Annotated in this window: 38 protein-coding genes (2 of these 38 running past the window's edge); 33 read left to right on the top strand and 5 right to left on the bottom strand. The window is 38.6% G+C overall.

All coding sequences use genetic code 11. The features are described 5' to 3' along the window. From BM084_RS05550 to BM084_RS05535, 4 genes are all read left to right on the top strand, one after another. Positions 1-59: the end of an NADP-dependent oxidoreductase gene (locus BM084_RS05550; RefSeq protein WP_093303485.1), read on the top strand. It extends 925 nt beyond the left edge of the window; the window shows 59 of its 984 coding nt (coding positions 926-984); the start codon falls outside the window, past its left edge; it ends in the stop codon at positions 57-59. A gap of 46 nt (positions 60-105) precedes the next feature. After that, positions 106-738: an SDR family oxidoreductase gene (locus tag BM084_RS05545; RefSeq protein WP_093303530.1), complete on the top strand. Its 633-nt coding sequence runs from the start codon at positions 106-108 to the stop codon at positions 736-738. 42 nt (positions 739-780) lie between these two features. After that, positions 781-1,458 carry a type 1 glutamine amidotransferase domain-containing protein gene (locus BM084_RS05540; RefSeq protein ID WP_093303532.1) on the top strand — a complete coding sequence of 226 codons (678 nt, stop codon included), beginning with the start codon at positions 781-783 and terminating at the stop codon, positions 1,456-1,458. A gap of 286 nt (positions 1,459-1,744) precedes the next feature. After that, entirely contained in the window at positions 1,745-1,921 is a 177-nt protein-coding gene (locus BM084_RS05535; protein WP_075325781.1) for a histone H1, read from the top strand. A gap of 143 nt (positions 1,922-2,064) precedes the next feature. Here the strand turns inward: BM084_RS05535 and xylA are convergent, their stop codons facing one another. Genes xylA through BM084_RS05520 form a run of 3 tightly spaced genes read right to left on the bottom strand, consistent with a single transcriptional unit; the run spans position 2,065 to position 6,499 of the window. Beyond that, entirely contained in the window at positions 2,065-3,381 is a 1,317-nt protein-coding gene (gene xylA / locus BM084_RS05530) for a xylose isomerase (RefSeq protein ID WP_093303482.1), read from the bottom strand. A 5-nt stretch (positions 3,382-3,386) separates the two neighbouring features. Further along, positions 3,387-4,880: a xylulokinase gene (locus BM084_RS05525; RefSeq protein WP_093303478.1), complete on the bottom strand. Its 1,494-nt coding sequence runs from the start codon at positions 4,878-4,880 to the stop codon at positions 3,387-3,389. Positions 4,881-4,900: 20 nt separating this feature from the next. Continuing rightward, positions 4,901-6,499, bottom strand: a complete 1,599-nt coding sequence (locus tag BM084_RS05520; RefSeq protein ID WP_093303475.1) for a sugar porter family MFS transporter — start codon at positions 6,497-6,499, stop codon at positions 4,901-4,903. Between the two features lie 146 nt (positions 6,500-6,645). Here BM084_RS05520 and BM084_RS05515 point away from each other — a divergent pair, with 146 nt between their 5' ends. The 26 genes from BM084_RS05515 to BM084_RS05390 all read left to right on the top strand — a co-directional run bounded on the left by BM084_RS05515 (position 6,646) and on the right by BM084_RS05390 (position 48,192). Further along, a complete protein-coding gene (locus tag BM084_RS05515) occupies positions 6,646-7,365 on the top strand; it encodes an NUDIX hydrolase (RefSeq protein WP_093303472.1) in 720 nt (239 codons plus the stop codon). A 32-nt stretch (positions 7,366-7,397) separates the two neighbouring features. Continuing rightward, positions 7,398-9,344 carry a sialate O-acetylesterase gene (locus tag BM084_RS05510; protein WP_093303468.1) on the top strand — a complete coding sequence of 649 codons (1,947 nt, stop codon included), beginning with the start codon at positions 7,398-7,400 and terminating at the stop codon, positions 9,342-9,344. 18 nt (positions 9,345-9,362) lie between these two features. Further along, on the top strand, positions 9,363-10,019 hold the full coding sequence (fsa, locus tag BM084_RS05505; RefSeq protein WP_075325786.1) for a fructose-6-phosphate aldolase: 657 nt from the start codon (positions 9,363-9,365) through the stop codon (positions 10,017-10,019). 3 nt (positions 10,020-10,022) lie between these two features. After that, positions 10,023-10,868 carry a transketolase gene (locus BM084_RS05500; RefSeq protein WP_394333647.1) on the top strand — a complete coding sequence of 282 codons (846 nt, stop codon included), beginning with the start codon at positions 10,023-10,025 and terminating at the stop codon, positions 10,866-10,868. A gap of 104 nt (positions 10,869-10,972) precedes the next feature. After that, the gene (locus tag BM084_RS05495; protein ID WP_093303463.1) at positions 10,973-11,926 is read left to right on the top strand and encodes a transketolase family protein; all 954 of its coding nucleotides are present in this window, start codon (positions 10,973-10,975) and stop codon (positions 11,924-11,926) included. 1,062 nt (positions 11,927-12,988) lie between these two features. Then, positions 12,989-16,165, top strand: a complete 3,177-nt coding sequence (locus BM084_RS05490) for a SusC/RagA family TonB-linked outer membrane protein (RefSeq protein WP_093303460.1) — start codon at positions 12,989-12,991, stop codon at positions 16,163-16,165. A gap of 11 nt (positions 16,166-16,176) precedes the next feature. Next, positions 16,177-18,066 (top strand): RagB/SusD family nutrient uptake outer membrane protein, encoded by a 1,890-nt coding sequence (locus BM084_RS05485; RefSeq protein ID WP_093303458.1) that lies wholly within the window; start codon positions 16,177-16,179, stop codon positions 18,064-18,066. Between the two features lie 31 nt (positions 18,067-18,097). Continuing rightward, complete coding sequence (locus tag BM084_RS05480) at positions 18,098-21,115, top strand: SusC/RagA family TonB-linked outer membrane protein (protein WP_093303456.1); 3,018 nt, start codon at positions 18,098-18,100, stop codon at positions 21,113-21,115. 20 nt (positions 21,116-21,135) lie between these two features. After that, positions 21,136-22,869 carry a RagB/SusD family nutrient uptake outer membrane protein gene (locus BM084_RS05475; RefSeq protein WP_093303454.1) on the top strand — a complete coding sequence of 578 codons (1,734 nt, stop codon included), beginning with the start codon at positions 21,136-21,138 and terminating at the stop codon, positions 22,867-22,869. Between the two features lie 25 nt (positions 22,870-22,894). Next, entirely contained in the window at positions 22,895-23,926 is a 1,032-nt protein-coding gene (locus BM084_RS05470; protein ID WP_093303451.1) for a DUF5627 domain-containing protein, read from the top strand. A gap of 20 nt (positions 23,927-23,946) precedes the next feature. Continuing rightward, complete coding sequence (locus BM084_RS05465) at positions 23,947-26,079, top strand: endo-1,4-beta-xylanase (RefSeq protein WP_093303449.1); 2,133 nt, start codon at positions 23,947-23,949, stop codon at positions 26,077-26,079. Positions 26,080-26,089: 10 nt separating this feature from the next. Continuing rightward, positions 26,090-27,382, top strand: coding sequence for a cellulase family glycosylhydrolase (locus tag BM084_RS05460; protein WP_093303446.1), 1,293 nt, complete (start codon positions 26,090-26,092; stop codon positions 27,380-27,382). A gap of 217 nt (positions 27,383-27,599) precedes the next feature. Then, entirely contained in the window at positions 27,600-28,754 is a 1,155-nt protein-coding gene (locus tag BM084_RS05455; protein ID WP_093303444.1) for an endo-1,4-beta-xylanase, read from the top strand. Between the two features lie 23 nt (positions 28,755-28,777). Then, entirely contained in the window at positions 28,778-30,712 is a 1,935-nt protein-coding gene (locus BM084_RS05450) for a glycoside hydrolase family 97 protein (RefSeq protein ID WP_093303442.1), read from the top strand. Positions 30,713-30,743: 31 nt separating this feature from the next. Next, complete coding sequence (locus tag BM084_RS05445) at positions 30,744-32,069, top strand: glucuronyl esterase domain-containing protein (RefSeq protein ID WP_093303440.1); 1,326 nt, start codon at positions 30,744-30,746, stop codon at positions 32,067-32,069. 5 nt (positions 32,070-32,074) lie between these two features. Beyond that, complete coding sequence (locus BM084_RS05440; RefSeq protein WP_093303437.1) at positions 32,075-33,637, top strand: glycoside hydrolase family 43 protein; 1,563 nt, start codon at positions 32,075-32,077, stop codon at positions 33,635-33,637. A gap of 91 nt (positions 33,638-33,728) precedes the next feature. Beyond that, positions 33,729-34,997, top strand: a complete 1,269-nt coding sequence (locus tag BM084_RS05435; RefSeq protein ID WP_245764339.1) for a family 43 glycosylhydrolase — start codon at positions 33,729-33,731, stop codon at positions 34,995-34,997. Between the two features lie 5 nt (positions 34,998-35,002). Next, on the top strand, positions 35,003-37,501 hold the full coding sequence (locus tag BM084_RS05430) for a glycoside hydrolase family 95 protein (protein WP_093303435.1): 2,499 nt from the start codon (positions 35,003-35,005) through the stop codon (positions 37,499-37,501). Between the two features lie 24 nt (positions 37,502-37,525). After that, on the top strand, positions 37,526-38,494 hold the full coding sequence (locus BM084_RS05425; RefSeq protein ID WP_093303433.1) for a glycoside hydrolase family 43 protein: 969 nt from the start codon (positions 37,526-37,528) through the stop codon (positions 38,492-38,494). A gap of 72 nt (positions 38,495-38,566) precedes the next feature. After that, on the top strand, positions 38,567-39,727 hold the full coding sequence (locus BM084_RS05420) for an alpha/beta hydrolase-fold protein (RefSeq protein WP_093303430.1): 1,161 nt from the start codon (positions 38,567-38,569) through the stop codon (positions 39,725-39,727). Between the two features lie 56 nt (positions 39,728-39,783). Then, positions 39,784-41,145 carry a glycoside hydrolase family 43 protein gene (locus BM084_RS05415; protein WP_245764338.1) on the top strand — a complete coding sequence of 454 codons (1,362 nt, stop codon included), beginning with the start codon at positions 39,784-39,786 and terminating at the stop codon, positions 41,143-41,145. Between the two features lie 42 nt (positions 41,146-41,187). Next, positions 41,188-42,897, top strand: a complete 1,710-nt coding sequence (locus tag BM084_RS05410; protein WP_093303427.1) for a glycoside hydrolase family 43 protein — start codon at positions 41,188-41,190, stop codon at positions 42,895-42,897. Between the two features lie 36 nt (positions 42,898-42,933). Beyond that, a complete protein-coding gene (locus BM084_RS05405) occupies positions 42,934-44,241 on the top strand; it encodes a family 8 glycosyl hydrolase (RefSeq protein ID WP_093303425.1) in 1,308 nt (435 codons plus the stop codon). A 20-nt stretch (positions 44,242-44,261) separates the two neighbouring features. Continuing rightward, the gene (locus BM084_RS05400; RefSeq protein WP_093303422.1) at positions 44,262-45,083 is read left to right on the top strand and encodes a sialate O-acetylesterase; all 822 of its coding nucleotides are present in this window, start codon (positions 44,262-44,264) and stop codon (positions 45,081-45,083) included. A 27-nt stretch (positions 45,084-45,110) separates the two neighbouring features. Next, entirely contained in the window at positions 45,111-47,024 is a 1,914-nt protein-coding gene (locus BM084_RS05395) for an alpha/beta hydrolase-fold protein (RefSeq protein ID WP_093303419.1), read from the top strand. A gap of 52 nt (positions 47,025-47,076) precedes the next feature. Next, positions 47,077-48,192, top strand: coding sequence for an alpha/beta hydrolase-fold protein (locus tag BM084_RS05390; protein WP_093303416.1), 1,116 nt, complete (start codon positions 47,077-47,079; stop codon positions 48,190-48,192). Positions 48,193-48,217: 25 nt separating this feature from the next. On the opposite strand, the gene BM084_RS05385 is transcribed toward BM084_RS05390, so the two are convergent. Continuing rightward, the gene (locus BM084_RS05385) at positions 48,218-52,279 is read right to left on the bottom strand and encodes a hybrid sensor histidine kinase/response regulator transcription factor (protein WP_093303414.1); all 4,062 of its coding nucleotides are present in this window, start codon (positions 52,277-52,279) and stop codon (positions 48,218-48,220) included. A gap of 314 nt (positions 52,280-52,593) precedes the next feature. Then, on the bottom strand, positions 52,594-53,283 hold the full coding sequence (locus BM084_RS05380) for an NUDIX hydrolase (protein ID WP_075325809.1): 690 nt from the start codon (positions 53,281-53,283) through the stop codon (positions 52,594-52,596). Between the two features lie 186 nt (positions 53,284-53,469). Between BM084_RS05380 and BM084_RS05375 the strand changes: the two genes are divergently transcribed. The 3 genes in view from BM084_RS05375 to BM084_RS05365 are tightly spaced (at most 25 nt apart) and all read left to right on the top strand, a layout consistent with a single transcriptional unit that may run on beyond the window. Continuing rightward, positions 53,470-55,008: an alpha-N-arabinofuranosidase gene (locus BM084_RS05375; protein ID WP_075325810.1), complete on the top strand. Its 1,539-nt coding sequence runs from the start codon at positions 53,470-53,472 to the stop codon at positions 55,006-55,008. 6 nt (positions 55,009-55,014) lie between these two features. After that, positions 55,015-57,408: a glycoside hydrolase family 127 protein gene (locus tag BM084_RS05370; RefSeq protein ID WP_218152235.1), complete on the top strand. Its 2,394-nt coding sequence runs from the start codon at positions 55,015-55,017 to the stop codon at positions 57,406-57,408. A 25-nt stretch (positions 57,409-57,433) separates the two neighbouring features. Beyond that, a protein-coding gene (locus BM084_RS05365; protein ID WP_093303411.1) for a ribulokinase crosses the window boundary here: on the top strand, positions 57,434-57,671 show its 5' end (the start). It continues 1,454 nt past the right edge of the window; 238 of the gene's 1,692 nt are visible here — the first part of the coding sequence; its start codon is at positions 57,434-57,436; its stop codon lies off the right edge, out of view.

Raw genomic sequence — 57,671 nt, 5'->3', positions numbered from 1 at the left:
CCTATGAATACCTGGCGACGGGAAGAGCAGAAGGAAAAGTAATTATTAGCTTATCCTAAGCTTCTTAAAATTAATCAAGATTATAATTAAAAAAAGAAAATGATTATGAGAAAAAAGAAAAATGTATTAGTTGCCGGTGCAAACGGCAGCACGGGAAGAATCATTATCGACTTATTAAAGAAATCAGGTGAATACCAGCCTATTGCGATGGTGAGAAAGCAAGAGCAAAAAGAGCATTTTGAAAAAGAAAATGTAGCTGCTGTGCTGGCCGATTTAGAAGAAGATTTGAGTAATGTTTTTAAAAATGTGGATAAAGCAATTTTTGCAGCCGGCTCTAAAGGAAAAAATGTAGAAGGAGTTGATCAGGAAGGAGCAAAAAAATTTACAGATGCGGCTAAAAATGCAGGAGTTGAAAAATTTGTAATGCTTAGCTCTATGGGAGCAGACAATCCCAGTATTAGTGAAGATTTGGAAGACTACCTAGAAGCAAAAGGAAATGCTGACGAGTACTTGCGTAAAAGTGGTTTGGATTATACCATTGTAAGACCGGGTGCTCTCACTAACGAAGAAGGTTCAGGTAAAATTCTGTTAAAAGAAAAATTAGAAGAACAGGAGAGTATTTCCCGGGCTAATGTTGCTCGCACTCTTGTTGAAGTTCTGGACAACGACGTTAAGCATAACCAGGTTTTTGAAATTCTGGATGGAAAAACTCCAATTGAAAAGGCTGTACGTAGTTAAGAAGTTTCAAATATTTAAATGAATAAAGAAAAAATAAAAGATATGAAAGTACTATTTGTATTAACCTCTCACGACAAATTGGGAGACACAGGAGAAAAAACAGGATTTTGGATTGAAGAATTCGCAGCACCATATTACAACTTAATAGATAAAGGAGTTGATGTTACGGTAGCTACACCAAAAGGAGGGAAAGCGCCAATAGATCCGAATAGTGAAAGTGAAGATGCTCAAACCGAAGATACAAAGCGGTTTTATAAAGATGCTGAAACTCAAAAAGTGATTGAAAAGACTAAAAAATTAGATACAATTAAAGCGGAAGAATTTGACGCGGTATTCTATCCTGGAGGTCACGGCCCACTATGGGATCTTGCAGAAGATAAAACTTCTATTGCTTTAATAGAAGCCTTTAATAAGCAGAAAAAACCAATAGGTTTAGTATGTCATGCACCTGCAGCTCTTAAAAACGTAAAAAATGAAAATGGTGAACCTTTAGTGAAAGGGAAAAAAGTAACCGGTTTCACAAATACTGAAGAAGAGGCGGTGCAGTTAACCGAGGTAGTTCCATTTCTAGTAGAAGATATGCTGAAAGAAAATGGGGGTATTTATTCTAAATCTGGAGACTGGGAAGTTCATGTTCTGAAGGACGGGAATTTAATTACCGGGCAAAATCCTGCATCTTCCAGTAAAGCAGCTGAAAAGTTGTACGAGATGCTTCAATAAATTAAGCGATCTTACTTTGAAACCTGCAATCTTAAAAATTGCAGGTTTTTTTGAAACTTTTAATTTGATGTAACCTTCTAAAATCTATGCTAATATTCTAAACCAATATTTTCTTAGGCTAATTATTTGATAAAAAATGGGTTATAGAGGATTAAACATTGGGGAGGCGACCTACTTCAGTATTATAGGTGATTTTCTTAAAAAAAATTCAGCAAAAATATCCTAAAATTGAGGTCTCCGGGGAATATTCTGCTATTTTAGCGTTTTAAATTTTAAAACTACTATCATGAAAGAACTTGTTGAAAACATTCAATCTACATTTGAAAATTTCCAAACAGAAGCTAATGCGCAGCTGGAGTCTGGCAATAAAAGCGCCGGTACCAGAGCGAGAAAATCTTCTCTAGAACTGGAGAAACTTTTAAAAGAATTCCGAAAGGTTTCAGTTGCAGAATCAAAAAAGTAAAACAAAAACCTCCTGAAAGGGAGGTTTTTTTGATTTAAAAAGATTCTTTAAACGGAGTTGATTCTACAAACTCATTAATTAAAAAAAATCCCCTGAAAGCGAGTTTCAGAGGATTTATTATAAGGTTTAATTAAGCCGAATTCCTAATACGAATTGGCAATAATTTGCTCGTATAATTCTTGCTTGCCGCTTATTTGTTTTGGTTCGCCAAGCTCTTTAGCTATTTTGCTAATTTCTTCAAGAGAAAGATCTCCATTTTCAAATTTGCTTCCGTTACCGCTATCAAAAGATGCATAACGCTCTTTTCTAAGCTTTTTATAATCGGTGTTTTGTAATACGTTATCTGCAGCGATTAGTCCGCGTGCAAAAGCATCCATACCGGCAATATGCGCTATAAATTTATCTTCAAGATCGGTAGAATTTCTTCTTACTTTCGCATCAAAATTGATTCCTCCACCCTGAATTCCTCCTCCTTCAAGGATTACTAACATAGCTTCGGTAATTTCATACACATCTATTGGAAATTGATCGGTATCCCATCCATTTTGGTAATCTCCACGGTTGGCATCAATACTTCCTAACATCCCGGCGTCTACTGCGGTTTGTAATTCGTGCTGAAAAGTATGGCCTGCAAGGGTAGCGTGGTTTACTTCAATGTTTATTTTGAAATCTTTTTCCAGTCCGTAATTCTTTAAGAATCCTATAGAAGTAGCGGTATCATAGTCGTACTGGTGTTTTGTAGGCTCCATTGGTTTTGGTTCTATAAGGAAATTTCCTTTAAAACCTTGTTTGCGGGCATAATCACGACAAGTAGTAAGGAATTGTGCTAAGTGATCCTGCTCACGCTTCATATCGGTATTTAAAAGGCTCATATAACCTTCACGGCCTCCCCAGAATACATAATTCTCACCATTTAAGGCAATGGTAGCATCTATTGCTATTTTTGCCTGTGCGCTGGCACGAGCAACAACATTAAAATCTGGGTTAGTAGAAGCTCCATTCATATAGCGAGGATCGCTAAACAGGTTGGATGTTCCCCAAAGTAGTTTAATCCCGGTTTCCTGTTGCTTTTGTTTAGCATAGTCTACCATAGTTTCCATACGCTTTTCAAATTCAGAAAGCGAAGAACAATCGTCTACTACATCTATATCGTGAAAACAGTAATAAGGAATTCCAAGTTTTTCAATGAATTCAAAAGCGGCATCCATTTTATCTTTGGCACGATCTATTACATTTTCCTTTTTGTCCCATTCAAAAGTTTCAGTTTCTGCTCCAAAAGGATCTCCACCTTTATTATTGAAGGTATGCCAGTATGCCACCGCAAACCTTAAATGCTCTTTAAGCGTTTTTCCGGCTACTGTTTTATTTTCGTCGTACCACTTGTAGGCTAATGGGTTTTTACTATCCCTGCCTTCAAATTGAATTTTATCTATTCCTTTAAAAAATTTGTTGTTACTCATAATTATTATTCTTTAATTTTAATATTCTGTTTCCATTCTTGATAAATCCCCTGGTACTGCTTACTTAATTTGGGATCAGGCTCCATTCTTTCCAGGCATTTTAAACTTGTAAATGCGTCGTCAAATTCTTTATAAAATCCATAACCTACCGCGGCACCACGGGCAGCACCTTCTGCACCAGATGTATTGTAAAGTTCTAAAGTAGTTTGGGTGGTATTGACAAAAATTTCTCTAAAAACCGGACTTAAAAAAAGATTGTCTTTCCCGGCTCTTACCACTTTTCCTTCCACACCTATAGATTGCATTACCTCAAAACCGTAGTTCATAGCAAAAACAATTCCTTCACAAGCAGATCTTATAAGATGAGCCGGTTGGTGAATGTTATAATTAAGATTCTCTATACCAGAATTTACTTCTTTATTGCTGAAAATTCGTTCTACACCATTTCCAAAAGGGTAGAAGCGGAGACCTTTACTGCCTGGTTCTACCTTAGCAGCTTCTTCGTTTAATTTTTCATAGGGAATAAGTTCTTCCCTACCCACTGAAATTATTTTACGTAACCATTGGTAAAGAATTCCAGAACCGTTGATGCATAAAAGAACTCCGTTGTGTTTAGCCTTTTCGGTATTATTTACGTGTAGGAAGGTGTTTACCCTGCTTTCTGGATCAAACGTGTTTTCTGCACTCACGGCGTACATTACTGCCGAAGTTCCTGCTGTTGTAGCAATGTCTCCCGGCTTTAAAGCGTTAAGTGAAAAAGCATTATTGGGTTGGTCTCCAGCCCTGTAATTGATTTTTGTGTCGGGATCCAGTCCAAGTTCATTTGCAATAGCTGAACTTACCGTGGCCTGATCTCCAAAGCTAGGAACAATTTCAGGGATAAAATCTTCTGAAAGTCCCATTTTATCCAAAACTTCAGTGGCTAATTTTCCTTTAGAGAAATCCCACAAAGCGGCTTCAGATAAACCTGAAGTACTTATTTGAGGAGTTTCAGAAAGTTTTGCCGCGATATAATCTCCTGGCAACATCATAATAGAAGCTTTCTTGAAGTTTTCGGGTTCATTTTCTTTTACCCACTTCAGTTTAGATGCAGTAAAATTCCCCGGGCTACCCAGGATCTGGTTTTTACTAATTTCTTCACCAATGGCTTTATAGGCTTCATCTCCTATTTCTACGGCGCGACTGTCGCACCAAATAATTGAAGGCCTTACCGGGTTAAGTTTATCATCGGTTAAAACGAGCCCATGCATTTGGTAGGCGATACCAATTCCTTTAATTTTTTTAAGGTCTACGCCTTTTTTATCTCTAAGAATGCTAAATCCTTTCTTTACATTTTCCCACCAATCTTCTGGATTTTGTTCGGCCCAGCCAAATTGAGGGGCGGCGATCTCCATTTCAAATTCTGGAACTTTAGCCGAGGCTATAGTTGTTCCTTTTTCAGCATCGAGAACCGATAATTTGATTGAAGAACTTCCTAAATCTATTCCTAAAAAATACATACGTTAATTCTTGATTTATTTTATTTTGAGATCCAAATGTTTTCCATTTCCTCAAGTGTTTTCTCTTTGGTTTCCGGTACGAATTTCCAAATAAACAAGCCGGAAAGGATCGCCATTATTCCGTAGATCCAGTATGGAAAACCATTGTTGAACATCGCTACCAAATCTGAATTATTATTCATCATTGGGAATGTCCACGATACCACCAGGTTAGCAAGCCATTGTACGGCTACAGCTACTGCCATAACTCCTTTTATTGAATTTGGGAAAATTTCAGATAATAATACCCAAACTACAGGACCCCAGGACATAGCGAATGCTGCGATGTAGAAAAGCATAAACATTAGTGCCGTAATTCCTGTTGTTTCCAGGTAAAGTGCGAATCCAAGGCCAATCATACTTAGCGCCATAACAGCACTACCAATCATCATTAATTTTTTACGGCCAAACTTGTCTACGGTAGAAATTGCCACTACTGTGAAGATCATATTAATGGCACCTACAATAATGGTTTGTAGCATAGAAGCATCGGTTTCCATACCCATTCCTCTAAAAATTTCGGGGGCGTAATACAGTACTACGTTTATACCCACAAATTGTTGAAAAATAGATAAGAGTAAACCAATTACGACCACGGTTCCTCCAAAATAAAGCCAGTGGGCCTTTTTCTTGCCAAAAGACTTTTTAATTTCTTCTAATACACCCGGTGCTTTTTCGGGGCCATTTAAATTGGAAAGAACTTTAAGAGCATCCTTTTCATTGCCTTTCATTACCTGGAACCTTGGGGTTTTAGGCACTAAAAGTAGGGCCAGGAAGAAAATAGTAGCAGGAATTCCTTCAGAAAGGAACATATATCTCCAGCCAGAAGTGTTTATCCAGCTTTCGGTTTGCCCCTGGACAATAAAATAGTTTACAAAATAAACCACCATCATCCCGCTCACAATAGCTAACTGGTAGAAACTAACTAGTTTTCCGCGTATTTTAGGCGGTGCCATTTCAGCAATATAAAGCGGTGCCAGCATACTTGCCAAACCAACTCCCATTCCTCCTATAATTCTATAAACAATAAAAGCTGAAAGTGAATCTCCAAAGAAGATATTCATAGTATCGGGGTAGGCTGAGCCTATTGCAGAAAGTACAAACAGCATAGCCGCTATAAGGAGTCCGTTTCGCCTTCCTATAGAATTTGCAACGTTATCTCCAAGTGAGGCTCCAATAATACATCCCACAAGCGCACTACTTACCATAAACCCGAGGATGGAATTCTTTAAGTTTTCGGTTAAAACCCCTGGCAGCGTTAAAAATTGAAAGTAGTAAACTGCACCTCCTATAAGCACAAAAAGCCCAATAATAAGATAGGCTTTTGATTTACTGAAAAATTTGAGTAGAAATGAGCTGAATAAAATTACAAGCGCCAGCACACAAAAACTAATAATTACTTTAAACTGAAAGATAGCAGCTATTGCAAGGTCTTTATCAGTTTCTAATGCTCCAATAAAATAATTTTCAAGAGCACCCACGGCTCCAGAAATTACTGCCGTATCATACCCAAATAATAAGCCTCCAAGACTTGCTACTATGGTGATTAAAACAATACCACTCTTATTTAATTTTGCCATTTATAGATATCTTATGGTTTATTTGACTACAAGTATAGTTATTTTTTTTTATATTAGCAATTTACAAGGCTTAATTAAAGTAGGATAGTAAAAATAAAGCCTAAAAATTGTCTATATCTTTATAAAGATACCTATTGTATACACTTATGAAAAACCCTTTGCCATTTTTACCTACAAATGATCTTTCTGCAGCAGAAGTTATGAGTTCCATAACGATTGACTGTTGTGTGTTTAGTTTTGAAAAAGGCTACCTGGAGGTTTTACTGGTACAACACGGCGAAGGTATTAGTAAAGGGAAATGGGGTCTTCCCGGTGGTTGGATTAAAAAGGAAGAAGATATAGATGTGGCTGCCGATAGGTTGCTTTCAGAATTAACCGGGGTAAAAGATATTTACCTGGAACAGGTTAAAACCTTTGGTAAGCCAGACCGATTTCCGCTGGGACGTGTTATAACCGTAGGCTATTATGCTTTAATAAATAGAGAAGATTTTAAGGTTAAAGCCGGTTTTACCGCTTCAGAAGCAAAATGGTACAGAATAAAAGATATTCCCCATCTTATTTACGATCATAATGAAATTTTGCAGTCCAGTTTAAACCGTCTACGCGGAAAAGTAAAACGCGCCCCTATTGGTTTTAATTTACTTCCGGAAAAATTCACTTTGCTCCAGCTGATGCAACTTTATACTGAAATATTAGATGTGGAAATGGATAAAAGTAATTTTAGAAGAAAATTTTTAAAAATGAAACTTTTACAGGAGGCGGGAGGTAAACAAACCGGGGTCTCCCATAGGGCGGCCAAACTATATAGGTTTGATGAAGAAATTTACCAAAACCTTACCCGTAAAGGATTTAATTTTGAATTCTAATTAATTATTATCGCTAAAACCTAAAAATTTTTATGAGGCTGGATCTAAAAAAGAAATTATTTGTAGTTTTATTTTTTGTAAGTGTAGGATTTACATTTGCACAAATTAAATTGCCTAAATTAATAAGCGATAATGTTGTGCTCCAAAGAGATACAGAGCTTAAAATTTGGGGTTGGGCCGCTAATGGAGAAGTTGTAACGCTACAATTTCAGGGTAAAAATTTTACGGCAAAGACCAATGAAAATGGTAAATGGGAAATTAAACTTCCCGCTCAAAAAGCCGGAGGGCCTTATACTATGTCATTTAATGCCTCGAATAAGGTTGAGGTTAAAAATATTTTGTTTGGAGATGTGTTTCTATGTTCTGGCCAATCTAATATGGAACTACCAATGGGTAGGTTGGCAGATACCTATGCATATGAAATTAAAAATGCAGACAATTCTAAAATCAGGCAATTTGAAGTGCCTGATGAGTATGAGTTTTCTAAGGAAAATGAGGATTTATCCTCAGGATCCTGGAAAGAGGTAAATAAAGAAAACATACTTGAATTTTCTGGAGTGGCGTATTTCTTTGCCAAAGCGATCTATGAAAAAGAGGAAGTGCCTATTGGGCTTATCAATTCAGCGCTGGGAGGTTCCCCGGTTTCAGCCTGGATGGATAAAGAAGCTTTAAAAGAGTTTCCGCAGTTTTACGAAGAACATTTAAAATGGGGGAATCAGGCTTTTTTAGATTCGGTAGTGAATGCTGAACAAAAAGCAATTAATAGCTGGTATAGCGATTTAAATAAAAAAGATACCGGTTTACAAGAAGAATGGTTTAAGACCGATGTTGATAAAACATCCTGGACGGAGATTGAAATTCCGGGTTTTGTTTCAGCAGAAGATAGAAATGATAGTGCCGGAGTAGCCTGGTTTTCAAAAACTGTAAATATTTCCCAATTACCTGAATCTGATACCGTGAAGTTGCATTTGGGAAGACTGGTAGATATGGATTATGCCTATGTAAACGGAAAGCAGGTGGGGCATACCGGTTATCAATATCCGCCCAGAAAATATAAGTTTGATGCAAAATTATTAAAAGAAGGTGAGAATGAAATTGTAGTTCGTTTGGTAAATAATGGCGGCCCTACAGGTTTTATAAAAGATAAACCTTATCATTTAATATTAGTTAAAGATACACTGGATATTGATGGAACCTGGAAGTTTAAGCAGGCAGCTGCAATGCCAAATACCCCGGGACAAACCTTTATTAGGTGGAAATCTGGCGGACTTTTTAATGCAATGATAGCTCCTTTAACAAATTTCGAATTGAAAGGGGTTCTATGGTACCAGGGAGAATCTGATACTGATGATCCAGATCTTTATTCAGAAACATTTCCGAAGATGATAAAAAGCTGGCGTAAGCACTTTGAGGATCTCGAATTGCCATTTCTTTTGGTGCAACTGCCAAATTTTATGGAAGAATCCACAGAGCCACAAGAAAGTAGCTGGGCTAAAATGAGAGAGGTACAAAGAAAAACAAACCTGAATGTCCCTAATACCGGGATGGCCGTAACTATAGACCTTGGGGAGTGGAACGATATTCACCCGTTAAATAAAAAAGACGTAGGGAATAGATTAGCGCTTGAAGCTAGAAAACTAATATATAATGAAGATATTATTAGTTCCGGTCCCGCACCTTCAGCCTGGGAAACCAAAAATGGAGTTGTTTTAGTCAATTTTGAGAATTTAAAATCAGGCTGGAAAATTAAAAACGGAAATCAACCTACCGGTTTTACAATTTCAGAAGATGGTAAGAATTTTTATAAAGCCAAAGCTGAGGTAATAGATGATAATACTTTGAAAATTTATAGTAATAAAATTAAAAATCCGGGTGTATTAAGATATGCCTGGGCTAATAATCCCGGGAACGCCAATCTTTATAACCAGGAAGATTTACCGGCTGTCCCATTTGAAATAGAATTAACTAAAGAAAAATAATTAAAAACTAAACTTGAGATGAAATTTTTTATTGATACAGCAAATCTAGATCAGATTAAAGAAGCGCAGGATCTGGGCGTTTTAGATGGAGTAACAACTAATCCGTCTTTAATGGCAAAAGAAGGTATTACCGGTAAAGATAATATTCTTCAGCATTACCTGGATATTTGCGAAATTGTAGATGGTGATGTTTCTGCCGAAGTGGTAGCAACAGATTTTGACGGAATAGTACGCGAAGGGGAAGAACTTGCGAAATTGCACAAACAGATTATTGTAAAAGTTCCTATGATTAAGGAAGGTGTAAAAGCCATAAAATACTTTTCAGATAAAGGAATAAAAACCAATTGTACGTTAGTATTTTCAGCCGGGCAGGCTTTACTTGCAGCAAAAGCTGGAGCAACTTATGTTTCACCTTTCCTGGGAAGATTGGACGATATTTCTACCGATGGATTAGACCTGATAGCAGATATCCGACTTATCTATGATAATTACGGATTTGAAACTGAAATTCTTGCAGCGTCTATTCGCCACACTATGCACGTAATTAACTGTGCTAAACTTGGTGCCGATGTTATGACAGGACCACTATCTTCTATAGATGGCTTATTGAAACACCCACTTACTGATAGCGGACTTGCGAAATTTTTAGAAGACGCTAAATCATTTAATGTATAGATTATGGAAATTAAAAAATTAGAAGATTTTGCGACCCAGGTTCGCCGGGATATTTTAAGACAGGTTCACAAAGTGAATTCGGGACATCCGGGAGGTTCGCTTGGTTGCACAGAATTTTTCACCGCTTTGTACCAGGGCGGAATTATGGAACACAAACCCGAGTTTAACATGGACGGGAAAGACGAAGACCTTTTCTTTCTTTCCAACGGTCATATTTCCCCGGTTTTCTATAGCGTTTTAGCTCGTAGTGGTTATTTTCCTGTAGATGAATTAAATACTTTCCGACTTATAGATTCCAGGTTACAGGGTCACCCTACAACGCACGAAGGCCTGCCGGGTATTCGTGTTGCCTCAGGATCACTGGGCCAGGGAATGTCGGTTGCTCTTGGAGCTGCTCAGGCTAAAAAACTGAATAAGGATAGCCATTTAGTATTTTCGCTTCACGGAGATGGTGAATTACAGGAAGGCCAAAACTGGGAAGCCATTATGTATGCTGCCGGAAATAAAGTTGATAATATTATTTCAACGGTAGACGTAAACGGCCAGCAAATAGACGGAAGCACAGAAACCGTTTTACCCATGGGTAACCTAAAAGCTAAATTTGAAGCTTTTGGTTGGGATGTAATGGAGATTGAAGATGGTAACGATATGCGACAGGTAATCGATGGATTAACTGAAGCCAAAACCCGCACCGGAAAAGGAAAACCGGTTTGCGTACTAATGACAACGGAAATGGGTAATGGTGTAGATTTTATGATGCACACCCACGCCTGGCACGGAAAAGCGCCTAATGACGAGCAATTAGAAACTGCGCTTTCTCAAAATCCTGAAACTTTAGGAGATTATTAAAAGCCCCACCTAGCCTCCCCGAAGGGGAGGAATTTGATATTTTAAGGGGAATGGATAAAACAATATAGATTTTCAGAAAAGTGGAAATGACAATAAAATTTAGAATGAAAACATTTACAGATACAGGAAAAAAAGATACCCGTTCCGGTTTTGGTGCGGGACTTACCGAGCTTGGCCGAACGAATCCTAACGTAGTAGCACTTTGTGCCGACCTTGTAGGATCGCTTAAAATGCAGGATTTTATTGATGAAAATCCGCAGCGCTTCTTCCAGGTAGGAATTGCCGAAGCCAATATGATGGGAATGGCTGCAGGTCTTACCATTGGTGGAAAGATTCCATTCGCAGGAACTTTCGCCAATTTTGCAACGGGAAGGGTTTACGACCAAATTCGTCAATCTATTGCTTACTCAGGGAAAAACGTGAAGATTTGTGCTTCTCACTCTGGAGTAACTTTGGGAGAAGATGGTGCTACACACCAGATCCTGGAAGATATAGGTCTTATGAAAATGTTACCGGGAATGACGGTAATAAACACCTGCGATTTTAACCAGACCAAAGCCGCAACTTTGGCTATTGCTGAGCACGAAGGCCCGGTTTACCTAAGATTTGGAAGGCCAAAAGTAGCTAATTTCACTGCTGAAGATCAGAAATTTGAGATTGGGAAAGCGGTTCAACTTTATGAAGGGGAAGATGTCACCATCATCGCTACAGGACATTTGGTATGGGAAGCGATCCAGGCAGCACAGAAGCTATCAGAAAAAGGAATTAGTGCTGATGTGATTAATATCCACACCATAAAACCATTGGATGTAAAAGCCATTATCAAATCGGTTAAGAAAACCGGTTGCGTAGTAACTGCTGAAGAACATAATTTCCTTGGCGGACTTGGAGAAAGCGTTGCCCGCACCTTAGCCGAAAATAATCCGGCACCACAAGAGTTTGTGGCCACCCAGGATACTTTTGGAGAAAGCGGTACCCCGGAACAATTATTTGAAAAATACGGTTTAAATTCAGAGGCTATTTTAAAAGCAGCTGAAAAAGTAATTAAGAGGAAGTAGTTTCTTCCATATTTATCTTAAAAAAGCCAATGAATTAAATTTTCATTGGCTTTTTTTATGTCCAAATTCTAAAGCGAAAAGTAGGAAGCAGGCCTGGTTCTTTTATTTCTTCAATCATTTTTGATCACCTAAATGCTTGCCTTATTAATTACCTTCAAAGTACATTTCATCCGTAAAAAATATTTCAAGTTGTCTTCTACCGCTATTATTGACAAATCATCTTTTTTCGTTATTCTTAAGGTAAAAATCCGGGTATAATTTTTTTTTCAACCGTCTCAAATAATCTTCATTTCTCATTAACCAAATTAGAATAATCGAAACCAATTTTATAGAAACACAAATTCTTGAAAATTGAGTTGAGAATTAGCGGTTTTTTGCTTCAAAATCATTTGAAAATCGAGGAATTTTAAACCATTTTTTGCCAGCTAAGCACTTATTTTTGTTTTAAGTCGATGTTTAAGTGTAAAATTAACATTTTTATATACTATAATCCTTGCCAAAATCACAATGCGTTGAGGGGTATAGTTTTTATAGGGGTTCAGGTCATTAAGTTATCTCAAAATATGTCCTATTTTAACCCAATTTACATTGATTTTACCATTTTTTTTCTTGCATGTAACATACCGTAAAGTATTTGTAACACCACAATTCTTGATAAGCTGAATTAACGGATATATTTGGTTCAGATTTTTTAAGGAATAATTCACAATTAAGCCTTTTTGAAATCATCAAAACCTTAAAATAAGCTGAATTTTAATCCCAGGTTAACAAAACGAAACAATACTTCTTAAAACTATCTTAAATATCAAAAAGGAGTATGTATTCATTTTTTAAACTATTTAATAACCCTTAAACGAAATAATAATAAGAGAATGACAAATTATTATCTAACGGAAACGAAGCTTCACAGAAACCATTTTCGGAATGAGGTTTTATTCTTCAGGAATGATCCCGGGAATGTCACTTTTTTTATTCCTAAAAACTAAAACGTTATCGAATATGAATAGCAAGCCAATTAAAATGACTTTGAGCCATTTTAATAGAGTTTAAAACATTTTTAATATGAAAATAAATTTAATAAATCTTCCTTACCTAACTAGAACAATGGTTTTTGGACTATTGCTTCAACTTCTGTTTTTTCCCTCGGTTTATGCTAATGATAATAAGCCAAAAAGTGGAAGTGAACAACAAACAATTAGGGGAACGGTTACTTCATCTGAAGATAATCTTGGAATACCAGGGGTGAATATTCTTGTAAAGGAAGTTCCAAATCTCGGTGCTGTTACCGATATGGAAGGGAATTATACCATAGAGGCTCCTGCCGATGCTACCCTGGTTTTTAGCTTTATAGGCTATAAAACCATAGAGAGAAAAGTTAATGACCAATCGGAAATTAACGTGATTATGGATCCAGACCAGGATGCGCTAGAAGAAGTGGTAATTGTTGGTTATGGAGAACAAAAAAGAGAGACCGTTGTAGCATCTATAGCAGAAGTTAGCGGTGATGTTCTGGAAAGAGCAGGTGGTGTGACAAACATTGGTGCAGCTTTAACAGGAAATGTGCCAGGAGTTATTACCAGTGCCAGTACGGGTATGCCTGGAGAAGAGGATCCCAGAATTCTAATTCGTGGGCAAAGTACCTGGAACGACTCTTCCCCGCTTATTTTGGTAGACGGAGTAGAGCGACCAATGTCCAGTGTAGCAATTAGCTCGGTAGAATCCATTTCAGTTTTAAAAGATGCTTCTGCTACCGCTGTATATGGAGTTAGGGGTGCTAACGGTGTTATTCTTGTGACTACCAAAAGAGGTGAAAAAGGTGAAGCCGTAATAAGGGCAAGAGTAAACACTACAATGAAAAGGCCTTCTAAATTGCCTGGTAAATACGATGCTTATGATGCTTTAAGAGTCCGTAATGAAGCAATTGAAAATGAACTTGGTTTAAACCCAAGCGCGTGGAATGATTATATGCCATTAGATATTATTGACAAATACAGAAATCCAGCAAACCAGGCAGAAAGAGAGCGATATCCAAATGTAGATTGGGCAAACACGCTTTTTCGAGATTATACGATGTCTTATAACGCAAACGTAAATGTAAGTGGGGGTACCGATTTTGTAAAGTATTTCACTACAGCAGATTTCCTTAGGGAGGGAGATTTAATGAAACAATATGATAATAACAGGGGCTATGAGCCCGGGTATGGATTCAACAGGTTAAACGTAAGAGGTAATCTTGATTTTCAGATTACCCCTACCACTTTGTTCCAGGTAAACCTGGCTGGTTCACACGGTGTAAAGAAAAGTCCGTGGGGAGCTACAGGAGATGAATATAGCATGTGGGTGGCAGCTTATAGTACTGCACCAGATGTATTTCTACCTAGATATTCAGATGGAGCCTGGGGATATTATGCGCCCAATGAAGGTGCGGCTACCAATTCGGTGAGAGTTCTGGGTATAAGCGGAATTCAGTATATGACTACCACTCGCTTAACTACGAATTTCACCCTGGATCAGGATCTTGATATGATTTTAGAGGGACTAAATTTTAACGGTACCATCGCATTAGATAACACTTTTGTGGAAGCTGATCGTGGAATTAATGATTTATACAATGATGCGCAGGAAAAATGGATAGACCCTGAAACCGGTACCGAGCTATACCAGCAGGCCTACGACCCAAATAGCCGTTTTGATTTTCAGGAAGGTGTAAAATGGTCTACCAGCCCAGGGGCTGTTCAGAATTGGTCTTCGCATAGAAAACTTTTCTACCAGTTACAACTTAGATATGCCAGGAATTTTGACGGGCGTCACGATGTTTCTGTAATGGGACTTATGAATAGAAATGAAAATGCTACCGGAAGCCAAATACCTCGTTATAGAGAAGATTGGGTTTTTAGAACTACTTATACCTTAGATAATAAGTACACTTTTGAATATAACGGTGCTTATAACGGTTCTGAGAAATTTAGTCCTGAAAACCGATTTGCTTTCTTTTCTTCAGGAGGTGTGGGATGGATTTTGTCACGGGAAAATTTCCTTGATTCTGCTTCATTCTTAGATATGCTTAAACTAAGAGCTAATTACGGTGAGATTGGAGACGACAATGTAGCCGGTAGATTTCTGTACATGACGCAGTGGGGCTACAATGGGCAGGCAAGAATGGGTGTAACCGGGGAAGCCGCAGAGCAAAGTCCGTACACCTGGTATTTAGAAGAGTCCGTAGGAAATCCAGATGTTTCCTGGGAGAAGGTAAAGAAAACGAATGTAGGAGTCGATTTTGGATTCTTTGACGGGTTTATTGAAGGTAGCTTCGACTATTTTATAGATGAAAGAACCGATATTTTAATTAATGGAGTGGATAGAGCGATACCTTCTTATTTTGGTACCGAAGCACCAGTTGCAAACCTGGGTCACGTGAAAAATGAAGGTTATGAATTTGATATTGATTTAAGCTACAGGTTTGAAAATGGCTTGAGATTATGGTCAAATTTCAATATGACGCATTCTCAAAATGAAGTGATAGATGCCGATGATCCTTCTTTGCTGCCGGCATATCAGCAAAATGCAGGTTTACAAATTGGGCAGGCATATTCTCACGTTACTCCTGGTTATTACAATACATGGGACGATCTCTATGCAAGTACCATTCATAATGCAAACGATAACCAGAAATTACCCGGAAACTATCATATTATAGATTTTAATGGAGATGGAGTAATAGATGCTTACGATAATATTCCATTTGGTTTTACCGGGAATCCTCAAAACACTTATAACGCTACTATTGGGTTTGACTGGAAAGGCTTTAGTAGTTATGTGCAATTCTATGGAGTAAACAATGTAACCCGCCAGGTAGTTTTAGGAAGTTTAAGTAGCCAAAATCACGTGGTTTATGAAGAAGGAAGTTACTGGTCTAAAGATAACTTTAATGCAGATTCACCGGTGCCAAGATGGCTTACCACGCCAAGTGAATATAACGCTGCCAACAGGTATATGTTTGATGGTTCTTACCTAAGACTTAAAAATGCTGAAATAGCCTATACTTTCGATGCCGGCTCTAGTTTAGTAGATAGGCTGGGAGTAAAAAACCTAAGGGTTTTCTTAAACGGAAACAACCTCTTCTTATGGTCTGATATGCCAGATGACAGGGAATCGAATTTTGCCGGAACGGGATGGGCATCTCAGGGAGCTTACCCAACCGTAAGTAGATATAACTTAGGGGTAAATATTACTTTTTAAAATAGCTTGTTATGAAAAATTATATAAAAAACATTATAAAATTTAGTCTGGCAATATTTGCTTTAGTTTTCATATCATCTTGTGAAGATTACTTAGACAGGGAAGATGAATCTATAGTTTCTGAAGAGGAAGCCTTTAAAAATTTCACCAATTTTCAAGGGTTTACTGAAGAATTATATCATTGTATCCCAGATTTCACCAATGCCTACTGGACCAACTCCTGGAATTGGGGAGATGATGAAATTGAATCTACAGCCAGGGATTTCCACTTTATTAATAAAATTGAAAATGGAAACTTTTGGGGCTGGCAGTCAGAATTTGATGGCTGGCAAGCCGGCTGGATGGATAGAAATAATACCAGTACAGATGATGACCGATTTTCAAAATCCCTTTGGCAATTAGGCTGGTATGGAATTAGAAAAGCCAATTTAGGTCTTGCTAATATGGACCGTCTTACAGATGCCACTCAAGAAGAAAAAGACTTAATAAGAGGGCAGTTATTGTTTTTTAGAGGATGGTTTCATTTCCAATTCATTCAATATTTTGGAGGATTACCATATATAAATGAAGTTTTACCAAGTGATGAACAACTACAGTTACCCCGCTTAAGTTATCACGAAGCTGCAGATCTCGCCGCACAGGATTTTCGTGCTGCTGCCGATTTATTACCTACAGATTGGGACGAAACAGATGCGGGAAGCGCAACATTAGGGAAAAACCAATTGCGTATTAATAAAATAATGGCGCTTGGTTATTTAGGGAAGAATTATTTATGGGCGGCAAGTCCACTAATGAATCAGGAGTCTACAGGAAATGCGGTATACAATACTTCTTATGCCCAAAAAGCTGCTGAAGCTTTTGCCGAATTACTTACTCTAACAGAATCTGGAGAAGCAGATTATTCTTTAGTACCGTTTTCAGATTATCATTTAAACTTTTATACAACCGGGCAAAACTGGCAAATACCAGGTAGTACTGAGGCTATTTTTAGAGGACCTTATTTTGGTGCGCATGGATCTACTTATGGTACAGCAAAACAATATCAACCTTCTCCAATTTTAACCGATGGGGATGTGAAATTCCTTCCTACTGCAAACTATGTAGATTTTTATGGAATGGCCAATGGGATGCCAATTGAAGATATTACGCAACCCGATCCAGAATCTGGTTATGATCCCGAATATCCGTGGAAAGATCGTGATCCAAGATTTTATAATGATATTGTATATGATGGCGTTCGTACCGTTCAGGGTTCTATGCCAGCAGATGAAGAATATAATCGTTATGCTAATCTATTTACTGGCGGAAGTTATAGAAATATAAGAACGGGTAGTAGAACCGGGTATATGCTTTACAAGTTTATCCCAATAACAGCGAATAAATATGATGAAGGTTATGGTTATGGGAACAGCTTGAATATTCATTTACCATGGATGCGACTCTCAGATGTATACCTAATGTATGCTGAAGCAGCTGCCCAGGCTTATGGTTCACCTACAGGACAGGTTTCGGGCTATAGTAAAACAGCGGTAGACGCTATTAATTTTGTAAGAGATAGAGCCGGTGTTGGTCACGTGGCAGATGAATTTTTAGGATCTCTGGATGCTTTTATGAGTGAAGTGCGCCGGGAGCGTGCAGTAGAGTTAGCTTTTGAAAGACACAGGTTTAATGATCTAAGACGTTGGTTGTTGTTAACCGAAAGTCCATATACTTTAAAGAAATCTGTAGAATTTGACCGGGCCGGAGAACTTAATACCGATGATCCTTCACAAAACAGGGTTCTAAACTTAAGAGAAGAAGTTATTCTGGAAAGAAACTTTAGTAGCAAACATTACTGGCTGCCTTTAAAAAATGTGGATGTAAATATGTATTTAGAATTTAGTCAGAATCCTGGCTGGTAACCGCATTGTGTTCAATTTAAACATAGAGAGAATGAATATTATAAAATTTAAAGTAGTTTTTTGTGCACTATTTGCCTTGATGCCTTTTATAGGGGTCGCACAAACATCTGAAGATATTGATGTTGAAGCCATCGTTAGAGGTAAAGAAGGAAAGCCGTTAGTGGGTGCTACCGTAACGACAGAGGCTGGCAACACCGTGGTTACAGATTCTATTGGGAGTTTCTCACTTTCAACAGGCCTGTATTCCACTTTGGCCGTAGCAGCTCTGGAGTACAAACCTACAACAGTAATTGTAACTCCATTTGTGGATAATATAAGTCTTGAGCCTGCAGAAGGTTATGAAGATGTAAATGTTGCATTTCGTAAAGTTGAGAAGAGAAATCTAATAAGTGGAGTTTCTTTTGTAGATCTGGATGAATTAATGGAGAAGAATTATAATACGAGTACCCTGGAAAATATGGAAGGATTTGCCAATGGTTTTCACGGAAATATTTGGGGTATGGACGAGTATTTAGTGCTTATAGATGGAGTGCCAAGAGATGCCGGAAGTATAATGCCTACAGAAATAGATCAAATTAGTTTCTTAAAAGGAGTTTCTGCAGTGGCGCTCTATGGAAGTCGTGCTGCTAAAGGTGTTGTTCAAATTACTACAAAAAGAGGAAAAATTCAGAAGCAGGAAATTGATGTTAGGATAAATGCAGGAATGTTTGTTCCAAAAAGTTATCCAAAATATCTTGGTTCTGCTGAATATATGACCCTTTATAATGAAGCAAGGGCAAATGATGGGTTAAGTCAGCGGTTTGATGATGAAACTATCTACCAACATGCAGCCGGGGACAACCCATACAGGTATCCCGATGTAAACTATTATTCTTCAGATTATTTACAGGAAACCTATAACAGGTATGATGCTACCGCCCAGATTTCCGGCGGAAATGAAACCGCTCAATATTATACAAATCTTGGTTTTTATTCAGCAGGTTCGCTACTAAATTTTGGTGAAGCTGAAAATAACAGAACCCAGCGGTTTAATATTCGTGGGAATGTAGATATTGATATAACTGAAACTTTATATGCTACGGTAAATGCATCAGCTGTTTATTATAACGGTTGGGGTGTGAATACAGATTATTGGTCAGGTGCTGCCAATTTAAGGCCAAACCGATTTTCGCCGTTAATTCCAACAAGTATGATTGAGGAAAGCGATGAGAATTCTCTGCAGTATGTTAACAATAGTAGTAACCTTATAGATGGACAATATCTTTTAGGGGGTACGCAGCTTGACCAAACCAATCCTTTTGCTGCAATTTATGCGGGTGGAAGTAATAATTATACCAGTAGACAATTTCAGTTTAATACAGGTATTGGAGCAGATTTAGGAAATCTCCTGGAAGGCTTAAGTTTTCATTCAAACTTTGGAGTAGATTATTCTACTTCTTACAACCAATCATATAACAATGAGTACGCAGTTTACGAGCCTAGCTGGACTAATTATGATGGGGATGATTTAATTGCAAGTTTAACCCAGTATGGGCAGGATGCCAGGTCTGGTGTACAAAATATAAGCGATAGCTGGTATAGACAAACAATTTCTTTTTCAGGGCAATTTAATTATGAGACTAAAATAGAAGAAGATCATAACGTTTCAGCAATGCTTATTGCCAATGGATTTCAGCAATCTATTTCAGAAGAATATCACCGAACCAGTAATGCCAATTTAGGCCTGTATGTGGGTTACGATTATTTAGATAAATATTTTGTGAATTTCAGTGGAGCGCTGGTACATTCAGCAAAATTACCTGAAGGAAACCGTCAGGCTTTTTCACCAACCTTTACTTTAGGATGGCGTTTAAGCGAAGAGAATTTTCTTCAAAATTCAACGGTATTTGATGAGTTAAAACTTACCGCTTCCGCAGGTATTTTACATACCGATATTGATATACAGGATTACTATTTATATGAAAGTATTTATACCCAAACCGATGGTGCCTGGTTTAACTGGAGAGATGGTGCTCTAAGCCGTTCCACAGATTCCAGAAGAGGCCAGAACGATGACCTAACTTTTTCTAAAAGAGAAGAAATAAATTTAGGGGTTGAAGCTTCGTTATTTGATAATCTTTTCCAGATACAGGGTTCTGTTTTTGCCAATAGAATGACGGGTGGTATAGTACAGGCATCTGTATTATATCCTAATTATTTTGAAACCGGATGGCCAAACTCTTCATTTATCCCTTATGTGAATTATAACGATGATGAACGTGTAGGGTTTGATTTTAGAGCCGATTGGAATCAGCAATTTGGAGAATTGAAAACTACGCTTGGAGTTGTTGGTACTTATTATGACACCAAGGCCACCAAACGAGCTGAAATGTATGAAGATGAATACCAATCCAGGGAAGGTAATCCTTTAGATGGTATTTGGGGGCTGGAAAGCGACGGACTGTTTGCAAGTGCTGAAGAAATTGCGAATTCACCTTCGCAAAGTTATGGACAGGTTGCCCCGGGAGATATTAAATATATAGACCAGAATGGTGACGGGGTAATAGACAACCAGGATGAAGTTTATCTAGGCAAAGCTGGCTGGTTTGGCCCGCCGCTAACTTTAGGTGTGAATTTCACAGCTGAATGGAAAGATTTCACCTTTTTCGCTCTTGGAATTGGAAGATTTGGAGCTCACGGTATGAAAAATAGTTCTTATTTCTGGATGGATGGTGAAGATAAATATTCAATCGTAGCTCGGGATCGTTGGACGCCAGAGACAAGTGAAACTGCAACCTATCCAAGATTAACTACCACTAATAGTAATAATAACTTTAGAAATTCAGATTTCTGGCTTTATAGTACAGATCGTTTTGACCTGGCAAAAGTTCAAATCTCCTATAATTTTCCAAAAGAATTATTTGCCCAATCGTTTGTGCAGGAATTAGGAGTATATGTAAATGGAGCTAATTTACTAACAGTATCCCCTGAACGTGAGATTTTGGAGTTAAATGTAGGAAGTGCACCCCAGAATAGATTTTATAACCTGGGCGTAAAAGCAATATTTTAAAAATTTAAATATAAAAGGAAATGAAAAGTAAATTACTACTTCTTTTATTAATGGTCTTTACAATTACAAGTTGTGACGATCTTATAGAACCTGCCATAGAGAATAATAGAGGCCTGGAAGATATGTATGCTGAGGCCGAATATGCTCAGGGTATTCTGCTTAACGCTTATACCAGGCTACCAAATAATGGTTATTCTTTTAGTGAGGTAGCAACAGATGATGCCGTTAGTAACGTAAACAATAATCCTTACCGTGAAATTGCTACGGGGCAATGGACAGCTCAAAATAATCCTTTTGACCAGTGGCAAAATGCAAGGGCAGCTATCCAGTATATCAATATCTTTCTTGCCGAGACTGATAAAGTAACCTGGTCTGAAGATGAAGAAATAAGCTCCCTTTTTAACGACAGGCTTAAAGGTGAAGCCTATGGTCTTAGGGCGTTATATATGTATTATCTCTTACGTCAACATGCGGGTTGGGCTAATGGAGAGCTATTAGGGGTTCCAATCTTATTAGAACCTGAAGAAACCGGCTCAGATTTTAATCAACCAAGGGCAACTTTTGAAGAGTGCATACAACAGTTATATGCAGATGTAGAACAGGCTGAAGCTTTACTTCCTTTAGATTATGAAACACTTTCAAGTTTACCGGAGGCTTATTCAGATTTGGGAGATTATAACAGGGTTTTTGGTGAATATGCCAAACAAAGAATGACCGGTAGAATTGCCAAAACTGTAAGGGCACAGGCGGCTTTACTTGCTGCAAGCCCTGCTTATGCCGATGGAAATACTACTACCTGGGCCGATGTAGCCAATTATGCCGGGGAAGTATTGGCAGAAAATGGAGGAGCAAGTGGTATTGCAACAAATGGTCATACCTGGTACAAAAATGCTTCGCAAATAAGTGGAATTGGAGGGGGAAATAACCCGCCCGAAATTATTTGGAGAACCGATGTTGTAGAAACCAGTGATTTAGAACAGCAACATTTTCCACCAACTTTATTTGGCGACGGACAGCTAAATCCAACCCAAAACCTGGTGAATTCATTTCCTATGGCAAATGGTTATCCTATTACAGATCCGGCTAGTGGGTTTGATCCCGCTAATCCTTACGAAAACAGGGATCCAAGGTTAGATCATTACATTGTGGTAAATCAAAGTACCGCAGGACCCGGTAATTCAACTATTGTAACCGCCGCTGACGGAAACACCAATGATGCCTTAAATGCCGTAGAAACCTCTACCAGAACAGGTTATTATTTAAAGAAATTGCTAAGGCAGGATGTGAATTTAGATCCAGTAACCAGCAATACTCAACAGCATTATACCGCCAGAATGAGGTATACCGAATTATACCTTATTTACGCAGAAGCTGCTAACGAAGCCTGGGGGCCACAAGGAACAGGAACTTTTGGATTTTCGGCCTATGATATTATTGCTGGCTTAAGGGAGCGCGCTGGTATAACGCAGCCCGATGCATATTTAGAGTCAATTAGCTCAGATCAAAATGCAATGCGAGAATTAATAAGAAATGAACGCAGATTAGAACTAAGTTTTGAAGGTTTCCGGTTTTGGGATATCCGCCGTTGGGGCGACGATTTAAATGTTCCGGCCAGAGGAGTAAGTATTCTTGATGGGAATCATCAAACAATAACTGTTGAAGACAGGATTTATGAAGAGTATATGCGATATGGACCAATCCCTTTTAGCGAAGTTTTAAAATACGATGCAATTATCCAAAACCAGGGCTGGTAGTTAGTTTAATTATAAAGAACAGAAAATGAAAAATAAAATATATTTAATCGCTTTAATTATTCTTTCAGGCTTTACTTCTTGTGAGAATGATAAATGGGAATTTGACGACTATGAATACCAAACCGTTTATTTTGCTTATCAATACCCGGTAAGGACAATTACACTGGGAGAAGATATTTTTGACACTTCTCTGGATAATGAAGGTAAAGCGAGAATAATGGCTACTACCGGTGGAACTTACGATAATGATCAGGACGTTTTTATAGATTTTGAAGTAGATAATTCTTTGACGGAAGGTCTTGTATTTGATGATAGCGGCCAACCTGTTCAGGCAATGCCCGAAAATTATTATACACTGGAATCTAATGAAATCAGGATTCCGCAAGGTGAACTAACAGGTGGAGTTGAGCTTCAGCTAAGCGATGCATTTTTTGCCGATAGTCTTGCTATTGGAAGAAATTATGTAATTCCACTTCAAATGACCAACGTTGTAAGCGCAGATTCCATTCTTAGGGGAATACCACAGGTTACAAATCCACGTAAACCGGTTGCAGAAGATTGGGATGTTTTGCCTAAAGATTTCATTCTTTATGCCGTAAAATATGTGAATCCGTGGCACGGGAATTATTTACGCCGTGGGGTAGATGAAATTGAAGGAACTACCGGTAACGAGAATCTTGACGATACTGTAATAAGAGAAGAAGAGTATGTAGTAGACGATCAGGTAGTAGCCCTTACAACCCGCTCTTTAAATGAGGTAGAGTTAGATTTGGTTTTTCAAAACAGCGAAGGGTATGCTGTAAACTGCACCTTAATTTTAAGCTTTGACGATTCTGGTAACTGCACTGTAAGAGCTGCATCAGATGAGTATACGGCAAGTGGTAGCGGCCAATTTGTAAAAGATGGCGAACAAAACAGTTGGGGCGGAAAAGATCGTGATGCCCTTTACCTGGATTACGAAGTTAACCTTGAAGAAATTAATGTGAGTACAACAGATACACTTGTACTTAGAGATCGTGGGGTACGTATGGAAACATTTTCTCCCATATTAGAATAAAATTAAAAAATAAATCGATTATGAAATATTTAAATCGTTTTCTTGTTTGTAGTGGCTTATTGGCTTCATTATTTTCCTGTGCCGATCCAGATCCATTAGCATTTGAAATAGAAAAACCTGAAGGCCTCGAAGCACAGGAAGATATTAATTCTTATGCACCTCTTAAGAGCTATAAAGATAGTACCTCAAATTTCACCTTAGGTGGGACTGTTTCTATTTCAGATTATATTAATAAGGGAGTAATGTACAGGCTTATTAATAAAAATTTTGATGAGCTTACCGTAGGTTATGGAATGAAGCATGGTGCCATCGTGCAAAATGATGGTTCTATGAATTTTGCTCAGGTAAATGAACTTATAGCTGCGGCACAGCAAGCAGGAACTTCTATTTACGGGCATACGCTTACCTGGCACGCTAATCAAAATGCTGAATACCTGAACAGCACTATTGCGCCAACAGTAATAGGTGGCGGACCAAGCTGGGATGAGATTGCTGGTGCTGACTTTGAAACGGATGAAGCAGCAAATTATGAGGCTAACGAAGATGATAGTATGTCTTTTACGGCTGACGGAGAAGGTGCAGACGGTGAGGGCAGGGCATTGGCGGTGACCAATGGAGAAGTTCGGGAAAACGATTGGGAAAGCCAGTTCTTTTTTAAGTTTTCTCCGCCTATGGAAGTAGGGGAAGAATACGAACTTACTATGGATGTTCGCTCAGATGCTGATGCCTCTTTTGCTACCCAGGCTCATATTCAACCTGGAGAGTATAAACACTGGGATTTTTTTGGTGCTATTCCCGCTTCTGCGGAATGGACTACTTTTACCAAAAGAATTATTGTTTCTGAAGAAATGGCAGGGTCAAGTACTATTGCTTTTAACCTCGGCAATGTTGCCACTACTTATTATTTTGATAACATAAGCCTGAAAAAATATAACGAGGAAGGCAGTGGTGGCGGTCCCGCACTGGATCCAAGTGTAATTTCCAATTCTGATTTTGAAACTGGCACTGATGGCTGGGCTGGCTGGGGAAATGGTTCTACCATGGAGCGCTCCTCAGAAGGTGAGGGCTATGGTGATACAGGTTATGCTTTTACCTTTACGAATCCTTCAGCTACGAATTTTTGGGAAGCACAGATTGCCTATGATTTACCTACATTGGAAATGGAAGAAACTTATGTCTTGAATTTTAAAGTAAAAGCAAATACTGCCGGTACTCTTCGTGCCGAGCTACAATCGCCATCTGATTATTCAAGTGATGGGCTTGGCTCATTTAACGTATCAGAAGACTGGGAGGAATATACTTTGGAGACGACGATTACCAAAGAAGATCGTGAGCGATTAGTTATTAGTTATGGTGACTTTGCAGGGACGGTTTATATTGATGATGTAACGCTTTCGCGTGTAAACCCCAATGCCGGTGGTGTTATAGAGAAAACACCTGAAGAAAAGGAGGAGATTATTGGTGGCGAAATGGAAAGATGGATTACGAGCATGATGGAAGTTTCCAAAGACTATGTAGATGCCTGGGATGTTGTTAACGAACCTATGGATGATGGAAATCCATACGAATTAAAAAGTGGAGCGACCGATTCTGATATCACCAGCGACGAATTTTACTGGCAGGATTACCTGGGTAAAGATTATGCGGTTAAAGCCTTTAAACTGGCCAGGGAGTATGGTAGCCCCGAAGATCTCCTTTTTATAAACGACTATAACCTTGAATATAATTTAGACAAGACCAGGGGACTCATTGAATATGTAGAATACATAGAAAGCCAGGGTGCTACTGTAGATGGTATTGGGACTCAAATGCATATAAGTATAGATTCCGATAAAAATAATATTGCTCAAATGTTTCAACTTCTTGCTGAAACCGGTAAACTCATAAAAGTTTCTGAACTGGACGTAAGAACAAATGTCTCTGAACCTACAGATGAAGTTTTACAACAGCAAGCCGAAATGTATAGTTATGTAGTTGAAGCTTATAAAGAACATGTACCTCAGGCACAAAGATATGGCATTACCGTTTGGGGTGTTACCGATAGTCCTGAAGATGCAAACTGGTTGCCCGGTGAATTCCAGGGCTTGTGGGATGTTAACTTAAACAGGAAACCGGCTTATAAGAGTTTCGCTGAAGCTTTGGAAGAATTATAATACAAAATGAATGCTGGTTAGTAAGGTTCTTAACAAAGTAGCAATTCTTATGATTTTATTCCTGGTATTACCAGGATGTTCAGCCGATGATATTTCCTTGCCGGAAAAAGAAGCCGAGGAGGAAGATCCTATTGAAGAAGCTGATGAAATAGAAGAAGATGAACCTTCTAAAGATATTGAATGGCCTTTAAATACATCTAAATTGAGTGTTGATGGGAGGTATTTGAAAAATGCCTGTGGAGAAAAAGTTTTGCTTCACGGGGTGGCCATGACTCCAAATCCCTGGTTTAACGGGGGCCATGTAGGTGAATGGCGATGGAATAATTATGACGTACAGGGAGCATTAGATTATAATAAATCGGTTATGGATAAACTGACCAATAAAGATGACGACGACTGGTATTTAAATATGGTACGGCTGCACATAGATCCTTATTGGTCAAATAATCCCGGGGCCGAGGTAGATGGAGAAAAAGATATTTCAGAATTTAATTTTGATCGTTTTGTAAATGCGGTAGATGAAGTAATACTTCCTCTTATTGAGCATGCGAAGTCAAGAGGAATGTATGTTATCCTTAGACCACCGGGAGTCTGCCCCGAAAGGATAGATGTTGATGATGAATATCATGAATATCTTAAAACTGTATGGGACTATTTATCGAAGCATGAAGCCTTAAAAAATTCTGAACATGTTATGTTCGAATTAGCCAATGAACCAATTCATATTTTAGGCACTAATGGGGAATGGGGTAGTAATACCCAGCCCCATTTCGATAAATTAAAAATGTTTTTTCAGTCTTTGGTAGATATGATTCGTAATAATGGGTTTGAAAATGTGATTTGGATCCCCGGGTCCGGTTATCAATCGCATTTTAAGGGATATGCAAATAATCCTATTGAAGATGACAATATTGGATATGCGGTACATATTTATCCCGGTTATTGGGGAGAGGATAATAATGATCCGGTAACTTTTAAAAGTAATTGGGCAGAGAATATCAAGCCGATTGCAGATATTGCTCCCATTGCAGTTACTGAAATAGATTGGGCTCCCGAAGGTTATAATGCCTGGGGCGAAGGTGGTGTTACCGGCGAGGCCGGCTCCTGGGGATTTGGAGCAAATTTTAAAGCTCTTGCCGACGAGAGCGGGAATGTAAGTTGGAATTTACTGGCACCTGAGAACTTAATTGATCGGGGAGACCCGAATGCTGGTATAGCCTATGATAACAATCCTGAAGCCTGTGCTAATGCTGTATATAAATGGTTTGGGGAATATGCTGAAGAAAAAAAGGAATGTGAATAAAAATCAATTAGAAATAATAGCGTTGCTATCCGTTTAAATTTAATCATGTGTGAGTTTTACTGAATAGTTCTCCTAACTCAAAAAAGTCTGGATACCGGTTGGATTAGCAACGCTTACCCGGTATGAATTAGCCTTTTTTAGAAGTTAGGGGAACTTTTTTATAAAGAAATTGTAAATTATTATAAACTTTCTTCCTGGAATTTTAAAATCAACTGCTATGTACAAAAGAAAAAATTTGTCTATTTTTATATTATTGTTAAGTGTGTTTTTCACATTTTACAGTTGTAATTCTAATAAAAAATCAGTTGATAATAGCGAGGTATCTAAAGTGAGTTTAAAAAATGCTTTCGCGAATAATTTTCATATTGGGACCACTCTCAATGCCTGGCAAATTATGGGAAGGCAGCCTGAAGAACTTAAGGTTGCCACAGAGAATTTCAATTCTATTGTTGCCGAAAACATTATGAAAAGTGCACGAATTCAACCGAAAGAAGGGGAATTCAATTTTGAACTTGCCGATGAATTTGTGAAAATAGGCGAAGAAAATAATATGCATATCCACGGGCACACCTTGATATGGCATTCCCAGGCTCCTGACTGGTTTTTTGTAGATAAAGATGGAAATACGGTGTCTAAAGAGGTGCTAACCCAAAGAATGAAAGATCATATTCATACAGTTGTGGGCAGGTATAAAGGTAGAATTCACTCCTGGGATGTGGTTAATGAGGCGATAGAAGATGACGGGAATTATAGAAATAGCAAGTTCTATCAAATTTTAGGTGAAGATTTTATAAAACTGGCCTTTGAATTTGCACACGAAGCCGATCCCGAAGCCCATCTTTATTACAATGATTATTCTATGGCAGTACCAGGAAAGCGTGCTGGGGTAGTGAGAATGGTAGAAAAGCTTCAAAAGGAAGGAATTACCGTACACGGGATAGGAATGCAGGGACATATTGGATTAAACCATCCCGATATTCGTGAATTTGAAGAAAGCCTGGAAGCATATGGAAGCCTTGGGAAAGTGATGATCACTGAATTAGATCTTAGTGTTTTACCTTCCCCTTGGGGCGATGCCGGGGCTGAAATCTCAGATAATTATGAGTATGAAGATAAAATGAATCCATTTCCTAAGGGTCTGCCAGTCGATGTGGAGCAACAATTCACAAAGAGATATGTAGAATTTTTTGCACTGTTCTTAAAACATCAGGATAAAATTGAAAGGGTTGCCCTTTGGGGAGTGAACGATGGAAATTCCTGGAAGAATAACTGGCCGGTGAGGGGAAGAACCGATTATCCGTTGCTATTTGATCGTGAAAATAATCCAAAACCTGTTGTGAAGGAACTTATAGAACTGGCTGCAGCAAAATAACCCTACAAAATTTAAAATTAGAAATGAAAAAAGTCTTTTTATTTATCTGCCTGTTAGGAATTTTTCCCTTTGTTGTTGCGCAGGAAGCAACCATCCAGAGTCCCGATGATGCTGTAAGATTAGAAGTTAATCTGGAAGCAGGAATACCAACCTATTCTGTTTTTTATAATAATGAAGTGGTGCTGGAAAAATCCCGACTGGGACTAAAAACAAATATTGCAGATTATTCTGAAGGTTTAAGTTTTGAAGGGAGTAAAACCACTACCGTAGAAAAGAGTTATGAATCTAAAAAACTTAAAGATTCAGAAATCAATTATAACGCACAGGAACTAACCGCCACTTTTACCACTCAAAAAGGGCAAAAAATGGATGTAATTTTCCGGGTGAGTAATAATGACATTGCGTTTAGATACCATCTTCAAAAATACAGCGACACCATAGCCCACGTGGTCACTAAAGAATTTACAGGATTTAATTTCCCAAATACAGCAAAAAGTTTCCTTACACTTCAGTCCAAATCTATGGTAGGTTTTCAGCGCACCAAGCCTAGTTACGAAGAGGGCTATTATCTAGATCAGGAGATTACTAAAGCTTCCGCCAATAATCTGGGGTATACTTTTCCGGGATTATTTAAAACCGAAGATCACTGGGTTTTACTTTCTGAAACCGGGGTTGACGGCACTTACGTGGGCGCTCATCTCAGCGATCCAAATGCCGAAGGGGAATATACGATCGCTTTTCCAGACAGTACTGAAAATAATGATTTTGGATCAACTGGGGCCGCAATTTCCCTTCCGTATAGTACTCCCTGGAGAACAATTACCGTGGGAGAAAGTCTAAAGCCCATTGTAGAAACTACTATTCCTTTTGATGTGGTGGAGCCGCTTTACGAGGCTTCTCAGGATTATAAATTTGGGCGCGGTGTATGGAGCTGGATTATGTGGCAGGATGCAAGTATGAATTATGACGACCAGGTAACTTATATTGATTTTGCTGCTGAAATGGGTTATGAATACATCCTCATAGATGCGCTCTGGGACCAGAATATCGGGTACGACAGGATGGAAGAGTTGATCAAATATGCCAACAGCAAGAACGTTGATGTTTTTTTGTGGTATAACTCCAATGGTGTTGCCAATGACGCGCCTATGACTCCGCGTAATAAAATGCACCGGGCTATTACCCGCAAACAGGAAATGCAGTGGTTACAGGAGAACGGGGTAAAAGGCCTGAAAGTTGACTTTATGGGTGGTGATAAACAAGAGACCATTCAGCTTTATGAAGATATAATGTCTGATGCCAATGATCACGGATTAATGATGATCTTTCACGGAGCCACAATTCCAAGAGGTTGGGAAGTAATGTATCCTAATTTTATAAGTACTGAAGCTGTTCTCGCTTCGGAAAATCTAATGTTTAGTCAGTATGCAAACGACCAGGAAGCCCGAAGCGCTGCCATTCATCCTTTCATACGGAACACGGTGGGAAGTATGGATTTTGGAGGTACTGTTCTAAACGAACGTTACAACCGAACCAATGACGGCGGAAACTTTAGAAGAACCTCTGATGCCTTTCAACTGGCAACCGCAGTTCTATTCCAAACGCCGGTTCAATTCTTCGCATTGACGCCGAATAACCTCGAAGACGCTCCGGAATTCGCAGTGGACTTTATGAAAAACGTTCCCACAACCTGGGATGAGACGATTTTCATTGAAGGATATCCTGGAGAGTACAGCGTAATAGCAAGAAGGCACAAGGATCAATGGTATATCGCCGGGATCAATGCTTCAAAAGAAGCAAAAAAGGTGAGCTTTTCCCTTCCGGAACTGAAAGGAAATACATTCAGTATTATTAATGACTCTAAAAAAGGGAAAACTGAAAAAAAAGAGATAAAACAAAATAGAGGAAAATTTGAAGTGACCATTCAACCTCAGGGCGGATTTGTGATTACAAATTAGCCCAGGTTCCTCCTCCTGTAAAACATTAAAAATGAAACAATTATTTGTCATTATCGTTTTTTTTAGCTGCGTCACTCAATCGATAGCGCAGTTTTCTCAGGAGGAGCGGGACAGTATTTATCGTTTAAGTACGCAGGATCATCAATTAATGCTGAAGGAATTAGGAATAGAATCCTTGCGGCACGGACCTTCCGGAAATCCCAACGATCCTAATGCCGCAAATTCCGATGAATCTAAAGTTGTAGATTATAACTTGCCAGAGCTTTTGGTTTTTAAAGATGGATCAAAAGTCACTTCAGTTTCTGAATGGGAAAAGCGCAGGCAGGAGATCAAAGAAGATTTTAATGCCGAAGTTTATGGAAGATTCCCCAAAAATATCCCTGCTGTAAACTGGAAAGTTGTTTCCAGAAAAGATTCAATTATTGGTGAATACCCAGTGCAGGTTGAGGAACTTTTGGGAGTGGTAGATAACTCTGCCTATCCCAAAATTGACGTTGAAATCGAGATGACCCTGACCCTTCCAAAAAATACAGATAAAAAAGTGCCGGTAATCTTGAAATTCGACTGGAATTTTCCAGCGGGGTTTTTTCCAGAGCCCGAGCAGGAAAAACCCTGGCAGGAACAATTACTGGCTCAAAACTGGGGCTATGCCAGTCTGATCCCAACAAGTTATCAAGCCGATAATGGCGCCGGACTTAGACAGGGAATCATCGGATTAGTGAATAAAGGCAAACCTCGAAAATTAGATGATTGGGGTGCTTTGAAAGCCTGGGCCTGGGGTGCCGGCCGTGCGCTTGATTATTTTGAAAATTATTCAAAAGTTGATTCAAAAAAAGTGGCTATAGAAGGACTTTCCCGCTACGGGAAAGCTGCAATGGTCACTATGGCCTACGATGATAGATTTGCTGTGGGATTTATAGGCTCTGCCGGAGCAGGTGGTACAAAGATTCTGCGGCGCAATTTTGGGGAACAGGTAGAGAATTTGGTCTCTACTTCCCAATATCACTGGTTTGCTCCGAATTTCATAAAATACGGCGGACCTTTAGAAACAAAAGACCTTCCGCTAGATGCACATCATTTGATTGCGCTTGCAGCGCCACGTCCGGTTTTTATCAGCAGTGGAGATCCTAAAGTTGAAGGGAATTGGATAGACGCCAAAGGGATGTTTTTAGCCGGAGTCCACGCCAGCCCTGCTTATGAAATCTATGATGAAAAAGCACTGTCAAAAACTGAATTTCCTCAAGTTGGGGAGTTTTTATCTGAAGGTAAACTCGTTTTTAGAATACACGAAGGCGGTCATACCGTAGTCCCTAACTGGCCATATTTTATAGAATTTGCCAAACCCTATTTCAAATAAAGAATATGAAAAAGAGAAATCTACTCATTATAATTTTAAGCCTGTTTTTAGGAAATTCAGTCGTTGCGCAACAGCAGGCTCAAAATCCTATCATCCACGCCGATGTTCCCGATGCTTCTATAATTAGGGTTGGTGACACCTATTATATGAGCAGTACCACTATGCATATGAATCCGGGAGTACCGATTATGAAATCCACCGATTTGGTAAATTGGGAAATAGTGAATTACGCTTACAATACTTTGGGGGATTCTGATGCCCTGAATATGGAAAATGGAGAAAATGCCTACGGGAGAGGATCCTGGGCAAGCAGCCTTCGTTACCATAACGAGAATTTTTATGTTTCCACTTTTTCGAGCACCACAGGGAAAACTTATATTTTCAAAACAAAAGATATTGGAAATGGCACTTTTGAAGAGATTTCTTTTAGTCCGTCTCTTCACGATAACACCTTATTTTTTGATGACAACGGAAAGACTTACCTCATTTGGGGTGGAGGTAAACTGAATATTGTAGAGCTTAAAGAGGATCTTTCAGGAGTGAAGGAAGGTACAGAGCGGGTTCTTATTGAGAACGCTACTGAACCTATTGGATCCAACTATATTCTTCCTGCGGAAGGCTCTCAAATATTTAAGGCTAACGGAAAGTATTACTTGTTCAATATCGCCTGGCCAAGAGACGGGATGAGAACGGTGATCATTCATCGCGCCGATAAAATTACCGGACCTTATGAAGGAAAACTCGCTTTTCAGGATAAAGGTGTGGCCCAGGGTGGATTGATCAATACGCCTCAAGGGGATTGGTTTGCCTATTTATTCCGTGATTACGGGGCAGTGGGGCGCATTCCTTACCTGGTCCCTGTAAAATGGGAAAACGGCTGGCCTGTATTAGGTGAAAATGGCAAGGTGCCTGAAACCCTGGATCTACCCGCAAATGAAGGATGGATTCCGGGAATTGTGGCCTCTGATGATTTTAACAGAGAATCAGGAGACAGAGATTTGCCTCTGGTGTGGCAATGGAACCATAATCCCCAGGATGACTACTGGTCTCTAAAAGACCGCGAAGGCTTTCTCAGGTTGACCACAGACAGGGTAGATACTTCCTTTTTAAATACCCGAAACACACTTACCCAAAGAACCATTGGTCCGAAAAGTTCTGGCATTACTAAAGTTGATCTCTCCGGAATGAAGAATGGAGATTTTGCCGGGCTTGGTTTACTTCAGAAAAATTTCGGATTTGTAGGGGCTAAAATGATAAATAATAAGAAGCACATTATTATGGTCAATGGAGCTTCCGAAGAACCCGTTGAGGTGGAAAGTATTCCTTTGAATCAGGAGGAACTTTACCTTAAAGCCGTCGGGGATTTTAAGGACAGGAAGGATACTGCAAAATTTTACTACAGCCTTGATAATGAAAACTGGAAGGCCATTGGGAACGAACTTAAAATGTCATACACCCTGCCGCACTTTATGGGCTACAGGTTTGCGCTGTTCAACTACGCCACAAAAGAAGCAGGTGGTCATGTAGATTTCGATTACTTTAAAATTGAAGCTGAAAAAAATAATTAAGATGAAACACTCAAAAATGCCGAAAACGATATCTCTTAGTCTGATTATATTTTTCTTGTCAGTAAATGCTTTTGCACAAAATCCGCTGATTATGGACCAGTTTACTGCCGATCCTACGGCAAGGGTATTTAACGGGAAACTATACGTATTTCCTTCCCACGATATTGTGCCACCAAAAGGGGAAGGCCGTGCCGAATGGTTTAATATGGCCGATTACCACGTGTTTTCTTCGGAAGATCTTACCAATTGGACAGACCACGGAAAAATCCTGGATCAAAAAGATGTTTCCTGGGCCGATCCCGAGGCTTACAGTATGTGGGCGCCTGATGCGATATCCAAAAATGACAAATTTTACTTCTATTTTCCCACCAGACTCAAAGATGCCGGAGACGGGGAAAAAGGTTTTTCCATCGGGGTAGCCATTGCCGATAAACCTGAAGGGCCTTATAAGCCACAGCCAAATCACATTCAGGGAGTAGAAGGCATAGATCCCAATGTTTTTATTGATAAAGACGGGCAGGCTTATTTATACTGGTCCCGTGGAAAAATTTATGGTGCGAAACTGAAGGATAATATGCTGGCGTTGGAGTCAGAAATAAAGACCTTCGAGGAGATCCCTCAAAAAGGGCATATTGAAGGACCTTTTGTTTTTGAAAGAAATGGCACATATTATATGACCTATCCGCACGTTGCCAATAATATTGAAAGACTGGAATATGGAACTTCAGATAATCCAATGGGACCTTTTGAACACCAGGGGGTGATTATGGATGAATCGGCTTCAGGGACCTGGACCAATCATCATTCCATCGTAAATTATAAAGATCAGTGGTACTTATTCTATCACGATAATGACCTTTCCCCCGATTTTGATAAAAACCGTTCCATTCGCGCCGATAGTTTATTCTTTGAAGGGAACGGAAACATTAAAAAAGTGATTCCAACCAAACGCGGAGTGGGAATTACCTCCAGTACTTCTGAAATTCAGATAGATCGATATAGCGCGAAAGGCAACTATGGAGCTGCTTCAGTGTTTTTAGACCGGCTTGATCCTTTCCAGGGTTGGAAAGTGGTTTTAAATAAACCTGATGCCTGGGTGAAATATAACCGGGTCGATTTTGGTGCTGAAGGTACCGAAAATGTCAGAATAAGAGCAAGATCTTTAACTGGTGGTACTGTAGCGCTGAAACTTGCAGGTGAGAACGATGAGGAGATTGCTGAAGTTACCATCCAAAAAGGTGGAAATTGGGAGGTTTTTTCGACTCCTGTAAGATCTGAAGCAACAGCTGTGCAGGATCTGCTCGTGCAACTTAAAAGTGGTGACGGAGTTGAGGTTGACTGGGTTCAATTTGAAAAATAGAAGATATGGGAATTGGTAAGATCAAAATTTCAACAAATAGTTATTCCAGTATTGGATTTTCCGTTATTTTGGGAATACTGTTTTTGATTTCACCATTTCAATCCTGGAGTCAGGGAGATTCCCAATTAAAACTCTGGTATAACGAGCCTGCTGAAAAATGGGTAGAGGCACTTCCCGTAGGAAATGGGCGATTGGGGGCAATGGTTTATGGAGATCCGCAGGAAGAGGTTATTCAGTTAAATGAAAATACCGTCTGGGCTGGTGGACCTAACCGAAACGATAATCCGGAAGCCAAAGAATATTTACCCGAAGTTCAGAAACTTCTTTTCGACGGAAAAAGTGCAGAAGCCCAGGAACTGGTAAATGAACATTTCATAAGCAAAACTTCCCACGGAATGCCTTATCAAACCGCAGGGAACCTGAACCTATCTTTTCCGAGTCACCAAAATTATACTGAATATTACCGGGAATTGGATCTGGAAACTGCGGTTACCACAACTCGCTATAAAGTTGAAGGTGTTGGATTTGAAACAAAAGTTTTCGCTTCCCATCCCGATCAGGTGATCGTGGTACAAATTACGGCAGATAAACCCGGAGCTTTAAATTTCACAGCTACGATGGATCGCCCTGGCGGTGCTGAAGTTTCAGCTGAAAATAGGACATTAAAACTACACGGTAAAACCAGCGATTTTGAAGGGATAGAAGGTAAAGTTAAATTCCTGGCGATCACTAAAATTCAGACTGAAGGGGGAGAAATAATTTCAGAAAATGAAGCTCTTAAAATTCAGGATGCAAACAGTGCTACACTGTATATTTCCATCGCTTCTAATTTTAAAAACTATAAAGATCTCAGTATTGATGAAGTAGCAAAAGCAGAAGAATATCTTTCAGCAATTGAAAAAAAGGAGTCAGCAGAGATCTACGAAACCCACCTGGAAGATTATCAAACTTATTTCAACCGGGTATCACTGGATCTTGGTGAAACGGAAGCTGCGAAGCTACCCACCAATGAAAGGATCATAAATTTCAAAACCGGAAATGATCCAGCCCTTGTTTCCCTGTATTTTCAGTTTGGGCGCTATCTTTTAATTACCTCTTCCCGGCCGGGAACGCAACCCGCCAATTTGCAGGGAATTTGGAATGACCAGTTAACCCCTGCCTGGGATAGTAAATACACGGTAAATATTAATACAGAAATGAATTACTGGCCGGCCGAGATCATGAATCTTCCGGAATTTCACGAGCCATTGATCCAAATGGTGAAGGAACTTTCAGAAGTGGGAAGAAATACCGCCAAAGATATGTACGGCGCAGAAGGCTGGGTGATGCACCATAATACCGACATCTGGCGAATGACGGGTGCAATAGACGGTTCCTATTGGGGAATGTGGCCAATGGGAGGAGTCTGGCTTTCCCAGCATTTGTTTGATAAATACGATTTTTCAGGAGAAAAAGAATTTTTAAGATCTGTATATCCCATCGTAAAAGAAGCTTCGAAATTCTACCTGGATTTTATGATCAGGGAACCTGAAAATAACTGGTTGGTGGTATCACCTTCCATTTCCCCGGAACACGCCCCAACCGCACATCCAGGCTCATCTTTATCTTATGGAGCTACGATGGATAATCAGCTAATTTTCGATCTTTTCTCAAGAACAGCAAAAGCAGGAAAAATACTGGGAGATGATGAAGATTTCATAGCTGAATTGAATCAAAAACTTCAGGAATTGCCTCCAATGCAAATTGGAAGTTGGGGACAACTGCAGGAATGGATAAAAGATTGGGATGATCCTAACAGCGATCATAGACACGTTTCTCATTTATACGGACTTTATCCGTCTAACCAAATTTCCCCATACCGCAATCCGGAATTATTTGAGGCTGCAAAAACATCTTTGGTGGCCCGGGGAGATGAATCTACCGGATGGTCTATGGGCTGGAAGGTGAACCTGTGGGCGAGATTACTTGACGGGGATCACGCACTGAAATTAATAAAAGATCAGTTAACCCCTTCCATGCACGAAGGTCACAGCGAAAAAGGCGGCACGTATCCCAATCTTTTTGATGCACATCCTCCTTTTCAAATTGACGGAAATTTTGGTTGCACAGCCGGGATTGCCGAAATGCTTTTACAAAGTCACGATGGCGCCATTCATATTCTGCCTGCATTACCTTCAAACTGGAGTAAAGGACAAGTTTCAGGTCTAAGAGCTCGTGGAGGTTTTGAAGTAGATCTTGAATGGGAGAATAATAAGCCTGGGAATATTCTTATTAAATCTGAATTAGGTGGTGTTCTTAGGATTCGCTCATATACCCCCTTGGAAGGAGAAGGTTTGGAAGAAGCAACAGGTGATAATTCTAATAAATTCTATAATCTCCCGGAGATTAAGCAACCGCTTATTTCAGAAGAATCTGATTTAAATCCGGTTGGAATTCAGAAGGTTTATGAATACGATTTAAAAACTTCTGAAGGAGAACAGTATACATTAAATATTAAAAAATGACTATAACCGATAAATAATAAAATTATGAAACTAAAAATTAAAATGCTCGCATTGGTAGGATTAGGGGTAATGCTTGCACCACAGCTTACAAAAGCTCAAAATCCCATTATTACAGATGTTTTTACAGCAGACCCCGCACCGCTGGTTTATGACGATACGGTTTATTTATATACCAGTCACGATACGGCTTCAGTATCTTCCACCAACTATGAAATGAAGGATTGGCTGGTTTTTTCTTCTACCGATATGAAAAATTGGAAAAATCACGGACCAAAACTTTCGCCAAAAGATTTCTCCTGGGCAACCGGGGATGCCTATGCAGCTGAGGTTGCAGAAAGAGACGGTAAATTTTATTTCTATGTATCCACCTTTCATAAAGATGATGACAGGAGTAATGGGGGTGCTGCAATAGGAGTAGCGGTTGCAGATTCACCCTTAGGCCCATTCAAGGATGCTAAAGGAGAAGCCTTAATTTATAATGAAATGACCACCGATAATCCACACGGCTGGGATGATATAGATCCTTCAGTTTTTGTGGATGATGATGGCCAGGCCTATATGTACTGGGGCAACGGTAGCCTTAAAATGGTGAAATTAAAAGATAATATGATTGAATTGGATGGGGAGATCCATTATTATAATCCAAAGAATTTTATAGAAGGACCCTGGGTTTACAAAAGAAAAGGCCTGTATTATTTAGTATATGCCAGCAAAGGAGAAGAACGCGAAAGAGTTGAATATGCTACCTCCGATAGTCCGGAAGGACCATGGGAATACCGTGGAATACTCGCAGACAGCGCTCCCAATAGTTTTACCATTCATCCCGGTATTATCGAGTACAAAGGAAAAGATTATTTCTTTTACCATAATGGCGTATTACCAACCGGCGGAAGTTATAGACGTTCAATTACGGTAGATTATATGTATTACAATGAAGATGGTACCATTAAAAAAGTGGAACAAACAGAAGAAGGGGTAAAAGCTGTAGAATAAGTTTTACACACTGAAAGAGTGGAGAATAAATTCCTTCTAAAAAATATTAAGCACCATTCTAAATCTTAAATTATGAAACATTCATTCCTGTTATTATTAATTTTTTCAGTCTCATTTTCCTTTGCTCAAACGGAACAGGAAAAGATTGTTGAAGATTTTAAACCTTCTTCAGTAAATCAACCCGGAAAAGAATTTCCGAAGGTAAATTCAGAAGGAAGAGTTCGGGTTCAAATTGAAGCGCCCAAAGCAAATAAGGTGCAACTGGATATTGGCGGGGTAAAGTATGATCTCGAAAAAAATAAAGAAGGTGTATGGTTGGGGGAATCTGCCCCGCAGGATGAAGGTTTTCACTATTATCAGCTTAATATTGATGGCGCTTCGGTTCCAGATCCCGGTTCAAAATATTATTATGGTGCTGGTCGCTGGGGCAGTGGAATTGAAATTCCAGCGGGCGACAAAGAGTTTTATGCCCTAAAAGATGTGCCTCACGGAAACGTTTCTGAAAACTTATATTTTTCAGAAATAACTCAACAATGGAGGCGTAATTTCGTGTATACTCCACCCGGATATTTTGAAAATCTTGAAAAGAGATATCCTGTTCTTTACCTTCAACATGGAAGTTATGAAGATGAAACCGGCTGGTCCTCGCAGGGTCACGCCAACCTAATTCTGGATAATTTAATTGCTTCAGGTGATGCAGAACCTATGATTATTGTAATGGATAACGGCTATGCATACAAACCTGAGGATCTTGAAAAAGCAGGAGAGAATCGGCCAATGTCTTCTTTTGAAGAAGTGCTTATAAACGAGGTTATTCCCAAAATCGACAACAAATTTCGCACTATTTCCAATAGGGAAAACCGTGCCATTGCAGGGCTTTCAATGGGCGCAAGCCACACCATGAGTATTATTATGAATAACCTGGACCATTTCTCCTACTACGGAGGTTTTAGTGGTACTGCTAATTTTCCCGGTAATAAAAAATTGGATGCCGATACTTTTCTAAACGGTGCTTTTAGTAATGCTGAAGATATTGAAGAAAAACTGAATATGATCTTTATGAGCCTTGGGACTAAAGAAGCTGAGATTTTCTTTAAAACCGTAAATGAATTCAGGGATATGCTGGAAAAACAGGATATAGATTATACTTTTTACTCTTCCCCTGATACTGCTCATGAATGGTTAACCTGGAGAAGATCTTTATATCAATATGCCCAGTTATTATTCAATTAAAATCAATAGTATTTCAGGCTATTGATGGATATCAAGGAATGAATAAAAATCAATTTATGAATATTACAAGAACTTTATTATGCCTTGGTCTTATGCTAACTTTTAAGGCAGGTATTTCTCAAAATCCAATTGTTCAAACCAATTTCACGGCAGATCCTGCTCCAATGGTTTATAATGATAAGCTGTATTTATATACTTCTCACGACGAAGATGAGTCTACCTGGTTCACGATGAACGACTGGCGTTTATATACCACCGAAGATATGGTTAACTGGACAGATCACGGCGCAGTATTAACTTATGACGATTTTGAATGGGCAGGGAGAAATGCCTGGGCCCCACAGGCTATAGAAAGGGACGGTAAATTCTATATGTACGTGCCAATAACAAGCAGGGAAGGAAAAAATGGTATCGGCGTTGCCATAGCCGATAGTCCGTACGGACCTTTTATTGATCCACTTGGAAAACCTTTAATAAGTAACAGCCAGGATGATATAGATCCTTCAGTTTTTATTGATGACGATGGACAAGCATATTTATTTTGGGGAAATCCGGTGCCGTATTATGTAAAGTTAAATGAGGATATGATTAGCTATGAGGGTGAAATAACCCAAATTCCCAATACTACTGAAGCATTTGGTAAACGAGAAGGCGAAGAAAATACCAGGAGGCCAACAACCTATGAAGAAGGTCCCTGGCTTTATAAAAGAGATGGAATTTACTATATGTTTTTCGCGGCCGGCCCACTACCGGAGCATATTGGATATTCCACAAGTAAAAATATAACCGGGCCTTATAAATACCAGGGTGTGGTAATGCCACAAGAAGGTGGTGCTTTTACCAACCATCCCGCAACTATAGATTTTAAAGGAAATACGTATTTCTTTTATCACAATGCCGCACTCCCCGGTGGAAGCGGATTCACAAGATCTGTAGCCGTAGAACAAATGCATTTTAATGAAGATGGTTCAGTAAAGCAAATGAAAATGACCGATGGAATTGAGGAAGCTCTACAAACTTTAAACCCGTATGTTAAAAATGAAGCCGAAACTATTGCCTGGTCAGAAGGCTTAAAATCTAAAGAGAACGATTTGGTTGGAAATTTCATTGTGGCAACGCGCAATAATTCATTTTCAAAGGTTCGGGAAGTAGATTTTAGAGCACATGGTGCTTCAAACTTTGCTGCCAGGGTGGGAACCACACACAATGGAAACGTAAGTATGGAAATAAGGCTTGATTCCGTTGATGGAAAATTAATAGGAACCATAGAAGTTCCGTTAACCGGTGGTAGCGATAGGTGGGAATTGCTAACCACAGAGGTAGAAAAAGTTACCGGTGTGCACGATGTATATTTTGTATTTAAAGGCAGAGCAGCAAGTGAAATTCTGTATTTCGATTACTGGATGTTTTCAAAATAAGATTTAATAGAAAAACGATAAGAATTAATTAAAAAGTAAATAATGAAAAAAAATCAAGTTGTTTTAATCACCGCCTTTTTGGCTTTATTTGTTTTTACCGGTTGTAATGCCCAAAAAAATATTCCGGTATTTTCCAGCGTGATATACGAAGGTGATGACGATATCTATAATGAAAATCCTTTGGATTCTAATGAGTTCTACAATCCAATTTTACAGGGAATGTATCCAGATCCGGCTATTGCCCGCAAAGGTGACGATTATTATTTAGTCTCTTCATCGTTCGCGATGTTTCCGGGGGTGCCAATTTTTCATTCCAATGATTTGGTGAACTGGACCCAAATTGGTCACGTGTTAGATCGCAAATCTCAACTTAAAGTGCAGAATACCGAAATTAGTCTGGGAATTTTTGCGCCAGATATTCGCTACAATCCCAATAACGATACGTTCTATATGATCACCACACAATTTGCGGGCGGTTTTGGGAATATAGTAGTTAAAAGCCAGGATCCTAAAGAGGGATGGAGTGATCCTATTAAATTAGATTTTTCGGGAATAGATCCTGCAATCTTTTTTGATGACGACGGGAAGGCTTATGTAACTCATAACGATGCACCAAATGAAGGAGAAGAATTATACCAGGGCCATCGCGTGATTAAAATCTGGGAATACGATGTAGAAAACGACCAGGTAATAGAAGGCACTGATAAAATTATTGTGGATGGTGGGGTAGACCTTTCTAAAAAGCCAATCTGGATTGAAGCACCGCATATTTATAAAAAAGACGGTCAGTATTATTTAATGTGTGCTGAAGGTGGTACCGGTGGTTGGCATAGCGAAGTGATTTTTGTAAGCGATAAGCCAATGGGGCCTTACGAGCCTGCACCAAGCAATCCTATCTTAACGCAGCGCCATTTTCCAAAAGACAGGGAGAATAAAGTAGACTGGGTAGGACACGCCGATTTGGTAGTTGGTCCAGATGATAAATACTACGGAGTATTTTTAGGAATACGCCCCAATGAAAAAGACAGGGTAAATACCGGGAGGGAAACTTTTATTCTACCCGTAGATTGGTCTGGTGAATTTCCGGTTTTTGAAAACGGTTTGGTTCCTATGGAGCCAAAACTTGAAATGCCTGAAGGTGTAGAAAATAAGACCGGCGAGGGAGATTATTTCCCTAATGGTAACTTTACCTATACCGAAGATTTTACTTCAGAAAAACTCGATTATCGTTGGATAGGTTTAAGAGGTCCGCGTGAAGATTTTATGGAGATAACTAAAAATGGAGTGAAGATAAATCCTTTTGACGTAAATATTAAGGAAGTAAAACCTACTTCTACGCTCTTTCACCGTCAGCAGCATAAAGATTTTTCCTTTACAACTACCATGAATTATAAACCTAAGTCTGAAAAAGATTTAGCCGGAATTACAGCTTTACAAAGCGAAAAGTTCAATTATGTATTTGGTATTACCAAAAAGGGCAATAAGGATTATTTAGTATTAGAAAGAACAGAAAAAGGTTCTTCTAAAATTTTAGCCACTAAAGAAATAGAATTCAAAGGAGAAATTCAGCTTAGAATAGAGGCTGATGGAGATGATTATAAATTCAGTTATGCTTTAAACGGGGATGATTTTGAGAATTTAGGAGGTACTGTTTCAGGCGATATATTATCTACCAATGTGGCCGGTGGTTTTACCGGGACTCTTATAGGTTTATATGCAACCTCGGCAAACGATGTGGTTCCTGAGGAATAGGGAATTTCGTAATTCAAATTTTAAACACGAGAAAAAATGATAAAAAAGTTTTATATACCTGTATTGTGCATTTTTTGTCTGCTGTTTTTTACAGCAGATATAATTGCACAAAATTGTGATGAAGAAGTAGAAGGTCCTCGTGGAAAAATGGAGCCCTGGACTAAGGGAGCCTGGGAAACCGGGGAATATAGAAACCTATTTTTAGAAGCCGGTTATTCTCAAGCCGCCATTGATGCAAAGCTGAAAAAGGCTTTTTACGATGTCTTTGAAGGCCCAAATAGGGTGTATTTTGAAGTAGAAGATTCCCTGGCATATGTATCTGATCTTAAAAATAAAGATGCGCGTACCGAAGGACTTTCTTACGGATTAATGGTGGCGGTTCAGTTTGATAAAAAAGAAGTTTTTGACAAATTGTGGCGCTGGACGGTGAAATATATGCAGCACCAGGAAGGACCCAGTGAAGCTTATTTTGCCTGGAGTGTAGATCCAAAAACGGGAAAAAAGAATGCCGAAGGATCGGCTTCAGATGGGGAATTATTCTTTGTAACTGCACTGCTTTTCGCTTCTAATCTTTGGGGAAATGACACCGGGATAGATTATTACGCCGAAGCCAGGAGAATTCTGGATGCTATGTGGAGCAAAGATGGTACTAATGGCGTTAGGAATGTACTCAATGAAGAACATAAACAAATAACCTTTGTTCCGCACGATGGCGGATATGACTGGACGGACCCTTCTTATCATGTGCCGGCTTTCTTTGAGATTTGGGCAGAATATGCCAATGATGGTCGGGAGGAATTTTACAGGGCAACTGCCGATACAGCAAGGGTTTTTCTTCATCGCGCCACTCATCCCGAAACCGGTTTAACTCCAGATTATGCTGAATTTAGCGGAGAACCTCATAGTCGAGGAAAAATGGGGGATGCATTTAGATATGATTCCTGGCGTGTGCCTTTTAATATTGCAATGGATTATAGCTGGTTTGCTAAAGACAGGGAATGGCAGCAACAATATGCACACCGATTCCAAAATTTCCTGTACTGTGAGGGGCTGGAAACTTATGTAGATCAATATAATATAGATGGCTCAACTCCAGATTGGATACTTCCTGCGGGAGGTTTTCAGAAGTTAAGGCATTCTCTTGGCCTTGTTTCTACTGCTGCTACAGCTTCTTTAATGACTACTCATCCCAAAGGCTGGAAGTTTGTAGATGAAATTTGGGACGCAAAATTAGAACCTTACGAAGATGGCTATTTTGATCCTTATTTTGATGGGCTGCTCTACCTGTTTAGCTTTATGCAATTAAGTGGTAATTACCAAATCATAACTCCCCAAGCAAACTAATCTGATTAATAAACTAAAATATGAAAGCAATATATTTTCTAATAGCACTTTTACTAACCGGGACGGTTGGTTCTGCACAGGATTCCAATTTTCACGTGTATTTAAGTTTTGGTCAGTCCAATATGGAAGGGCACGCCAAATTTGAAGCCCGGGACACCGTTGGGAATGAAAGATTCCAGGTACTGCAAAGTGTAGATTGCCCGGAGCTGGGACGTGAAGCAGGAAAATGGTATACCGCGGTTCCGCCTTTGTCAAGGTGTGATACCGGGTTAACACCAACCGATTATTTTGGAAGAACTATGATTCAAAATCTCCCTGAAAATGTAAAAGTGGGGGTGATTAATGTTGCTGTGGGAGGATGTAAAATTGAACTTTTCGATAAAGAGAATCATAAAGAATATGTTGCCAACGCTCCCCATTGGATGCTACCGGCTATTAACAAATACAACGGGAATCCTTATGGACATTTAGTAGATCTTGGGAAAAAAGCACAGGAAAAGGGGGTGATTAAAGGAATACTTTTACACCAGGGAGAATCTAATACCGGAGATGAGCAGTGGCCCGAAAAAGTGAAGGCCGTTTATGAAAATTTACTGAAAGACCTGAATTTAAATGCTAAAGAAGTTCCGCTAATAGCCGGAGAAATGGTTTCAGAAGAACAGGGCGGCAAATGTGCCAGTATGAATAAGATACTTGCAAAGCTTCCACAGAAAATTCCCAACGCGCACATCGTTTCTTCTGAAGGTTGTGAAGCGGTGGATGATGGTTTACATTTTTCAGCAGCAGGATATAGGGAATTGGGGGAGCGTTATGCCGAAAAAATGCTTCCGCTTTTGAAGTAAATGATAACAATTTAAACTATTTGTACTATGAAAAAATTCAGTACGCTATTAATTTTTCTCCTGATGTTAGGACTTTCTTCATCGGCGCAGGAGATTTCCAAAGAAATGCCTCAGGGTTTTGATGAGGAACGCACAGGCATTGCCACCGGGAAAATTGACACAATTAGTTATGCTTCCAAAACGGTTGGAAATACGCGAAAAGCATTAATTTATACTCCACCGGGTTTTTCAAAAGAAAAGAAGTATCCTGTGTTATACTTGCTTCACGGTATTGGTGGGGATGAAAAAGAATGGCTGAAAGGAGCTAATCCGCAGGTAATTCTTGATAATCTTTATGCTGAAAACAGGCTTCAATCGATGCTGGTGGTAATGCCTAACGGAAGAGCGATGAAAAACGACCGTGCCGAAGGGAATATCTTTGCGCCGGATAAAATTGAAGCTTTTAGCCGTTTTGAAAGTGATTTATTAAATGACCTGATTCCTTTTATTGAAAAGAATTATCCGGTGCTGACAGATCGTGAGAATAGAGCTATTGCGGGGCTTTCTATGGGTGGTGGTCAATCCCTGAATTTTGGTCTTGGCAATCTCGATAAATTTGCCTGGGTGGGAGCTTTTTCAGCTGCACCCAACACCAAAGAACCTGAAGTGCTGCTACCAAATCCCCAGGAAGCCAAAGAAAAACTTGAGCTACTTTTTATTTCTTGTGGGGATAAGGATGATCTTATTAACGTAAGTCAGCGTACTCATAATTATCTCTTTCAGAAAGGAGTGCCGCACATCTATTATCTGGAGCCCGGTGGGCACGATTTTAAAGTCTGGAAGAACGGGCTTTATATGTTTAGCCAATTTTTATTTAAACCGGTAGATGAATCATCTTTCTCAGAATACACGGTTTTAGGAACTCCTGCTTCAACAAATATTCGTTCTGCTGATTATCCGCAGATTTTGCCGGACAATCGCGTAAGCTTCCGTATAAATGCTCCGGAAGCAAAGAAGGTCCAAATTGATCTCGGGAAAAAATACGATATGGAAAAAGATTCCAGCGGAGCCTGGACGGTTACTACTGATTCTATAGGTCAGGGATTTCATTATTATTCTTTGGTAATAGACGATGTAGCAGTAGCCGATCCTGCCAGCGAAACCTTTTACGGAATGGGTAGAATGGCAAGCGGAATTGAAATTCCATCCCGGGAGGGAGAATTTTATGCTCTAAAAGATGTACCGCACGGGGATGTACGGATTAAACGCTATTTTTCAGAAGTAACTAATAGCTGGCGCAGAATGTATGTTTACGCTCCTCCGGGTTACGACGCTTCAAATGAAGATTACCCGGTGTTATATTTACTGCACGGTGGAGGTGAGGACGAACGTGGCTGGTCTACCCAGGGACGTGCCGATTTGATTCTGGATAACCTTATTGCCGAAAACAAAGCTGAACCTATGCTGGTGGTAATGATGGATGGAAATTTAGGATCCCGTAATTCTTTTCAGCAATCACTTCAAACTTTTGAGCAGGAGCTGAAACAGGCTGTAATTCCATTTGTAGAAAATAATTATCGTGTAGCACCGGGGGCTGAAAACCGGGCTTTGGCCGGGCTTTCCATGGGCGGCCTTCAAACCTTATATGCTGGTATTCGAAATACCGATCTATTTTCTCATTTAGGAGTTTTTAGCTCCGGCTGGTTTACAGACAATCCAGAACTTACCAGGCCGGAATATGCTTTTATGAAAGAAAATGCGGCTAAAATTAATAACAATCTTAAATCTTTCTGGATTGCTATGGGTGATGAAGAAGATATAGCTTATAACAATAATAAAGCGATGATGGCCAAATTTGATGAGATGGGAATAAAGTATGATTATAGTGAATATCCCGGCGGCCATACCTGGCCAGTGTGGCGCCACAACCTTTATTCTTTTGCACCGCTGTTGTTCAAATAAGAAGATTTTTCTGGATAGGCTAATCTAATTATTAACATTTAAAATACTTATTATGAAACACTATAAATTAATACTCGTTCTAAGCTTAGCCTATTTGTTTCACCCTGGAATTGCACAGAGTCAAGGGAGGAACAATGAGGAAGAGTTTAAACCCTCCCCGGTAAATCAGCCGGGTAGTGAATATCCTATGGTTAACGAGAAAGGACAGGTTCGCACACAAATATCTGCTCCTGAAGCCCAAAAGGTTCAATTGGATATTGGCGGGGTGAAATACGATATGGAAAAAGATGAAGAAGGAGTGTGGACAGGTGAATCGGCACCGCAGGATGTAGGTTTTCACTATTATCAGTTAAACATAGATGGAGCTTCTGTGTCCGATCCCGGGAGTCTATATTTTTATGGAGCAAATCGCTGGGGAAGCGGTATTGAAGTGCCGGCTCAAGATCAGGAATTCTTTGCTTTAAAAAATGTTCCGCACGGTAAGGTTGAACAAATCCTTTTTCCGTCAAAAAGTACCGATACTTCGCGGCGAGCTTTTGTTTATACACCACCCGAGTATGATTTGGAACCACAGAAAGACTATCCGGTTTTATATTTACAACACGGGTATGGCGAAAATGAGACTTCCTGGCCCAATCAGGGGCGTGCCAACCTTATTATAGATAACCTGCTGGCGGAAGGAAAAACAAAACCTTTTATCATAGTGATGACCTATGGCATGACCAACGAAATAGAATTTGGAGGTTTAGAAGACTTCGATATCAAGCCTTTTCAAACGGTGTTGGTAAACGAATTAATTCCTTATATAGATACTCATTACAGAACAAAAGCCAATAAGGAAAACCGTGCAATGGCTGGCCTTTCTATGGGAGCTTTTGAAACAAAACTTATAACCCTAAACAAGCCTGATGTGTTTTCTCACTACGCTCTGTTTAGTGGAGGTATTTATGAACCGAAGGAACTCGAGGATAGAACCAAGCCTGAATTAATTTTTATTAGTACCGGCAGTAAGGAAAGACCTGATGCCGTAAAAAGTGCAGTTTCTGAATTGCAAAAGGAAGGTTTTAATGCGGTTTCATACGTTTCTGAGGGAACAGCGCACGAATTCCATACCTGGCGTCGTAGCTTACACCAGCTCGCTCCGTTGTTATTTCAAGCTGAGGATTAAATTATTGACTCTTTTTTAAAGTTAATTAAGCGTGTTTTTGCTTTTGCCGGTAATTTGTTGGAGGCATTCCATACAAATCTTTAAACCTGGTTGAAAATTTTGACGTGCTGGAAAAACCAACCGCGTAGGCTACTTCAGCTATATTAATATTTTTGGAAATCAGTAAATTGGCAGCTTCTTTCAGCCTGATATTTGTGATTAATTCTCCAGCCGATTGGTTGGTGAGCTGTTTTAATTTACGATAAAGATGAACCCGACTTATACCTAATTCTGAAGCAACCATTTCTACATTTAAATTTGGATTGCTTATATTATTATTCACAACTTCCATAAATTTTTCAACCAGGGTTTCATCACCAGATTTTAAATCTATATGCTTAATTTTCTCGTCGTGTAATTGGTTTCCGGAATAAGTGTTCTTTAAAACATTTCTGTTTTTAATGAGATTTTTTACCGTCTTTTTTAAGATATCTATATTAAAGGGTTTGTTGATATAAGCATCTGCACCTATTTCCAGCCCTTCCAGGTTAGTTTCCTTATCGGTTTTACCCGTTAAAAGAATTACAGGGATATGATTGGTATGAATATTTTTTTTGATTTTTCGCGTAAGCGTTATACCGTCCATTTCGGGCATTACTACATCACTAATTATTAAAGCGGGAGCGTTTTTAATCACCTCGGGAAGAGCTAATTTTCCGTTTTCTTTTTTTATAATGTTGTAATGGTTTTGTAATTCTATAGCGATATAATTTCTTATTTCATCATCATCATCAACTATTAAAACGGTAGGTTTATTCTTTTCTGAAGGACTTTTTACTTCCTCTCTATTAGGAATAATATGTATGGCATGAGTTTCTTTGTTAGGATATGAAGTGGCAGAAGTTTCTTCAGCAATCATACTTTTTTTTAAATGGCTTTTTCCCAAGGGTGCGCTAATTATAAACTTACAACCTTCCTGGTTCTTATTATTTTCAACTTTAACGGTGCCGTGGTGAAGTTCGGCTATAGATTTGGTTAAATGCAGGCCTATTCCTGTACCTTCAAACTGTCTGCTTTCATTATTAGAGACCTGGTAGAAACGGTTAAAGACGTTATTTAGTTCACTTTCCTTGATGCCAACGCCGTTATCTTTTACGCTAATGTAAAATTGGTTCTTTTTTTCATGAGTGCCTATATTCACTTCAATAGTTCCATTTTGGGGAGTGAATTTTATAGCATTGGAAATTAAATTCTGAATTATCTTATCAAAATGATTTGGATCTATATAAGCTGTTATTTCTGAATCTGGATGATTAATCTCGAATTTGACTCCGTGACTTTCAATCTGGTCGTCAAAAAGTGAAGTTATAGATTTTACAAAACCTATTATTTCAGTTTTTTGAAATTTCAATTCAATTTTTCCCTGGTCAAATTTTCGGGCATTAATTAATTGGTTTAAAAGATGCAAAATCCGCTCAGAATTTCGCTCCATAATTTTATAGAGCTTTTGGCGATCTTCTTCGGTATCGGATTTTATAAGTTTTTTTAACGGATTTATAATTAAGGAAATTGGGGTTTTTATATCGTGAGAAATATTAGTTAAAAATTGCAGCTTAGCTTCATTAATCTGTTCTGCGCGTAAATGTTCCTGTAACTCATTCTTTGTTTTACGTCGCTGTAATATTTCCTGCACTATAACATAAGAAATAACAATAAGCAGTAATAAATAGCCTAATTTGGCCCAGCTTGAAAAATACCAGGGCGGGTGAATAATTATGCTAAGTTCCTGCTCGTTGGAGTATTCTCCATAATCTTTAGCTCTTACTTTAAAATTATAGGTCCCAGGTTCAAGGTTATTAAAGGTTACGGTATTCATCCCAGGTCTTAATTTTATCCAGTTTTCTGAATTAAGGGAATAAGAATACGTAATCCACTGCTGGTTTTTGAATGCAAACGAAGAAAATTCAATACTAAAATCGTTATCGTTATGAGCCAGTTCAATAGTATCAGCATCAGTAATTGCTTTTTCTATTATGGAATAAGAACCAGATTTCATTCCTTTTTTTACCGGTTCGTCTTGAAGATAAAATCCTGTAATTCTTAAATCTACATCACTTCCTTTTGAAGTTATTTCTGAAGGATCAAAAAAAGTGATACCGTTGGTGCTTCCAAAATATAGGCGACCATTAGCTTCAGCATAAGACGCGTTTTTATTGAATTCATTTCCCTGAAGCCCATCCCGGAAATAGTAATTTTTAAACTCTTTGGTTTGAAGTTCGAATTTTGAAATACCATTATTGGTACTTATCCACAAATTATTATTGCTGTCTTCCTCTATCGCGCTTATTACATCACTGGGAAGGCCTTGCTCCATAGTGTAGTTTTGGGTAATAGTATCGTTATGTGGTTTGTAAAATAAACCTTCAGAAGTTCCAATCCATAAATTATTTTCTTCATCTTCATATAGGCTGTAAACAATTTTATTGGTTAAGATATGGTTTTCACCTTTTTGGTTCAGGTAGCTATTTTTCTCTAAATCCAGGGTGGCAAGCCCATCATAAGTACCTATATAAAGCTTATTGGTATTAGATAGGAGTAAGCAGTTAATCCATTTATTGTATAACTGGTCAAAAGGGGCTCCATTTTCAATAACATTACGGTTTGTGCTTTCTTTGGTTTCAAGATTATAAGAATAAAGTCCGTATCCCAGGGTACCAATCCAAAGATTTTTCTTGCTATCTTCAGTAATATTATAGACGCGTTCTACGGTATTATTTTTGTCGTCTTTAAAAGGCTCAATATATTTTAAATCCTGCGTTTCCCTATTTACTTTTGCGAGACCGTTAAGGTACGTGCCAATCCATAATTCATTTTCGGAATCCTGGAAAATGCTCATAATACTCGCCGATCCCTGTATCCCATTTTGACCTAAATGAAAACGCTGTTTTTTATCTTCGGTTACACCATATAATCCGTCCCCATCGGTACCTACCCACAAAATCTTTTGCCTGTCCTTAAATATAGATACCACGCTGTTGGAACCTATAATGTTGTTTTTTACCGATTGATAGCCTATATAATTAAAATTATTGGCCTTATCTGGAATTAGTAAAACTCCTTTTTGATAAATACCGAGCCAAAGATTATCGGCTTTATCCTGCATTATAGAGTGAATTTTAGTTTTCTTAAAATCGAAATTAGCAATGCTAAAATCGTTCACACTCATTTTTTCTCTTACAGGATCATAGATCTTTAAACCCATCCCATCTGTACCCACAAAAATTTCATTCTCTTTATTTACAAAAAGTGTTTTTACCGGTAGATTTTTAGAGTCTTCTATAAATTTAAAATTATCTTTTTCACGGTTATATTTAAACAGGCCCGCACTCAAACTCCCCACGTACAAATTCCCATTTTGATCTTGAGTAATACTGGAAATTTGAGTTTCATAATCATTTTCATTAAAATACTCGGTGATTTTACCTTCGCGCGTTATTTTAAATAGCCCTTTATCCTGGCTTATGGCCCATAGATTTTCATTTCTATCTTCAAAAATTTTTTCAAGAAACGAAGTGGGAACCATCTCGGGAAACTTCCTAGCAACAGGTTTACCATTCTCCTGGCTTAATTTTAAAATGCCCTGCCCAGAAGTTCCTATTAAAATTTCTCCATTTTCTCTTTCAAGCATAGTGGTAACGTGCGCGGGATAGGCAGAACTATCTTCCGTTAAGAGAGGAATTTCATGGAATTCTTCAGTAGCGTGGTCAAAATATTGTAAACCATTAAAAAAACCGAAATATAAAACACCCTCACTATCCTGAAATATGGACTTTACATAATTGTTTAAGATTGAAGTAGAATCTTCCCGTTCTTGTTTATAAATTGAAAATTTGGCCCCATCGTACCTGTCTAAACCATCTTCGGTGGCAATCCAAATATAGCCTTTGCTATCCTGAAAGATTTGATTAATTAAACTACTGGAAAGTTCTGCATCTGTAGAAAATAGATTTCCTACCTGCCCATAATTGAAGAGTGGAGATAATAGAAGGATGGTTAATAATAAATAGCATCTATTTAAACAGGCTACTTTAAAATTGGGTGCTTTCATATAGACCTCATCGTAATTTTTAGGGTGTAGAACTTTTTTAGAATAATTAATTATTGAAATTTTTCATTAAAACTGGCGCAGCATAAAAAACTTATGGTTTGTATGACCACAAGTTATAATTTTTTTCTTAAATTAGCAATCTATTAGAGATTTATAAAAATTACGCCCCAATAAATACTTATTTTCATCCTTTTGGGAGAAAAGTTTTAATTTCAATTTTACGGTTGATTATTCATTAAGTTCGATAAAACTACTCTCAAAAGGATTTTTTATTGAAAATATTTAGAAAAAAATATTGGGTAGTATTTGCTAAATCATAGTTTAAAAGAAAAACCTTCTTCCACTTTCTGCTGATATTTTTCGGCATCAAACTGGTATAAAAAAGAACCCTTCCGGGAAGAATTCATATCTTTTTCTTCCAGTTTAATTAAAATATCCAAAGCATTGATTTTATTGATAAAATTGCGTTTATCCAGCTTTTCTCCAAGTATAGATTCATAAAGTTTTTGAAGCTGGCGCATCGTAAATTTTTCGGGTAGAAGTTCAAAACCAATTGGCTTTTTAGAAGTTTTGTAGCGTAACCTTTTTATAGCTTTGGTAATCATTTCAGAATGGTCAAAAATAAGCTCGGGAAGTTCTGTGACGCTAAACCATTTGGCCGAATATTTATCAATTAGAGCCTTGTCATGCTCTTTAATATTAATAAGGGCAAAATAGGCTACCGATATGGTTCTTTCTGCAGGATCCCGGTCTACTTCACTAAAAGCGTACAACTGCTCCATGTAAATTTGTTCAATTCCGGTTAGTTGATAAAGGATACGGTTAGCAGCGATATTAAGGTTTTCGTGTCTTTTAAGAAAACCTCCCATCAAAGACCATTTTCCTTTTTCGGGTTCAAAATTTCTTTTAATAAGAAGAATTTTTAAATCTTCCTCATCAAAACCAAATATTATACAATCTACTGCCAGAAGAACTTTGTCTTCTAATTGGTATTTCTGAACCATTTTTTTCCTGAAATTTAAAACCGAAACGCGGCCATGCTAATATTGAATTTAATTTCTGAACTTACAAAATTAAAAATTTGTTAAAGAAAAATTGTTTTTGAGATTTACTTTTATTTATATTTGGAAATGTATAATTAACACTTAAGGAGTTTAAAGATATTTAATTCACTGTAAATCAATAATAATATGAAAGTTAAAATTTTATTTGCTCTTATGCTCGGCTTCGTTTTTAATGTACAGGGGCAGGAGACAAAAATTTCATTCAAAACGGCAGAAGATGCGCCTAAAATTAGTAAGCATATTTATGGGCATTTTGCTGAACATCTGGGCAGATCTATTTATGATGGATTTTACGTAGGAGATACCAGTGCTATCCCAAATAAAGATGGGGTGAGAATAGATATAATTGAAGCTTTAAAGGAAATACAAATACCAAACCTAAGATGGCCCGGAGGTTGTTTTGCTGATACTTACCAATGGAAAGATGGTATTGGCCCCCAGGAAGACAGACCTACTATGGTAAACTCCTGGTGGGGTGGCGTAACCGAAGATAACAGCTTTGGTACTCATAATTTTTTAAACCTTTGTGAAGAACTGGGTGCAGAGCCTTTTATTTCGGCAAATGTAGGAAGCGGAACAGTTCAGGATTTTATGGACTGGGTACAGTATACAAACCATCCAGAAGGAAGTCCTATGGCTAAGCTGAGGAAAGAAAATGGAAGAGATGAACCCTGGAAAGTAAAATATTGGGGTATTGGAAATGAAATGTGGGGTTGCGGTGGTAATATGACCGTTGAATATTACGCGAATATATATAAGCAGTATTCAACCTTTATGACCGCCGGAGAAAATAAAGACAATCTTTACAGAATTGCCGCCGGAGCTTCCGGAGACGATTATCACTGGACAGAAGTTTTAATGAAAGAAGTTCCAAAATCTTTAATTGAAGCCGTTGGTCTTCACCATTATGCAGTAATAGATTGGGAAAATAAAGGTCCAGCTACAGGCTATGACGAGGAGATCTATTTTAAAAGTATGGAAGAAGCGCTTAAAATGGATGAGTTTGTTAAAGGGCATATAGAAGTCATGGAGAAGCATGACCCTAAAAATGAAATAGATCTTGTAGTAGATGAATGGGGCGGCTGGTACGACGTTGAAGAAGGTACTAATCCCGGATTTTTATATCAGCAAAATACTATGAGAGACGCTATGATTGCCGGTACAACCTTAAACATTTTTAATAATCATAGTGGGAGGGTTAAAATGGCCAATTTGGCGCAAACTGTAAATGTTTTACAGGCAGTGGCGCTAACCGAAGGTGAAAAAATGATTCTTACGCCAACTTACCACGTATTTAAAATGTACACCGTACACCACGATGCGCAGTTATTACCCGTTGAGTTTGATTCTCCTGAATATACCTACAATGGAGAATCGTTGCCTGCAATTTCTGTTTCAGCTTCTAAAAATGAAACCGGAAATACCAATATTTCATTGGTAAATATTGATGCCAGTGCAGAGCATAAAGTAGAAATAGATTTGGAAGGTTTAGATGTTAATAATATTGAAGCTGAAATCCTGAAATCAGGGAAAATCCAGGATCACAATACTTTTGATAATCCTAATAAAATAAATATTGCTGAATTTAAAGATTTTAAATTGAGAAAAGGCAAGTTGGAAGTTAGCCTCCCACCTTTTTCTGTAGTAGTATTATCGTCTAAATAATTTAAAATGAAATTTTCCTTTGCTGATCTTAAAATAAATCTTTTTAGCTTATTAGTTTGCCTGGCCTCAACATTTATGTTTGGCCAGCAAACCAAATTAGAAACTTTTAAGCTTCAGGATGTCAGCCTAGAAGAAGGTCCTTTTCGCAATGCGATGCTGGTTGATTTAGATTATATCTTAGAATTAAATCCCGATAAACTTTTAGCACCTTTTTTACGTGAAGCCGGGTTGCAGCCAAAGGCAGAAAGTTATACCAATTGGGAAAATTCAGGCTTAGATGGTCATATTGGGGGGCATTATCTTACTGCCCTGGCCCAGATGCAGGCTTCAGCGGGAAGTGAAAAAGCCGATTCGTTGCTTACCTATAGTTTAAATGAATTAGAAAGAGCGCAGCAAGCTAATGCTAACGGATACATAGGTGGCGTTCCCGGAAGTAAAGAATTATGGAGTCAAATTTCTAAAGGCAAAATTGATGCTGCAAGTTTTAGCTTAAATGGAAAATGGGTGCCTCTATATAACATTCATAAAACCTACGCAGGGCTTCGGGATGCTTATCAAATTGCCGGAAAATCTAAGGCCAAAGATATGTTGATCAGTTTTTCTGACTGGATGCTGCAGGTCACCAGCGGACTGTCAGAAGAACAAATTCAGGAATTATTGGTTTCAGAACACGGTGGATTAAACGAGGTTTTTGCAGATGTGGCCAAAATCACCGGTGAAGAAAAATACCTGGAATTGGCCTATAAATTTTCACATCAAAAACTGCTTAAACCATTAGCCTCGAATAATGATATTCTAAATGGAATGCATGCCAACACGCAGATTCCTAAAGTAATTGGTTTTGAAACAATTGCTGGTTTAGATGACAACGAAGATTATCATACTGCTGCGACTTATTTCTGGGATAATGTGGTCAATAAACGCTCGGTAGCCATTGGAGGAAATAGCGTTAGGGAGCATTTTCATCCTACTACAGATTTTTCTGAAATGATTTCCAGCGAGCAGGGGCCAGAAACCTGTAACACCTATAATATGTTAAGGTTAAGTGAGAAATTATTTCTTACTAATCCAGATGAAAAATATATAGATTATTATGAAGAAGCATTATACAATCATATTCTTTCTTCCCAACATCCCGAAAAGGGAGGCTTTGTATATTTTACTCCAATGCGTCCCGGCCATTACCGGGTTTACTCCCAGCCGGAAACGAGTTTTTGGTGCTGTGTAGGTTCCGGAATTGAAAATCATGGAAAGTATAATCAGTTTATTTATACCCATTCTGAAAACGAGTTGTATGTAAATCTTTTTATTCCTTCTACCTTAAAATGGGAAAAACAAAATGTAGAAATACTCCAGCAAACTGATTTCCCAAAAGAAGAAACCACGAATCTTAGTATTAAGACTAAGGAGCCGAAAAATTTTATTCTTCATCTGAGGTATCCTTCCTGGGTGAAAAAAGGTCAGTTTAAAATTTATATAAATGAAGAATCTTTTGCAGTAAATCAAGAGCCGGGTTCTTATGTAAGTATTAACCGAACCTGGGAAAACGGAGATAAAGTAAGAGTGGAATTACCTATGCAAATTACAGCCGAAAAACTTCCCGATGGTTCAGACTATGCCGCGCTAAAATATGGACCAATTATTTTGGGAACAAAAACCGGGAAGGAAGATAAAAAAGGAGTTTTTGCTGATGACAGTCGGGGTGGCCATATTGCAGATGGTACTCAAATACCAATCTCTCAAATGCCTGTATTTTTATCTGAAAATCTAGAAGATCTGGTGGAAAAAGTCAAAAAGAATCCGGGTGAACATCTAAGTTTTTCAGTAGCCGATGGTATTTATCCAGAAAAGTTTAAGGAACAGGAATTTATTCCTTTTTATAATATCCACGAGTCCAGATATGCCATTTATCTTCCACTGGAAACGAAAGAAAGTTACCAGAAAAAACAAAAAGACTTAAAGGAAATGGAAATCGTTGAGCGTGAACTGGAAGCAAATACCATAGACAGGGTAGTTCCCGGTGAACATCAACCGGAATCAGATCATTTTATTCAAAGTAAAAATTCTAATACCGGCGTTCATCAAAATCGTCATTGGCGTGATGCTTCAGGATGGTTCAGTTACGAGCTGGAAGACAATGCACAAAACGCCAGCAAGCTTCAAATTACTTACTATGGAAAAGATGCAAATAGGGAATTTAGTATTTATATAAATGATGAAGTTCTGGTTGAAGAAAATTTTAATGGCGAAGAAGGCGACCAATTTTTTTCTAAAGAATATAAACTGCCAAACAATTTAGAATATAATGAAGAGGAAAAAATCACCATACGTTTTGAAGCCAAATCGGGATCCAGAACAGCAGGTATTTATGATATAAGATTATTAAAAGAATTGCAATAAAAAAGATTTAAATAGCATACCAAGAATGAAGAATTACGTTATAGGCCTGGATTATGGAACTGACTCAGTAAGAGCAGTACTTGTAGATACAGGGAGTGGAGAAGAACTGGCCACTGATACATTTTATTATCCGCAGTGGCGTGATAAGAAATATTGTAATGCGGCAATCAACCAATTTCGGCAACATCCGGCAGATCATATTGAAGGCTTAGAAAAAACAATAAAAGGTGTTTTAGCAAAAACCAGTGTTGATGGTTCTGCAG

The sequence above is a fragment of the Salegentibacter agarivorans genome (assembly GCF_900113135.1).
GTDB classification, from domain to species: domain Bacteria; phylum Bacteroidota; class Bacteroidia; order Flavobacteriales; family Flavobacteriaceae; genus Salegentibacter; species Salegentibacter agarivorans.
This window is presented reverse-complemented; position numbering and strand designations above follow the sequence as displayed.

Excerpts from the sequence above, each read along its gene's own strand:
- BM084_RS05545 (WP_093303530.1), top strand. The coding sequence starts at position 106 with ATGAGAAAAAAGAAAAATGTATTAGTTGCCGGTGCAAACGGCAGCACG.
- BM084_RS05540 (WP_093303532.1), top strand. The coding sequence starts at position 781 with ATGAAAGTACTATTTGTATTAACCTCTCACGACAAATTGGGAGACACA.
- BM084_RS05535 (WP_075325781.1), top strand. The coding sequence starts at position 1,745 with ATGAAAGAACTTGTTGAAAACATTCAATCTACATTTGAAAATTTCCAA.
- xylA (WP_093303482.1), bottom strand. The coding sequence starts at position 3,381 with ATGAGTAACAACAAATTTTTTAAAGGAATAGATAAAATTCAATTTGAA.
- BM084_RS05525 (WP_093303478.1), bottom strand. The coding sequence starts at position 4,880 with ATGTATTTTTTAGGAATAGATTTAGGAAGTTCTTCAATCAAATTATCG.
- BM084_RS05520 (WP_093303475.1), bottom strand. The coding sequence starts at position 6,499 with ATGGCAAAATTAAATAAGAGTGGTATTGTTTTAATCACCATAGTAGCA.
- BM084_RS05515 (WP_093303472.1), top strand. The coding sequence starts at position 6,646 with ATGAAAAACCCTTTGCCATTTTTACCTACAAATGATCTTTCTGCAGCA.
- BM084_RS05510 (WP_093303468.1), top strand. The coding sequence starts at position 7,398 with ATGAGGCTGGATCTAAAAAAGAAATTATTTGTAGTTTTATTTTTTGTA.
- fsa (WP_075325786.1), top strand. The coding sequence starts at position 9,363 with ATGAAATTTTTTATTGATACAGCAAATCTAGATCAGATTAAAGAAGCG.
- BM084_RS05500 (WP_394333647.1), top strand. The coding sequence starts at position 10,023 with ATGGAAATTAAAAAATTAGAAGATTTTGCGACCCAGGTTCGCCGGGAT.
- BM084_RS05495 (WP_093303463.1), top strand. The coding sequence starts at position 10,973 with ATGAAAACATTTACAGATACAGGAAAAAAAGATACCCGTTCCGGTTTT.
- BM084_RS05490 (WP_093303460.1), top strand. The coding sequence starts at position 12,989 with ATGAAAATAAATTTAATAAATCTTCCTTACCTAACTAGAACAATGGTT.
- BM084_RS05485 (WP_093303458.1), top strand. The coding sequence starts at position 16,177 with ATGAAAAATTATATAAAAAACATTATAAAATTTAGTCTGGCAATATTT.
- BM084_RS05480 (WP_093303456.1), top strand. The coding sequence starts at position 18,098 with ATGAATATTATAAAATTTAAAGTAGTTTTTTGTGCACTATTTGCCTTG.
- BM084_RS05475 (WP_093303454.1), top strand. The coding sequence starts at position 21,136 with ATGAAAAGTAAATTACTACTTCTTTTATTAATGGTCTTTACAATTACA.
- BM084_RS05470 (WP_093303451.1), top strand. The coding sequence starts at position 22,895 with ATGAAAAATAAAATATATTTAATCGCTTTAATTATTCTTTCAGGCTTT.
- BM084_RS05465 (WP_093303449.1), top strand. The coding sequence starts at position 23,947 with ATGAAATATTTAAATCGTTTTCTTGTTTGTAGTGGCTTATTGGCTTCA.
- BM084_RS05460 (WP_093303446.1), top strand. The coding sequence starts at position 26,090 with ATGCTGGTTAGTAAGGTTCTTAACAAAGTAGCAATTCTTATGATTTTA.
- BM084_RS05455 (WP_093303444.1), top strand. The coding sequence starts at position 27,600 with ATGTACAAAAGAAAAAATTTGTCTATTTTTATATTATTGTTAAGTGTG.
- BM084_RS05450 (WP_093303442.1), top strand. The coding sequence starts at position 28,778 with ATGAAAAAAGTCTTTTTATTTATCTGCCTGTTAGGAATTTTTCCCTTT.
- BM084_RS05445 (WP_093303440.1), top strand. The coding sequence starts at position 30,744 with ATGAAACAATTATTTGTCATTATCGTTTTTTTTAGCTGCGTCACTCAA.
- BM084_RS05440 (WP_093303437.1), top strand. The coding sequence starts at position 32,075 with ATGAAAAAGAGAAATCTACTCATTATAATTTTAAGCCTGTTTTTAGGA.
- BM084_RS05435 (WP_245764339.1), top strand. The coding sequence starts at position 33,729 with ATGGACCAGTTTACTGCCGATCCTACGGCAAGGGTATTTAACGGGAAA.
- BM084_RS05430 (WP_093303435.1), top strand. The coding sequence starts at position 35,003 with ATGGGAATTGGTAAGATCAAAATTTCAACAAATAGTTATTCCAGTATT.
- BM084_RS05425 (WP_093303433.1), top strand. The coding sequence starts at position 37,526 with ATGAAACTAAAAATTAAAATGCTCGCATTGGTAGGATTAGGGGTAATG.
- BM084_RS05420 (WP_093303430.1), top strand. The coding sequence starts at position 38,567 with ATGAAACATTCATTCCTGTTATTATTAATTTTTTCAGTCTCATTTTCC.
- BM084_RS05415 (WP_245764338.1), top strand. The coding sequence starts at position 39,784 with ATGAATATTACAAGAACTTTATTATGCCTTGGTCTTATGCTAACTTTT.
- BM084_RS05410 (WP_093303427.1), top strand. The coding sequence starts at position 41,188 with ATGAAAAAAAATCAAGTTGTTTTAATCACCGCCTTTTTGGCTTTATTT.
- BM084_RS05405 (WP_093303425.1), top strand. The coding sequence starts at position 42,934 with ATGATAAAAAAGTTTTATATACCTGTATTGTGCATTTTTTGTCTGCTG.
- BM084_RS05400 (WP_093303422.1), top strand. The coding sequence starts at position 44,262 with ATGAAAGCAATATATTTTCTAATAGCACTTTTACTAACCGGGACGGTT.
- BM084_RS05395 (WP_093303419.1), top strand. The coding sequence starts at position 45,111 with ATGAAAAAATTCAGTACGCTATTAATTTTTCTCCTGATGTTAGGACTT.
- BM084_RS05390 (WP_093303416.1), top strand. The coding sequence starts at position 47,077 with ATGAAACACTATAAATTAATACTCGTTCTAAGCTTAGCCTATTTGTTT.
- BM084_RS05385 (WP_093303414.1), bottom strand. The coding sequence starts at position 52,279 with ATGAAAGCACCCAATTTTAAAGTAGCCTGTTTAAATAGATGCTATTTA.
- BM084_RS05380 (WP_075325809.1), bottom strand. The coding sequence starts at position 53,283 with ATGGTTCAGAAATACCAATTAGAAGACAAAGTTCTTCTGGCAGTAGAT.
- BM084_RS05375 (WP_075325810.1), top strand. The coding sequence starts at position 53,470 with ATGAAAGTTAAAATTTTATTTGCTCTTATGCTCGGCTTCGTTTTTAAT.
- BM084_RS05370 (WP_218152235.1), top strand. The coding sequence starts at position 55,015 with ATGAAATTTTCCTTTGCTGATCTTAAAATAAATCTTTTTAGCTTATTA.